Raw genomic sequence first — 57,671 nt, forward strand, 5'->3', positions numbered from 1 at the left:
AGTGCAACATTACAAGCGTAGATGCGTTGATTTTACCTGGGGGAAACACATGGACAGAGGATATTCACAGGCCCATATTAAAATGTGCCGAGATGTGTTTACAGGAAGGGATCGTAGTTGGAGCGATTTGCGGAGCTTCCATAGGACTTGCTCAAGCAGGCATGTTAGATTCCCGCTCGCATACAAGCAATGACCTGGCGTATCTTAAAATGATTTGTCCGTCTTACACGGGCGAAGAATATTACAAATTGGAATCTGCTGTTACCGATGGAAAACTGATCACCGCTTCCGGAGTAGCTCCACTTGAATTTTCCGTTCATGTTTTAGGAGCGCTAGATGTATTTTCTCCAGAAACATTAGACGCATGGTATCGTCTTAATAAAACGCATGAACCTCAATATTTCTACGCGTTAATGAATTCAATCCAATGACCGCTCCATTCAAGAGAAACGCCATCACTTCAATGTGATGGCGTTTTTTGATGGATTGCTCCGTAAAGTCTGTCTTCTTATCGGAAGTGAAAGACAAGACGTTTTCTAAAATGCTCCTCTACAATGGAGGACTTTAGGTATGTTGTTTAGCCAGAAGGATCGTATCATCCTGTACGCGCTTTCAATTATGCGAGTGTTCGACGAATCTTACAAAGAGAGTAGCTACTTCGGCGCGGGTAGCAGTGGCATTAGGAGCAAAGAGATTGTCCGGATTGCCTAATACAATACCGTTGCTTCGCATCAGCTTAACGGCCTCCAATGCCCATGAGCTGATCTCACTCTCGTCCGTGAAGGACTTAGATTGGCTTTCAGGTATCTCATAGCCCTTATACTTCATGTAGTTATAAAGGATCACTAACATCTGTTCGCGTGTCAGTGGTGAATTAGGGTCAAACAGATCTTCGCTTAAACCGTTGACTATGCCTTTTTCTGCCGCCCACTCGACTGCTGCCGTGTACCATTGTCCGTCAGTCACGTCGCTATAGCGCGAACTCGCAGAGTCGGTGTGTTTTACGTTCTCCAGATTGGCTAGTACCTGCACGAACATTGCACGTGTCATTCCGGTGCTAGGTGAGAACGATGTAGAAGTCGTGCCGTTGAAAAGGTTGTATGTGTAAGCGGAATTTACGTAGCTGTAGAACCAGTCATCCATGGTGGTATCCCTAAAAGGATTGCCTGATCGCACAAGGAAACCCAGTGAGGTGGCATCATTGAATGCAAGCACCGTAGCCTCACGGATGTTTAGCGACAAGCCGTTGTTTAAGTCGACTTTTGCTCCGTCCGGTCCTATCAATATGGTACCGTCGTCACGTATCTTTGATCCTTCATGGATGAGCAATTGATTGTCGTTTGGTAGGTTCACGTTGGCTACTTTGCCACCCACAGTGACCGTACCGTCTTTCTCGATTGTCGATCCACCAGAAATGATCACTGTGCCTTTGCTGCTAGGTAGCGTCACTTGGGCGATCTTGTCCGCCGGAATAGTCACCTTACCGTTAGAGTCTATCGTTGTACTCTCTGGTACCGTGATCTCGATCTCGCCTTTGGTTGAAATCTTGCCGCCACCGGGCAGGGTGGTAATTCCATTTTTTTCCGTGACAGTGGGTTTATCCTTCGGTGTAGTCAGGGTGTAGTTCGAATTTGATATTCCGTTATCTGTCCCGGTGCCCGTACTGTCGGAGTTGCTTGTGTTACCTGTGTTGCTTGTATTACCGGCGCTACCCGTCGTGCCACCGGAATTAGGCACGGTAGGAGTTGTCGTCGCCGTCGGTATGGACGTTACACTGATCTCAGCTCCGTCACCCTTCGCGTTCAAAGCAACGATCTTGAAGCTGTAGCTTTGGCCGTTAATCAGGTTGTTGAAGGTATACTTAGTTTCGGTCGCTTCCAATGTAACTGGCGGTACGTTGCCATACCATACCTTGTAGCCTAATATGGCGCTACCACCGTTGTCAGCAGGAGCAGACCAGCTCAAGGTGACCCGTCCGTCACCCGCTGTCGCCTTGAATCCGCTGGGCGCACCGGGCACGACCGGTTTTCGCTGCGCGAACATCCAATCAAAGACATCTGTGTAGTCATTGTTCCAAGCCGGTAAATTAGAGGACTGCGCTGTAGGAGCTATTGTCCAAGTTCCCATCGTTATCTCGTTGTAAAGGACCGCCGCTTCCACTTCATGCGCTATATAATCAGCCAGAACGGGTGTGTTGGCAGGATTCGGTCTTAGATTCGGCTGATCAAATTGATTGTACGGCCACGTAAGTACCTCATTACTCTCAAAGCGGGAAGCTCTCGCGTTAATCATTTTTGGCATATTAGTATTGATGTAGTTATTGAGATTAGACTGGTAGCTTCCAACATTATGAGCATTTAAAAACATCCAATAGGCCAGGGTGTTGTGAGCATCATTGGCGTTAGCATTCGGTGAACCGCTTACCGGAGCCATAGGTGCGGCGGCAGCGAAGAAGCCGGGATAGCTGTTAACTAAGTTGTTCGTATATTGGCCGCCCCAGGAGAAGCCTGCTGCGTAAACACGGTTAGGATCTACTTCGCCACTGGCGATTAGGGCGTCAATCACCTTCTTAACATTCTGTGTGGAGGGAACAGAAACGCCATTATAGGAAATATTCAGGATGTGGCTGGCATACTTTTCGGGATTCTGTGCCATTTTTTTCATTAGGGCGACCGATCCATTGGCGGATTTCATGGCCGCTTTTTGGTCTGCCGCAGCGTTTGTTCCGCCGCGCGACATGCCGTGGGTATACACATACAGCGGTAATCCTTTCATCACGTTACCATCCTCATCCTTGTGGAGGTAGAGCGAGCGATTGACCGAATTATCCGTGAATGTTGCGAACTTATCAAGGATGGTATTCACAACTTTTTCTTGCTCAAAAACCACATTGTGAAGTGCATTTCCCTCTGTCAGTACGATCTCACCCTTTGGGATGAGGGTGTAAACCTGCTTTGTTGAGTTACTGCTGCCATCCAGCGTTGTATTGCCGCCGCTTTCTGAATAAAACTCAGACTCAACGACGATGTAACGCCCGCTCTCCAGTCCTTCCTGATAATCTGGTGAATTGCTAACCGGCCCCACATAGCCGCGTACCTTCGGTTCATCATTAGCATATACCCTTGTGATCTTGCGTGGTCCTTCTAAGGTAACCGCTTCACCATTCAGGGTAGTGTTCCTAGCCGATAAGGCGAACAAGTCCGGATTAAGCGCGGAGCCTAACGCCGTATTCCCCTCACCTAAGTCGATGATAACAGCCGTTGTGTACTCGCCACTGGCGAAGTTGTCATTCCATACGACAAAGGGGAGTATCCTCGCGTCCGGATCATTTTTAAATGTCACATGAATGGTATGGCTAGTTTCAATATTCGTAAAGGTATAAGTGCCAGCAGATAGAGTCACGATCTCGCCGTCTATCGTTACGGTATCCACAACTTTACCGGAATCCGGGGCGAACGTTATTTCTTTGTTAGAGCCCCGATCTACTCTAAGCACATCGCCGGGTGGATTCGATATGATTGAGCCGCCCGGTCCGGCAGTGGCGGTAATTGATAATCTGGTGTCTAATTCATTGGCTGGGATGAGCTGCAGGCTGTCAGTAAACGAGTCAGAGCTGGTATAAGCTGCGTCTGGAACTCCAAAAGAGGAAACGACTTCATAGCGGTCACCGCCGTTTTCCGTTGAGTTATTGATGTAGACCTCAAAGGTAAGCTTTCCCTCCTGTAAGGTCAAGTTTCTTTTGGGTATTCTCATCTCTACGATATATCCGGTTTCCGTAATCTGGGTCCATGCAGCTCTGCCTGGAGCGGCCTGCCCTGAAAACACACCCGTCGCGCTGACACGCCATTGGTTCGAGCCACTGCTTCCATTACCAACATAAAACTCCAGACTGTCGTACCGGTGGTCTCCACCTGCTCCCTGATATAGATTACTGTCATTCACAACTACGCGGGTATACAGGAACTCGTGATCCCAAAGGATTCTGGCTGTGCCCGTGGCATGGGGTCTTGGGTCGGTGGGCACAGTGCTTTTGTTGATGTGATGCTCCATGGTTTGGCTCCAGAGGGGGTCGTTTGAACCAAGTTCGGGAGTACCAAAAATGGAGGTCTTTGTTTCATTCGCTTCTGCTGAGCTCTCAATGTTGTCACTGTCGGCAGCGTAGCTCGTAGGCATTAGCGAAGCCACCATTACCAAGCAACAAAGGAACGCGAGCATTTTTCTAAATCGTTTTGGCATAGATGCAATCCTCCTTATTTTTTGATCCGGTGCGCTCATGGTTTACTCGCATCCGTATTTGGAAGCGTTATCAAGTCGACATGCGCCCAACTATATATATTATGTTTATCCGGGGTTAATCCCTTTAATTTGAATGTAGAGTATATTTTGGAATAATAACGATTCCTTCGAGGTATAGGGACAACGTTTCAGTCCACATCAAATTTCAAATTGCAATAAAAAAGTTCACGTTATTAACATGATAGTACATTGAATTGAAATATCGGAACACGTAATATGAAAAAATGTAAGCGTATTCATTTTGGGGTGATTCTCTAGTTTCATGAGTGAAGGGGTCTTGGTTTGAAAGCGAGCTATGGTTTTGTGTGCTTTTTGAATATTCAATGAGGGGAAGAATGCTATGCGAAAGCGAATGACAAACATCACTTTGGTTTTACTGCTGACCTTCAGCAGCTGTTTTAGTTGGGGTATGCCGTTTAACAATCAAGCTTCAGCTGACCCGATTACACCAAGGATGTTGGCGCATTATCCATTGCTTGAGGATGTATTGGATTCATCAGGCAATGGCAAGCATGGGACGGCTGTAGGCAACATTACGTATGACGATGGCCTTACTCTACCGGGAGGGACGGATAGTACTACGAACTACGTGCAACTTCCTACGGGCTTGTTTGATCATCAAGAAAACACAACGATCTCTGTATGGATCAAGAGTAACACTGGACGCGGGAACTACGCAGCCTTATTCTACGGTACGCCAGCAGCTGAAAATAAGTTGCCAACGAATTACTGGCTGTTTAATCCATCCAATCCAAGTGGTGAGTTTAAGTCCGTATTTACAGATCGCAACAATGTTGACCAGCCTTGGACGACGGAGTTAGGCGTATCAGGCCCTTCTACGTCACAGTACGAAGGTCAGTGGGTTCACTATACAACGGTCATCACAGAAGGCTCTATAACAGGTTACATTAATGGAGTAAGTATAGGCACTGTCGCCAAAGAGAAAACAACCGCAAGCTTTGGTACAGATTTGCAAGCTTACATCGGTCGCTCCAATTATTTAGCAGATGCTACTTTTGCCGGTAGCTTTCAAGATTTAAGAATTTACGGAGAGGCACTAAGTCGTGATGATATCGCTGAAGTATACCAACAATCGTTCGATGAAAAGCAAGTACAACAAAGCAAAAAAGAGCTAACGTTAGGTGATGTATCTGCCGTTACCGAATCACTTGAACTTCCTTCTACCAATACGTATGGCGCATCGATATCGTGGACTTCCAGTGATGAGAGTGCGATTAGTGCAGCGGGGGAAGTATTTTTACGAGAAATAGAGCAACAAGTGACGTTAACGGCAACCATTTCTTTAGGTGGAAGCCAAGCAACGAAGGAGTTTATCGTGACCTTGTTACCTAAGGATGACTCTGTTGAGCAGATTGCCGTTAAAGGTGTTTCGCTTAATAATTCTACACTTCGTTTATCAGTGGGGGACAGCGAGACACTCGCTGCGACAATTTCACCTGCTAATGCAACGAATAAAAGAGTGACCTGGACATCGAGTGATTCCAGTGTAGCGAATGTCGATTCGGGGGGGATTGTTACAGCGGTTAGTGAAGGGACAGCCACCATTACGGTACAAACGAAGGATGGAGATTTTACAGCGGTATCCGCTATTAGCGTTCAAGCCAAGTCGCGAAATGATGATCTGATTCTTCATTACAACATGAAAACGACTGCAGAAGTAGATGGTCAACTCGTACTGAAGGATGTCGCCAACAAGCAAGTTACATTTGATGGGATATTTAAAAATGCAAACAACGGACAATTCATTTCTAACAGTGAGGTTGGATTTATATCCTTCAATGGAGGGGGTTCTACATCAAACAGTGGATATGTTGAGATTCCTAAGGGCTCCAATGGACGGGATCTATTACAAGGTCTGAATGAGATTACCGTATCTTCCATCGTGAATTGGACGAATGATGGTATGAATCGCTGGATCTTCGGTTTGGGTACGGTGTTGACACCGGAAACGAACAAATATTTTTTCGTAACCCCACGTCACGGTAGCGGATCAGGCCATATGATTGCTACTGGTATATCCAAAAATGGCTGGCCGAACGAAGCGTTAGTCACAGGTAGCGCAAACTCAAACCTGATTACCGGACAGTGGAAGCATGTAACGGTGTCCTTTTCTGAAGCCAGCAACACGATCACGTTATTCGTGGATGGGGTTAGGGTTGCTTCAGGTAACGCGAAGGGACTAAAGCTGTCAGACATCATTAATCCGGATTCTACGTTCTCTGGTTTTATCGGAAAGTCCATCTTCGCGAGCGATCCGTATCTTCAAGGAAGCGTGGCTGATTTCCGAGTATATAAGCGCGCTTTGACGGAGCAAGAAGTGGGGGACTTATATCAACAAGAAGCAGTAACCCATATCTCTCAAATACGTCAGCTTACGGTTGATGATGCAGCGAATCAACTTAGCATCGATCGTTACTTGGACGAGGCAGATCATAGTGCGGATAAAATAACGAAAAATGTTACCTTACCGACAAGCGGTAAAAACGGCGTGAGTATCACTTGGAGTTCCAGTAAGCCTACAGTTATTTCTAACAGTGGCACTGTACAACGTCCAAATGCTCAAGCAAGTGATGTTCAAGCAGAGCTAACGGCTACATTAACGTATCAAGGCGTATCTACATCGGCTGTATTCCCTATTACGATCTTGAAGCAATTCGATGATCAACAGAAGGTTGATCTGGATGCTGAACGATTAGAGATTTACAATGCGGACAACGTTAAAGGCAACTTACGTCTTGTGACTGCGGGTGAACAAGGCTCCACCATTACATGGACGTCTAGTAAACCTACTGTTGTTAAAGGAACAACTGAAGCGGCTGGTAATGCTACACAGCTAGGCTGGGTAAGCCGTCAAGCTACGGAGGTACCCGTTAAGTTAACAGCTACAATTACAAATGGTACAGCTTCTAAAGAGCGTACGTTCGACCTTACCATTAAAAAAGCAGTTGCGCCAGTAGAGCTTGATGCGTACTTCTTTGCGTACTTTACAGGTGAATATGAGGGTGGTGAAGAGATTTCCTTCGCTACGGCTGAAGAACCATTGTATTGGAAAGCGTTGAACAATGGGAAGTCGATCCTTCAATCGAATATGGGTGAAAAGGGACTTCGTGATCCATTCGTTATTCGTTCAGCCGAAGGTGATAAATTTTATATGCTGGCAACCGATTTAAAAATGGGCGAAAGTACGAATTTCGACCAGGCTCAAATTACCGGGAGTCATTATATGATGATTTGGGAGTCGGAGGATCTCGTCAACTGGAGCGAGCAACGAATGGTCAAGGTTGCTCCCAAGACAGCAGGAAATACGTGGGCACCAGAAGCAATCTATGATCCGGTAACTGGTGAGTATATCGTATTTTGGGCATCATCGATGAAAAATACAGAGACATACGGTGATTATAACGGCAGACCGGCAGGTCAGTATAATGTGATGTATTATGCAACAACACGAGATTTCTATAACTTTTCAGAGCCAAAGGTCATGATTGATGAGTCACTTCCAACCATTGATACGACGTTTATTGAGCATAACGATATGTTGTATCGATTTACCAAATCAGAAGTCAATACCAAAGTGTATGTGGAGAAAGCACCAAATTTCTACTATGACAAGGACGGTATTGCTGCCAATGGCCTTCAATACGACGCTGTTCCGGGTACACGTGATAACAAACTTGGCTTGATCGGAAAAAATGGAAACAACGAAGGACAAACCATATTTAAGGATATTCATCAAGCCAAGTGGTATCTGTTCCTGGATTCATGGCCTTATCATGTACGATATACAACAGATCTGGATAGCAGCACGCAATATATGAACAATGTATTAAGCAGTGATCAATATGCACTTCCGCCAGGACCAAGGCACGGAACGGTGATTCCAATCTCACGTGCGGAGTATAATGCTTTGCAAGAGAAATATGCTTTGAAGGGACCCGCACCGTCAACAGACCCGGTTGTACATTACTCATTCGATGCAAATACAGTGAATGGTACAACGTTGAACGACATTTCGGGGAACGGCCATCACGCAACACTGGTTGGTGGAGCAAGCATTGATGAAGAGGACCACATCGGTAAAAAGGGCGCTTCGCTAGAACTTAATGGGTCAACAGGATATGTGAAACTGCCTGATAACCTGATTCAATCTTTGAATCTGGAGAAGGCTACGTTCTCTACATGGGTTCAAATGGACAAAAATCAAGCCAATCAGAGAATATTTGATTTTGCTTCCGAAACAGGCAGACAGGTTAACCGCAATACCATGTACCTGAGTACACAAGGCGATACAGGTAGTCTGGAGTTCGCTGTCGTAACCCCTTTTACAGAGAAATTTAGCAATGACAACACGAAACTCGGATCAGATTATAAATATGCTTTGCGAAATGCCGGACTATTACCAACGAAGACTTGGCAGCATGTTGCCATTACTATGGATGAATTTGAGGCAGTACTGTATGTGAATGGGCATGAGGTTAAACGCAGCTCGACATTTAATGTTGAGCCCAGAATGTTACTGGAAACAACGATGAATTATATTGGTAAATCAAGAAATAGTTCTGATCGTCTGTTTGATGGTAAATTGGATGATTTCCGTATTTATAATCGTGCATTATCCGTTCAGGAGATTGCAACATTAGCGGATGAAGACGTTACTCCTCCAGTAGAGCATCCATCCGGGGCTGAGCTCATTCTGCACTACGATATGAATGATATCGATCGTGCGACTGCAACGGTTATTGACCAAACCGGAAAATTCAACGGGAAATGGACGAATCCGTTTAAGGCAGAATGGATTCGGACAGATGAAGCTGGTGTGCTGAGCTTTATTGGGGGCAGAACGGACTCCTATGTAGAGTTGCCACAAGGAGTTCTCGATGGATTAACGGATATCACCGTGTCATCCATTGTGAACTGGAGCGGTAAAAACGCTGCGGAGTGGTTGTACGCACTAGGAAGGCCAAATAATAATACGCACTATACGTATTTCACACCACGATATAATGCTAACGGTCTAGCCCGTTTAGGTATCGCGACGAATGCCTGGAATAATGAGTCTTCAACTTCTACCACGGGTTTAAAGAATAATGAATGGAAAGTAGTTACGACCGTTGTTTCAGGAACGGACGGTACACTAACGATTTATATTGATGGTGTTGCTGTTGCAACAGGCTCAACCAATGGAATGACGCTGGAACAAATAAAAAATACTTCAGGCAGTAGCGGATACATCGGGAAGTCATTTTATCCGGCTGATCCATATTTCGGCGGGTTGATTGCAGACTTCCAAATCTATGATGGTGCTATGACGGCAGCAGATATTACAACCCTTAAGGCTCGTGCGGATCAGAAGATTGCTTCAATGAAGGGCATGCTTGTATCGGGTGCGACAGAGAAATTAACGATCGATGATCTGCTTGCTTCGAATACATCCAAAGATGCGATTACAAGCGATGTAACCTTGCCAACTTCAGGTGCTTATGGCACAACAATAAGCTGGACAACGGATAAGAGCAATGTGATCTCAACTACAGGTGCCGTGACTAGACCAGATAACGCAACTGGAGATCAAGTTGTAACGTTAACAGCGGTATTTACAGATGGTACAGAGACAAAAAGCAAAGCCTATACGTTGATGGTTAAAGCATTGCCGAGCGACGCCAATGCTGTAGATGAAGCAAAAGCGGCACTAGTTGTGCATAACATTCAGGATGTAAGAGGGCATATCTCATTACCGACATCTGGATTATACGGGACAACGATTACTTGGGCTTCTGTTCAACCAAACGTCGTTTCAGTGACTGGTGAAGTGCAACGTCCGGCGCACGGTAGTGGAGATGTAGACGTGAAGCTTACAGCGACGATTACATTAAACGCAGCATCCACTACGAAGGAGTTTATTGCCAAGGTCAAGGAACGGCCTGCCGATGAAAAATATGCAGGATACTTCTTCACCTATTTTACTGGGGAAGGTTCTTCAACAGGGGAGCAAATTTACTTTGCACTAAGTAAAGGCAATGATCCGTTAAACTGGCGAGAATTGAATGAGGGTAAGCCTATATTGACCTCGACCTTAGGAGAAAAGGGAGTACGTGATCCGTTCATTATTCGTTCGCCTGAAGGCGACAAGTTCTACATGATCGCTACTGATTTGAAAATTAACGGCAATGGGAACTGGGGCAGAGCACAGACATGGGGTAGCCGTTCTATTATGGTCTGGGAATCGAATGATCTCGTCAACTGGACAGATCAACGCATGGTAGAGGTTGCACCGGAAGAAGCGGGTAATACCTGGGCACCAGAAATCATGTATGACAAGACTACAGGTGAATATATCGTATTTTGGGCATCCAGAATGTTTGATGATGCATCCCATACCGGTAACGCTTATCAACAAATGATGTATAGCAAGACACGAGATTTCTACACGTTTACTGAACCGAAAGTATATTTGGATTATGGATATTCCATCATTGACACCACAATGATTGAGCATGATGGAAAAGTGTATCGTTTTACGAAGGATGAACGAGACAACGGAGTTACTGCTCCATTTGGTAAGATGATTTTCCAAGAGATGGGTGACTCGATCTTAGATCCAACCTTCAAGATGATTAATCAAGGTGTGGGTAACATGAAATGGGTTGAGGGACCAACCATCTTCAAATCGAATACAGATGAAAAATGGTATTTATTCGTGGATGAGTTTGGTGGAAGAGGTTATATTCCATTCGAGACAACCAATCTTGCATCAGGCGAGTGGACATTATCTTCGAACTACAACTTACCCGCTAGTCCGCGTCACGGAACGGTCATTCCGATTACACAAAGTGAGTATGATGCACTCAGTGGGAAGAGGGTACCCGTTAACGGAGTGAGCTTGGACAAAACGACATTGTCCATCGTAGAAGGTCAATCAGGGCAATTGACAGCTACGATCACACCGGCAAATGCAACGAAAAAGGCAGTAAAATGGAGCTCAAGTAATCCAGCTGTAGCGACTGTAAGTGCGACAGGTCGAGTAACAGCGGTGGCACCAGGAACAGCAAGCATTACAGTAACTACAGTAGATGGTGGTATATCATCCAGCGCTACAGTAACGGTGACACCATTGGTTGAACCGACTGCGCCAGGAGAAGTGACCGGAACAAGCGTAATAGCGGGTAATCAGAAGCTGACTTTGAAATGGAGTAATCCTGCAGCAAGCGATCTGGTCGCTATTAAGATTACAGGTCATGGAAATACAGAGTTTGAGACGGTAACGCTGAATCATGCGGCTAGCAGTTATGAAGTCACAGGACTTGCGAATGGTACTCGTTATGAATTCCGTATTATTACGGTAAACGTAGCGGGGCAAGAATCCGCAGGCGTTGTGGTGTCGGGAACACCACAAGCACCAAGTAGTGGTAATGGAGATGGTGACGGTGGTAATGGGAATGGGAATGGGAATGGTAGTGGTAGTGGCGGTAACGTCCCTGCACCTACAATACCACCAGCTTCTACAGGTGGAAGTGAGCTAGTGGTGATGGACAACGGTCAAATAAACATTAAGCCAGTTGTTAATGAGAACGGTACTTCTCTAGTGAAGTTAAGTGCAGATACCGTTAAGCGTGCACTTGATCAAACGACCGATGGTAAGCTACAGGTACAACTTGAAGGAGATCCAAGCTTGAACGAGCTAACCGTTGAGCTAGCGGTAGATCCCCGCTTAACAAGCGCAACTTCTAAGGTGGGTCACATCGAGATTAACACAGGCTCAGCAGTCGTAACGTTGGCTACCGAACGGCTTGGAACAGAAACAAGCGCAGGGAAAACGTTAGGATTGTCGATCAAGAAAATATCGTCTAATCAACTGCCAGCTGGCACACAAGCTAGGATGAATGATGAGGTCGTATATGATATCAAGCTAACGATAGATGGTACGAAGCTTACGGCGTTTGATGGTAGAGATGATCTCGTGATTGCATTGCCATATACGCTGAAGGCTTCTGAGAATCCAAACAACATCATCGTATACGATGTGAAGGACAACGGAGAGTTAAGAGTAGTGATGAATGGTAAATACAATGAAGAGACAGGTCAAGTAGAGTTCAAACCAACGGACTTAAGTAAGTATACGTTAGCGTATGTTGCAACGAGCTTTCAGGATGTGACTCAAGGCTGGGCGAAAGATGCCATCTCGGCATTGGGAGCAAGAGGCGTCGTAAAGGGTGTAGGCTATGGGGAGTTTAATCCGAAAGGCCAAGTGACAAGAGCAGCATTCATCACCATGCTGATAAATGTGTTGGAGTTATCGGATGAGAGCGTAACGACAAGCTTTAGTGATGTGAAACAAGGAGAATGGTACCATGGAAACATCGCAATCGCGCAGAAGCTGGGGATTGTGAACGGGAAACCAGATGGTAGTTTCGGAGTTCATGAGAACATTACGCGAGAAGATATGGCCGTTATGGTATACAAAGCGATCCAAATGAAGCACCTAAAATTACCAGCTCGTGAAGCTAGAGCTTTCAAGGATAAAGCAAACATCTCAAACTATGCGAAGCAGGCGGTAGAGACAATACAAGGAGCAGGCATCATAAACGGTGTAGGTAACGATGAGTTTGCACCGAAGAAGACGGCTAACCGTGACCAAGCAGCAGTAATGATCTATAATTTATGGAATTTGATGTAAACATGTTGAGTATAGGGTATCTACGTGGATTCAAGAAGAAACGGTTATTCTACTAGGCTCCATACAAAAAAAGAACGCCATTACATTATGTGATGGCGTTTTTGACTTGGAAAACTAGTAAACTCAGCGTACTAGTACAAAGAGTTTTTCCTAGCTTATTCAGAGGTTCGCGCTTTTTGCCTTGTTTCAACTAATGTGAACACCTCATCCATGTCGAGGGAAAACATGATGCTTTCGCTTGTTATCGGCTGGAAGTGGAATTCCAGCTTTTCTTTTCCGAATTGCTTCTCAAGCTCTGTCCACTGTTCCGTAGATAATAAGAGATATGCTAACGTGTCGTTGCCTAAAGACTCCATAAACCATCGAATCTGATACCGGGGAGCAATCATTTCCTGCATAGCCCGAATGGCGCTGTCTCGATCAGTCCGATCATCAGCGAACGGTATTTTAAGCTTTCGATCGTTCGAACTTAACACAATATCAACGCCTCTCGGCTTGTCAATGTCGATGATCTCGCACTTGATCTGATCGGATTCCGGCAGTCGATCGTTAAAGTATTGGATGAGGTCCCCTTCGTCTTCTCTCCAATCAATCCAGATTAATGACTCGTGCTCAAAAAATTGTTCAACGACGTCTTCATCGGACGAATGTCGCAAGACATGGATAATTGGTTGCAGCGTACTCATGATCATCCCATCCCTTATTCAAAGTTCATATATACTCTATTTTATCTTATAGGATGGGCAGGCCTGAATAGGGCAACGGACACACTTACTTTCGGAAATAGGACTATTTTCCATCATTTAATTCGATGTTATGGTAGTATGGAGTTATATTTTTCAAGTATTCTTCAAGGATAGAAATAGGTCAATTATACATATGGAGGTAGTACAGTTTGAGTACTCACTATTATTTCAGTTGGTTTAATGATATTTTTCCAGAGAAACTGGTCGAACGGTTACATGAGGACATCACAGATAGAAAATCGCTTGTGATGATTAGCGCTGAGCCTTCTGATTATGAAGGTGAGCAGGTGAACTTTGAGGATATTACGGAATGGACCTGGTTAACTCAGGTTATCCTTAGTTTTGATGAATATCATTTCATTGATTATCGTATACGGAAAGAAAAGGCCCAGCAATGGATTCGGGGCGCTTCTGTCATCTTTCTATGTGGTGGAGATCCTGTTCAACAACAAGAGTTTTTGGCGGAATATGAACTTTCCGATGTTATTAAACATAGCAAGGCTGTTATTCTCGGTGCGAGCGCGGGTGCATTAAATATGGCTGCAAAATGGATATCTTCGAAAGACGCTACCCCTAGGGATGAAACGACTACGATTTATGAGGGGTTGAGCTTCAATCATTTTGCCTATGAATCCCATGCTAGACGCGACTATGGTACGTTTGTTGAAGGCTACTTGTTTCCGCTATCTGAAGAGATGCATGTTTAAGCGGCAGAGCAGGAAAGTGCCATTCGTGTAAAAGACGGCAAAATGGATATCTTAGGCCCCGTATATTTCATTTCCGAATCTAAGATTCAGAAATTGATTGAAACACTCTGAGTACAGAATGTTTTTTTCAAACACCCTCAGACTCTATAATACGAATACTTCGCCTGAACGATCTCATTCATTTTAACTTGATATTGGCTGAATTTTCCCTTGCAGATTTTCGGTGTAGGCCATGTTTCCATCGGTTGTGATAACGGCGGCTTCGATATGTTTCATCCTGTTGACTTTATGAATAACGGAGGAGGCATCTAAGCCGAATAACTCTGTTGTATAAATATCACAGTCCAGCGATCTATCCGCAATAATGGTCAACGAAGCGACATTACTTTCGATGGGATAACCTGTTTCGCTGCTAAAGATATGATGGTACTGCTGGCCTTCCTTTTCCAAAACACGCTCGTATATGCCTGAGGTAACGATGGATTGCTCTCTGATGCTGACGAGTGCTGCTGCATGACCTCGGGGTAAGAAGGGGTTTTGTATTCCCACATTCCAGTGATCAGAACCGGAAGGGGAATCACCATGAACAAGCACATTCCCGCCCATATCGACCATAGCAGAGACAGCGCCGTTTTTCTTGAACAGGGCCATCACCTGATCGGCAAAATAACCTTTAGCGATGGCTCCCAGGTCGATCTCCATGCCTTTTTGTAATAAATGTACGGTTTGTTGCTCATCATTGAGCTGTATATGTTCAGGCTGTAAGAGCGCCAGTACCTTCTTAATCTCTCCATCCTCCGGCACCTGTGCCTCGCGGAAACCGATTCTCCACAATTTGATCAACGGGCCAATCGCAATATTTAAAAAAGAACCTTCATTCAGGCTGTGTTCTTTGCCTATTTTGATCAGATCATACAGTTCCCTGTCTACTTGGAGCGGATGGGAGGCGGCTTCTTGTTTCAACATCGCAAGCTGTGAGTGATCACTGTTGGCGCTAAAGACTTTTTCGTAACGGAACAGCATATTCTCTGCTTCCTGAGCAAGTTCTTCTGCGCCGGCCCCTTCGATGTATAGAGTGATTTTAGTTCCCATGAGAGGGATCGTTTTCGTAAAAGATTTCATGTGGATTTCCTCCTACACTGCGCATTGTTGTCCATGATTCAGAAAAGTATGGATAAGGTCATGATCTACACTCGTAAGCTTTCTTTCCCCATGATGTGCTATAAAATAATCCAGGCTCATCTTATCAATCGGGATCGGGTAAATGTTGTATTCGGAAGGAGACTCGTCAATCCGGACACTTTCTGGAATAATCGTCAGGCCCATATTCTGTTTGGCAAGTTTCAACACCGTGTGGATTTCGTTGCTTTCCATCACGATGCTCGGTTGGATTTTGTGCACACTAAGTAATTGATCGATCTGTTTACGGACCGCAGAGCCTTTGGACGTTAAAACGAGCGGTTGGCTCAGCATGGTGGGGATATCAAACGTTCCCTCTGGGATGACGGCAACATGTTTCTGATATAGTTCACAGCCGCGCGGGATAACAGCCCGGTAGCTGTGCTTGCCCCAACTAAAGGAGTTTAGATTCGGGGAAATGCTGCTCGAATTTTGCCCAATCCAGAAGTCGAGTTCGTAATTTTGAATCCGTTTTTCATTTTTTTCAGGAAGATCCTCTACGAGATTAATCTTATAGGCAGGATGAAGCCGTAAAAATGCCGGTAAAAAGAGAGGTGTCAAATAAGAACCCAGGCTAGGCAAAATCCCGATCCGCAACACTTTGTTGCCGATATCTGATGCATATGAGATTTCTTTCATGAGCTTGGCGTAGCTATGTTCGAGTGAAGTTAAATACTGATAATAGATTTTTCCCTGCTCGGTTAATCGATACGGAAGCTTGTTGCGAGTAATCAGCTCACAATCTAACTGACTTTCCACTTTTTTGATTACTTTGGTCAGGTAGGGCTGAGAAATATAAAGGGATTGGGCTGCTTTGCTAAAGTTGCTGTATTTTAAAAGGCTGTCGATGTAACATAAAATATCCTGCGATTCTAATTTAGACATGTCACTCACCCTTTGTGAAAAAAATAACAAACTTTGAATTTGAGGTGATTATAACAAATTGGTTATCAAACTGCAATGAATAACTATTAGATCATTCCAGCTTCTCTATGTTAAGGTTATGCCGAAAGATCGAGTCTGACATTGACGAACATGATTTTCGAATGACAGAGAGGGGATTACGATGAATTATTTAGCTATTGTGGGCACCAATTCGGATGAATCAACGAACCGCACGCTGCTTCAATTTATGCAAAAGCATTTTGCAGACGAGGCCAAGATCGACTTGTTTGAAATTAAGGATCTGCCTGCTTTTATTGAAAAAGATGAAATAGAAGACGCTGAAGTTGATATACCTGTGAAGGTGCAAGATTTACTGGATCAGATTTCTAGAGCAGAAGGCATTATTATTGCTACTCCGGAGTACGACCATGCGATCCCTGCTGTGTTGAAAAGTACGCTGGAATGGGTCAGTTATACCACTCAAACTTTGAAAGACAAGCCGGTTCTGATTGTGGGTGCTTCACACGGTTCACTTGGTTCTTCCAGAGCGCAAGCGCATCTTAGACAAATCCTGGATTCACCTGAGCTTGGTGCGAGAATGATGCCGAGTAGCGAGTTTCTTTTGGGAAAATCGCAGAGTGCATTTGATCACAGCGGTAGCCTGATCAGTGCAGAGAAAGTGGCAGAGCTAGAGGAAATTTTCAGGGAGTTTGTTCTGTTTACGGAAATCACCACAGAGTTGCTGTCAAAACGGACGTTGAAGAAAAAAACGAAAAAATTTTCCTGGCAAGAGTAGGGGGCTAACTACAATGAAAATCATAGCGATCGTGGGCACCAACGCAAAGAAATCGTATAATCGCAAGCTGCTTCAGTTCATGCAAAAACATTTTGAGTCCAGAGCTACCATTGAAATTCTCGATATTACCGATGTTCCGATGTTTAATCAATCCGATAACCAGACGAACAGTGCCATTATACAATCGTTTAACGAAAAAATTACCGCAAGTGATGGTGTCATTATTGCAACTCCGGAATACAACCATTCCATTCCTTCATCCCTGAAAAGCTTGCTGGAATGGCTGAGCTTTGAAATCCATCCGCTGGCAGGAAAGCCGGTTATGATTATTGGTGCGTCACAGGGAACGCAAGGTTCGTCTCGTGCACAGCTGCATCTTCGTCAAATTCTGGATGCGCCGGGTGTTGAAGCGAACGTGATGCCGGGGTACGAGTTTTTGCTGGGCAGTGCACATAAAGCGTTTGACGAAGCAGGCAACCTGAACAGTGAAGGTACGATTGATTTCCTGGAGATATGTTTCTTGCGGTTCCTCCGGTTTGCGAAAATATCCAATCAGCTCAACGAGGAAGAAGAGTTCACCTATAAACCGGGTGTGTATGAAGTCAATGCGATTGGTCACAGCGGCAATCTGCCGATGAAGGTATCCTTTAGTGAAAATCGGATCGAACGTATTGATATCGATTCCCAGGGAGAAACCGAAGGCATCGCCGATGTTGTTTTTGTAAGAATACCGAATAAAATCATTGAAGGACAGACGCTGAATGTAGATGCGCTATCCGGTGCTTCCGAGACAAGTAACGCGGTCATCAACGGTGTCGCGAAGGCAGTCAAGCTGGCCGGAGTGAACCCGGACATTCTGAAAAGACGTGCAAAACCTGCCAGCAGCCAGATGAAGGATGATGAAGAATATACTTGCGATGTGGTTGTTGTAGGGGGAGGCGGCGCTGGACTCAGTGCGGCTGCTACAGTTCTACAGCAGGGGGCAAGTGCAATTGTGCTTGAGAAATATCCTGCTGTTGGCGGTAACACGATCCGTTCAGGTGGTCCTGTTAACGCGGCAGACCCTGCATGGCAACAGCAGTTTAGTGAAAATCCGGGAGAAAGACAAACGATTGAGAACCTGTTAAGTACCGATGAGAGCCTGATTCACCCGGAATATATCGATGATTTCCATGCGCTGAAGGCAGAATTTGCAGCATATCAGGAGAAGTTTGGTACGGAAAAGGCTTATTTATTCGATTCCCCGCTACTGCACAGAATGCAAACGTATTTCGGGGGCAAACGAACCGACTTGAACGGCACCACGATCTATGGACAGTATGATTTGGTCAAAGTACTTACAGACCGTGCCTTGGAAAGTGTGCAGTGGCTTGAAGATATCGGGGTCGAATATGATAAAAGTATCGTATTTGCTCCGGTCGGTGCCCTGTGGCGACGTGGTCATAAACCTGTCAAAAGTTATGGCTCTGCCTTTATCATCGCGCTTAGTAAATATGTAGAAGACAATGGCGGACAAATCATTACAGATAGCCCGGTTAAACAGCTAATCATCGAAGACGGAAAAATTGCAGGTGTCATTGCAACGGGTGTAAATGGTCAGAAAATTACGATTCATGCAAAAGCGGTTGTGCTTGCCAGTGGTGGTTTTGGTGCAAATACGCAGATGCTTAAGGAATATAACACATACTGGAGCCATATTGACGATGATATCAAAACAACGAATTCCTACGCGATGACGGGTGACGGAATATCGCTTGGCAAGAGTGCAGGAGCCGCGCTGACAGGTATGGGCTTCACGCAAATGATGCCGGTAGCCGATCCGGAAACAGGCGAGCTCTTCAGCGGACTGCAAGTACCGCCTGAAAACTTTGTCATTGTTAACAAAAAGGGAGAACGGTTTGTCAACGAATTCTCTGGGCGGGATGTCTTAACCAAAGCGGCAATCGAACAGGGAAGTTTATTTTATCTAATCGCTGACGATGAGATTAAGAAAACCGCAGCCAATACCAGCCAGGAAAAGATAGATCGACAGGTTGAAGCGGGTACTCTGTTTAGAGCGGATACCATTGAAGAACTGGCAGTGAAAGTGGGGATGGACCCTCAGGTTCTCAGATCGACCGTGGATAAGTATAACTCTTACGTAGATGCGGGCTTTGATCCCGAGTTCCACAAGGATACGTTTAGTTTAAAAGTGGAGAAGGCTCCATTTTACGCTACGCCTAGAAAACCTGCGGTCCACCATACGATGGGCGGCATCAAGATCGATACCCAAACCCGCGTACTGGATGAAAACGATCAGCCGATTGCCCATCTGTACGCCGCCGGGGAAGTGGCAGGGGGGATTCATGCAGGCAACCGTTTAGGAGGGAATGCCTTGACAGACATCTTTACGTTTGGACGAATCGCGGGTAAAACGGCTGTTGAAGAAATGAATCATGTGGCAAATGTGAGAATAGGACGCTAGAGGTATGAGTCAATCCTTAAACCACTTCATTTTTGAAGTGGTTTATTTGCTGTTTTTCCCACTATAAAAGAGCACTCAGTGGCAGACAGAACAATGGTTTGTCAGTTGATGTAAACGGAGTACCCCCTGAAATAAACATCGAGATCACGCGCACGTATCCGATGAATCTCAGGGGGCATTTGGTTTGGAAAATATGATTATGGCGTAGCCTGTTCGGCAGTTGCAGGTGCCGTGGTTTTGCGAACAAGTCCCGGAAGTGATCTCAAATAGAAGAAACTAACGGCGACTGTGCATATAGCCAGTGTGAGATGAAGCCATGTCACATTGATCCATACAGGGAAGGCCAAGCTGATCGTTCCGAGTGCCAGAGAATGGCCCAGCATCATAACGGGTTCAATGAGTGAATTTACACGTCCCATATTCTGAGGCGGAACAAGTTCTGGAAGCCAGCTACCAAGTGCGATGTTGATAGGAGCAATGGCGATCCCTGCCAGCAGAATAATAACGAAATAAAGTTCCACACGAGGTACGAGGCCCAATCCAGCCAGGAGCAGGCTTGCTAAAAATAGGCAAGTGATCAGAATGGGTGTTCTTGTGTAACGCCGAATCAGAATGGGTCCCAAAATACTGCCGATCAAGAAACCAATCCCCATAAAAACAGTGACAAGGGACGAATGGACAACATACTGATCCGGGCTAAGTTTGTACTTCATTGAAAAGATTGGAAGGACGGAAAAAACTCCGTTAACTATACCAAAAAACATGAATCCACTAATTAAAATCAGCAGGAGCCGGTTATGTATAATATATTGAAGCCCCTGCCAGAAGTCTTTGATGACAAGAGAAAATCGTAGATCACGTACACGGTTTTTTCCGTTCGGCATGCGTGCCTGTTCGGGAAATTTGGCCCAGGCGAGAAGGAAACCAGATAACAGGAAACTGCACAAGTCCACGATAATAGCTCCCTCGATACCAATAAAATGGTATGCCGTTGCTCCCAGACTCAGTCCAAAAAGCATAAATACACCTGAGATGATCTGAATAAGTCCAGATGCGTGAACGTACTGATCTGGACCGATGCTACCTTGAAGAAGTCCCATTTCGGCCGGGCCGAAAAACTTGGAAATGGAACTGCGCAGAAAAAGAATCAGAAAGCACATAAACAGCACGTCATAGTGAACAAAAAGCAGCAATAACAAGGTTAACAAAGCTCTGATCCAGTCACTGTATGTAGCGATATGTTTACGATCAAAACGGTCTGCAACGACTCCAACAATCCAGAAAACGGCCAAGGTTGGAAGGGAATACATAAGCTCTGCCATACTGGCTAAAGACGGCTGGTTGCTGAAACGATCCACCATATAATAAGCGAACGCCATATTTCCAACGACATTTCCCAGCTGCGAAGTGAAGGTTGCCAGAAAGAGCTTCAAGAAAGTTGGATTACGGAAAAGTTCCTGCATTAGTTTTCCTCCGAATGGTCAGGTTCGTGAATCATTACGGGGTGTAACAGTGTTTTCAGATACGCGAGTAACGCCTCAAACTGCATGCTGGTTTTAGCCTTTTCGGTACCTACCGTGATGGAATGTGTCATAATTCCTTCCTGATATGATGCAGCGAGTCTGGAAATGTCCATCACGTCCATGTCAGGAGAGAATTCTCCTCGCTCCACGCCAATCCGAATTAAGGTTGCGAACTGTGCAACACCCGAATTGTAGCGCTCAATCAGTAAGTTCCGGCGTTCTTCATCGCGTGAGCCAATCAGAGAGTATTCATAGAAAGCAGATTGTAGTCCCGCATTCGGGAAACGAAGCAGATCCTGCAATTGCTGCGTATAGAGATCCTGGATAATTTTCCAGACGGATGACGAAGAGTGGATCAATGTTTCGATGTGTTCTTTGTAACGCATATCTTGCCAATGAAGCAGTGCCTCGAAGATTTCTTCTTTGCTTTGATAATATAGATAGATCCAGCCTCTGCTCATACCGGCTTCTTCGACGATATCTTTTAGCGTTGTTGCCCCATAACCCTTGTATTCAAATGCACGTTTCGCTGCTTCAAGAATTTGCAAAGTCCTTAGTTCCTTCTGATCGTCGGATAACTTTGGAGACATCGGATCAGTTCCTCCTTTTCTTAAAAATGAATCACGATTTATTATAATATAAATGACATGCAGTTCATTTTGCAATGGGTAAAAAAAATAAATTGATCTGTTTAAGGCAGTGTTGATATAATGTGTTCAAATGTAAAGAAATTGTATTATAATCCTTAAATTTCAATTATGATTAGATGATTAAATCATGTAACAACGTAGAATGAATATCAAATATTGTCGAATATCTGGTTCTGAGGGGGATGTTATGCAAACGGCACTGCTGTTTCCGGGTCAGGGATCGCAATACATAGGCATGGGACAGGATCTGTTTACCCGTTCCATAGTAGCCAGAAGAACGTTTGAAGAGGCCTCAGAAATCTTGGGATACAGCGTATCGAACCTTTGTTTTCAAGGAAGTGAGGCAGATTTAACCCGGACCGATTACGCTCAGCCGTGTATTTTGACGGTTGGCATCGCTGCCTTTCGTGTGTTAGTGGAGAGAATGGAACGTGAGCCAGTCTATTTAGCAGGGCACAGTCTTGGAGAAATTACGGCGCTGACTGCTTCAGGAGCATTGCATTTTGCAGATGCCGTTCGCCTTGTACGTTTTAGAGGCATGTTGATGCGGGATGCCCAGAAGCATAAAGCTGGCTCCATGATGGCTGTCCATGGGCTTACCCCTCAAGTCATTGAGAAGGAATGCCTTGAGCCTGAATATCGAGGCCTAGTGGTCATTTCCAATCTGAATTCCAGCCGCCAAACTGTCGTTTCAGGTCAAGTGAATGCGCTTACAAAAATAAAAGAACGATTTACTGACTTGGGAGGTCATGTTACACCGCTTCAGGTGGACGGCGCTTTCCATAGCCCATTCATGAAGAACGCGGCCATGCAATTGTATGATGAACTTCGCCTTATCCCTTTTCATTCCATGCGTTATTCCGTACTTTCCAATGTTACTGCTCTTCCTTATCCTAATGTGAATTGCATCCCCTCTTTTTTATCGGAACAAATGGTAGAAAGGGTCCGCTGGCAAGGATGTGTGCAATTCCTAATGGAGAGGCAGGTTTACAACCTGATTGAGGTTGGGCCAGGTAGCGTGTTAAGTAATATGCTTCGAAGAGAGAAGCTTGATGCATGTATGATCCAGTCTATGGACACAAAGGAGTATCTGCAGAAGCTGATCAAGGAGAGTCTTCCAAAGGGGAATAGAGCAGTTTCATATGCCCATTATTTAAAAGCGGCACTTTGTGCCAAAAACTACAACATTCACGGGGAAACTTCGAATTATTTGAAAGAGGTTGCGGGGCCGTTTCGGGAACTGGAGCAACTTGCTAGGTCAGGCGATGTTGCAGACGGTAATGCTAAAGCTCTCGAAGCGTTAAATCACATTTTGGATTGTAAGATGACTCCTGCTATTCAACGGGGAGGTATTCTCAGTCATATAGCTGAAGAAGGAGTGGTTCGGCATGTTTAGCACACTCAATGAGGCCCTGAATCATCACACTGTTCTGGAAGAACGAGGAATCACCTTTATTGAAGGAGAATCCCAAAGTGAGTTTTGCAGCTTTGCGGAGCTTTATCGGTCCTCGATGTGTGCCCTGCATCTCCTAAGGAAGAACGGAGTAAGTGAAGGATCTGAAGTGATTTTGCAGTTGGATAACACCCGGGAATTCCTCGTTATTTTCTGGGCCGGCTTGCTGGGTGGGTTCATCCCTGTTCCCTTGACAGTGAGTAAAAATGAAGAATCGCTGACCAAAACGTTACGTGTAACCGGTGTTCTGAACCGTCCCTTTATCGTAGCGGAATCGCGACACGTGGAAGAACTCCGTGAGCATCTGTCCCGCATTCCAGATCGAAATTGTGTTCTACTGGATATCCAGGATCTGATGAACCAGGCCTTCGAACATCAAGAGCAACCTGTTTCTGCTCATCCTGACGATGTTGCCTTTATTCAGTTTTCCTCGGGGACAACGGGAGAACCCAAAGGTGTGAAACTGACACATCGCAAGCTTCTCGCGAACATTTATGATTTGGAAGAACGTTTGGGAGCCACCTCGGAAGATGCTTTTCTCAATTGGATGCCACTGACTCACGACCTCGGCATGATTATGTTCCACTTGCTCCCACTGGTCGCCGGGTTGAATCAGTATCAGATGCCAACTTGGCTTTTCATAAGACGACCTGTTCTCTGGTTGCAATCCGCCAGCCACTTCAAAGCAACAATGCTCGCTTCGCCCAATTTCGGAATCAAGTATTTCTTGAACGCGTATTACAAAGCTGCGAACCAGCGCTCTTTTGATTGGGATTTAACTCCAATTAAAGCGATCGTGAACGGTGCAGAACCTATCGATGTGGACGCATGTCGACAATTTTTAGATGAGATGGCCGTTTTTGGACTTGACGGGAAAACGATGAAAATGGGATACGGCATGGCTGAAGCTTGTGTGGCGGTATGTATTCAGGAGCAGCACGAAGCCTTCACAACGTATTATGTACGTCGAGATACTCTCAGTGTCGGGGACCAGGCTGTTTTTCTATCAAGTGAGGATGAAGCAGGGCTGGCACTCTCTGGAACGGGAACCCCGTTACGAAATAGCCAGGTGAGAATTTGTGATGATTCTGGTCGTACGCTCCCCAAGGGTTATATCGGATATATTCAGATCAAGGGTGCGAATATTACAGACGGATACTATAACAATGAAGAAGCGACCACCAAACTTTTTACGCCGGACGAGTGGGCTCATACAGGTGATCTGGGCTTCCTAATCCATAATCATCTGGTGTTTACGGGGAGAACCAAGGACATCATCATCATTAACGGCTCCAACTATTATCCCTATGATATTGAACGTATTGCAGAGGAATGTACGGATTTGAAGATCAAACGAATGATTGCTTGCGGAGTATACAATGAAGCTACTGGCACGGAAGAGGTTGTATTGTTCGTTTTGTACAGGGACAAGCTGGAAGAGTTCGGGCGTTACGCGGATCAGATTCGCAGACATGTAAATCATGTGATGGGCATTCATCTAAGTGTTATTCTACCGGTTTCCAAAATACATCAAACGACCAGTGGCAAGTTACAGCGTTACAAATATATCGAAAAATATAAAGAAGGAGCATTTCAGAAAGTCGAAGACGAACTAAGCAAGTGGCAGGAAATGCGGGAACAGGAAGCGCTGGTGCATAGGCCTAAGGATGCGATGCAGGAAGCGCTGTTTGAAATATGGAGCAAGCTGCTTGGCAAGAAATATTTCGGAGTCCATGACAGCTTTTTTGAGATAGGTGGAACTTCGATTCTCGTTATTCAGATGCTTGAGGAAGTAGACCTTCTATATCCGGATGTCATCACACTAACTGATATTTTTGCCTATCCTTCTGTGGAACAGCTTGCACAGCTGATTTCCAGTTCAGAGGGATTGTCAAAAAAGGAGATACAGCTACAAGCAGTTCAGTTGGAAGCGCCGTACTTCGAAGCGGAGTGGAGCGGAGCAGAGAATCAGTACCATATGCTGATGTCCTCGTCGCAACGAAATCGATTCCAAACATTTTGTCACGAGTTGCAAGTTGCAGAAGAAGCGGTATGGCTTACCCTTTTTTCGAATGCCATCTATGAAATATCGACCGGACCTAAAGTGACTGTGCATACAATGCTGGACGGCAAGGGCTGGATTGTACCTTTTTACGTGGATTTTGCAGAAGTAGAAAGAATAGAAGAGTTACTCCTTCTGGCCGGTGCGAAGAAAAAAGTGGGCGAAGCAGAAGTATACCACGCGAGAGATATTGAAAGACATGTGACTCGCATTGAACCTGGGAATGCTCGCTGCCTGTTTGCACAAAAAGGGTGGTTGCATACAGAAGATACCCTTCATAACGTATTTGACATGATCATGGAGTGGGAGGACTTAAAAGATACATCGGCGCTTTTTTTCCGCTACAACCCTTCCAGAATGAATGGAGTGCTTATGAAAGAGTTGTTCCAGACCATTGCAGACTCCATAGAGACTCTACTGAGTGTGGATATGGTTCCCAATATATCGGTATCACAGTGAATAGGAAGGGGAGAGCCGATGAAAAAAAGTTTGTTGCCTCGCCGTACGAAGGAAGATCGTACTCCGGCTACAGTTATTGAGGAGCAGTCAGGTAAAGATATCGCGGTGATCGGCATGGCGCTTAAAGTCCCTGGTGCGGATTCACTCGATCAATTCTGGAGCAATCTGTGTCGCGGTGAAGATTGGATTCTTGAGGCTCCAAAGGTCAGAACGTCAGAGGGGGGAATCAAGGCACCACGACGTGGTTATTTGAACGAGATTGACACGTTTGATGATTTCTTCTTTCGTATCCCGCCTAAAGAGGCAACGTTAATGGACCCGTATCAAAGGTTGTTTCTTGAAATTGCATGGAGTGCGATTGAGGATGCAGGCTATGGCGGGGATCGCATAAAAGGAAGTCGGACTGGTGTTTATGTCGGATCAGGACATGAAAACGAGTATAAACAAATGATTGCTTCATGCAATACAGATCTGTTGTCGGCAGCGGCAGTAGGTAACATGTCCTCCGCTATAGCGAGCAGAATCAGTTATTTGCTTGATCTTAGAGGTCCAAGTCTGGTCATTGATACAGCCTGTTCTTCATCGTTAATGGCTGTTCATCTAGCTTGCCAGGCACTGCTCTCCAGAGAGTGTGACATGGCTATCGCTGGAGGCATTCAAATCATTCTAGATCCACAAGCCGAACAGCCCCAGATCGGCATTGAGTCCCCTTCGTCTAAAGTCAGGGCGTTTGATGAAGAAGCTGACGGGACGGTAAGAGGAGAGGGCATGGGCGCGATTCTACTTAAACCTTTGTCCAGAGCCATTGCGGACAATGATCTTGTATATGCCGTAATTAAAGCGAGTGTCTCCAATCAGGATGGTAAATCCATAGGCATTACGTCACCTAACCGGGCGGCTCAGGAACAGCTTCTTATTCGTGCTTGGGAGCGTGCAGGTATTCACCCGGCCTCATTATCCTATATCGAAACGCATGGTACAGGAACACCGATCGGTGATCCGATTGAGGTTCGTGCTATCCATAATGCGTTCCGTGTGTATACCGATAAAGTCCAGTTCTGTGCGATCGGCTCACTTAAGCCCAATATCGGACATTTGTATCATGCAGCTGGCATTGTTAGTTTTATTAAATCAGCGTTGGCGCTTCATCATGAACAGCTTCCGCCTTCGCTCTATTTTGAAAAGCCCAACCCGCAAATCGAATTTGCGAATTCTCCTGTATATGTCAATGCTCACTTATCGGATTGGAAGAGAGGTACGGATGTACGCCGATGCGGAGTAAGCTCTTTCGGTATGAGTGGCACCAATTGTCACGTTGTACTGGAAGAGGCAAGCGAAAGAAAGGTTTTTCTTTCGCCGAATACACAGAACGGACCTTCCTTGTTCACTTTATCTGCCAGAACGCTAACCTCTTTGCGGTCTCTGATCGATAAATATCGTCTTTTTCTTCTTACATCTGATCCACAATCTTTTGCAAACATTTGTTATACCTCGAATATTGGTAGAGGCGTGTACGAGTACAAACTTGCAGTAATAGCACATCACCATCAAGAGTTACAGGACAAGCTGGCATGGTTGCAGCATGAGACTTTCACCGGGCAATACGGTGAATTGGCGGAGGGAATCTGGTTCGGTGGACCTGAGCAGGATAGAACCTTAACTTCCTCCGAATTGGACTCAAACGTGGCGATGCCAAGTCTGGTAAATGTTAATGTCTTGTATAAGATTGCTACCCAGTACGTTAATGGTCAACCCATCGATTGGAAAGATCTCCATGCTGGAAGCGGCAAGCGTGTAGTTTCAGTTCCGACATATGCATTCGATCAACATCGGCACTGGATTGTTCCTATGTTGGTGTCAGAGAGCAGAGGGGAAGTTAACCACAAACCGGAGGGAAAAAAGGAGAATTCAACGATGGAAAATCGGGTTGTCCAGGACGCAAATATTCTTTCCTTCACAAGCGCGGTACAGGAAATGATGTCGAATATCTCAGGATACTCTCCGGAAGACATCGGGATAAATCGAAATTTCATGGAACTTGGTATGGATTCTATCTTGCTGGTCAATGCCAAACATGCAATTAAAAATCAATTTGGCGTAGATATTCCGATGCATCTGTTTTTTGAAGAGATGTCTACCGTCGCTGAAGTAGGGAAATATATTGCCAGTCAATCGCAGCAATTGCCAGAGTCTCCGATTCTAAACGGGCAAACAGAGGATAAGAGAGTGCCTCGGGATGCCGCACGTTTGCAAAATGTATATGTACATCCGTACGCAGCATCAGCAGAGGAAGAGAGCGAATCGAGTAATCAATCCGTAGCAGGTTCAGGTCTGGAGGGGATTGTACAGAAGCAACTGGACTTGATGACTCTCCAACTTTCCATGTTACAGGCAGGTTCTGCAGGATCGGAAGCTTCTGCAATTCGTTTGTCGGCGGCGACGGCAGTGCAGGCGAATAAACCGGTGAAAAAAGACTATTTCGACGATTTGGCGGAGAGCCCGAGCGTGCCCTCTAATTTTACAAAAGAACGTGTACCGACCAATCGGCCCTATGTCCCGTTCCAGAAGCTTGAAACGCATTCGAAAACAGGATTGAACCCTGTACAAGAGCATTTTATAGATGAATTTATTTCCAGATATACTGCCAAAACAGTGCGATCACAGCTTCACACACAAGCTTTCCGTAAAGTGGTGGCTAATAATCGCAATGTGGCAGGTTACCGCCCCTACTGGAAGGATATCGTCTATCAGATCGTCGTTGATCAGGCCGAAGGATCTAACATTACGGATATCGATGGGAATCGTTATATTGACTTGACGATGGGCTTCGGTGTGAACCTGTTCGGCCATCAGGTGTCTTTTATTAACGAAGCAATGCAAGAGGCTGTTCAGAAGGGAATGTGTGTTGGCCCGATCAATGCAAATGCTGGTCAGGTTGCATCTGCCTTGCGTGAATTGACTGGAATAGAACGTGCCGCGTTTTTTAATTCCGGGACAGAAGCGATCATGGTTGCCATGCGTTTGGCTCGAGCGGCTACAAACCGAAAAAAAATAGTGGTCTTTTCAGGTTCTTATCACGGTACTTTCGATGGTGTTTTGGCCATGAGTGCAGGACTCGGAGGCAGTAGCACACCAATCGCTCCAGGGATTTTGCAAGGTATGGTGGAAGACCTCATTGTCCTGAATTACGATCATCCCGAATCACTGCGGATGATCGAACAGCGTGCTGGAGAGCTGGCAGCAGTACTGGTAGAACCGGTACAAAGCCGTAGGCCAGACATTCAGCCAACCGCCTTTCTCCAAAAGCTGCGTTCGTTGACCGCCTCAGAGGGCATCGCTTTGATTTTTGATGAAGTCATCACCGGATTCCGCATTCATCCTGGAGGTGCGCAGGCATGGTTCGGCATTGAAGCCGATATGGTGGTCTATGGCAAGGTGGTCGGTGGAGGTTTGCCGATTGGCATCGTCGCTGGAAAAGAACGATATTTGGACGGCATAGACGGAGGAATGTGGTCTTTTGGGGATTCCTCGTTCCCTCCGCATGAAGAACGGAGAACTTTTGTAGCCGGAACGTTCTGCCAGCATCCGTTGGCTATGAATGCTGCTCTGGCAGTCCTGCGGCGGTTGCAGGAGGAAGGTCCGGCCCTTCAGGAGCAATTGAACAGGAAGACGGCGGCTTTGGCAGACAGACTGAATCATTACTTTGCAGAAGAACTGGTGCCGCTTGAGATTGTGCATTTTGGTTCCTTGTTCCGTTTTGTGCAAAAGTCTGATCTGGAGCTTCTGTACTATTTGTTAATCGAGAAAGGAATTTATATTTGGGAAGGCCGAAACTGTTTTTTATCGACGGCTCATTCGGAAGCAGATATTGATCGTATTGTAGATGCCGTTCAATCGAGTATAGAGGAATTGCGAAGTGCCGGATTCCTGCCTCCGAGTTCACCGACCTCGCCGGGAGGCGGGAGAAAGCAAGCCAGTAAAGCAGTGGCGGTAGAAGCACGAAAACAAGCCGAGATCCACCCGCTTACATCGGAACAGACGCAACTCTGGTTCGCATCTCTGGCCAATGATAATATGAGCCATGCTTACGTGGAGTCTGTCGTACTTCGTTTGGAAGGAGCAGTGGATACCAAAAGGTTACGGGAAGCCGTTCGTTATGTGGTCCAAAGACACGGGATGTTGCGAACCCACTTCTCTAACGATGAAGGGCTGTATTACACGGAGCCGTTTGAGAACGTAGCTTCGAAAATTATGTTTGAAGAAGCCGAAGGTTTAGAAGAATCAGAAGCCTTGCCCGAAGCCATTCAACAGAAATGGAGCAATGGATTTGATCTGTCGAATAGTCCTTTGATCCGATTCTGTCTGCTACATCTCGGGCATCAGCAGTACAGACTCATCATGCAAGTGCATCATCTCGTAGCAGATGGCTGGTCCATTGTTCAGATTCTGAAAGAGATTGCTGGGTACTATACGACGCAAAATCGGTTGCAGTCCCCTGACTCTGTATTGTTTTCTGCATTTGCACAGTGGCAACTTAATCTGCCGCTGGAGGAGAAGCAACATGCAAGGGAGTTTTGGACCAGACGGCTTTCCACTCCGATGCCGGAGCTGGTTGTATCTGCTCGGCTCGCTTCGGAGTCTGTCTCACTTTATCCGGGAATGCGTCTGTACAGGAGCTTGAACACTGAATTCACGGCAGGGTTGAGGGCATTCGGTAAAAAAAAGGGTGTCTCCTTGTTTATGCTGATGCTTGCGGCTTATAACATGCTGTTATCTCGAATTTCAGGTCTCCGGCAGATCACGGTTGGTATTCCCGTGGCTGGTCAGCTACAGATGGGGCTGCCCCAATTGGTGGGTCAATGTGTCAACTTACTGCCCTTTTCAAGCCAGTTGCCAGCTAAGGAAGAACTATCCGGATACGCGACACTAGTAAGAGGAGAAATGCTTGAGCTACTGGAGCACCAGCGTTGCTCTTACGTAGACATCGTTACGGCACTAGTCACGGAAGGAGAGTCTGTTTATCCTCCGGTCATCAACACCATTTTTAATTTTGACAAAACGCCTGAATTACACTTCGGAGACCTGAGAGTACAGCTTAAGTCGTTTCAGCCATCGTCCTTCAAATACCCGATCAGCATGAATGTCCTTGAGATGGATCAAGAATTGGTGCTGGAATTAGATGTGGGGGATGGAGTATGTGGACGGGAAGAGGCCGAAGGCTGGCTTGAAACATACACCTTATTACTGGATACGGTTGAGTCCAAAGTATGGAAGGAAGGAAAGGCAGAGCCCAATTCTCGGTGTAGTAAAATACATACTTTATTATCGACACCATCGTTCGTTTCATCCGAGAAGCTTGCCACTTCCCTTAATCCGTGCGGAAATGATCTCACTACCGAGCAAGCTCGGAAAAACTTAAATGATAGAGCTGCAGGGTATGCCCCTCCGGTTACGGAAATGCAGATCAGGATTCATCGGATATGGCTTGAAATAATGAAGTTGGAAAACGCCGGCATTCATGATCATTTCCTGGCGGTGGGTGGTAATTCACTTGCAGCTACAGTCATTACGGCCCGACTTCAAAAAGAATTAGGAATCAACGTTCCGCTAAGTCTGTTGTTCCGCCATTCAACGATTGCCGAGTTGGCACAAGTGCTGGACGAGGTTCCCACCGCTGAACCCATGCGGATTCCGAAGGCACGTCCAGCCCAGTGCTACCCACAGTCTGCTTCTCAGCGTTCGATCTTTGCTGTAGAGAAACTGGGTAGAGCAGGTACGGCTTACAACGTCACCGGACTGATTACCGTGGATGGCTCGCTTGACCTGCAACGCTTGAATGTGGCGGCCAATGCACTGGTGAAGAGACATGAATGTTTGCGAACCTCTTTTGATCTGGATGAAGATGAGCCGGTACAGCGTGTGTTCAACGAGGCAACCATGGAAATTCCCATGCATTTGTTGGACAGTGATACAACGGAGGAAACGATTCTGCGCACGATCCGGCCGTTTGACCTCGAACAAGCACCGCTGATGCGGATGGAGTACTGGACTGAGCCAAAGGAATCGGGTCGGCAGTATTTGCTGATGGATATGCACCATCTGATCGCAGATGGACTTTCAGCGAATCTGCTGCTGGAAGAGTTAGTTCAGTTGTATGACGGACAAAGCTTGCCAGCTGTCCCACTGCATATGAAGGACTTCACCCAATGGCAGTTGGGACGCTTCGGCGCAGGAGATATGAGGGAAAGTAAGAAATACTGGGCTCAGCAGTTCAAGGACGGAATTCCGCGGCTGGATTGGGGAATTTATCATCAGCGGCCTGCTGTACGCAGTTATGAAGGAGCAAGATACGGGTTCAAGCTTCCTGACGAAATTCTGGCACGTATCAAGGCATATGCCGCGGATGAGAAAGTCACGTTATACAGCTATTTTCTAGCTGCATATAAGGTGATGCTGTCTAAATATTCTGTTCAGGAGCACATCATGGTTGGCACAACGGCATCGGGACGGTTGTATTCGGATATCGAACGAACTCCCGGTATGTTCGTCAATACTATTCCGTTGCGAAGCGATCTCTCAGGCAACCAGTGGTTCTCCAAGCTGGTCCATGAAGTGCAGGTAAATGCGGTGCATGCATTGGAGCATCAGGAATATCCGCTGGAACAATGGATTGCTCTCGAGAACGGGGAGCGGGATTCGGGTCGGAATCCTTTGTTTGATGCGGTTTATGTTTACCAACATGAGGCTCTTTCTACGGAGCCGCAAATAGGTGGTGGCGTCAAGTTCACGGCTTCCGAGTACAAAAACAGGATGGCCAAGTTTGACCTGACACTGGAAGTTGTAGAGAGACCAAATGGACTGCATCTCGATCTTGAATATTGTACGGAAGTATTTCACCCTGAAGCTATAGAAGCAATGGCTGGACACGTAGTTGCCATCTTGGAAGCTGTGTCCCATCAACCTGACGTTTCTATCTCGGAAATCAGCTTGCTCCATGCTTCGGAAACCAAGCAGCTGCTCCATGAATTTAATGAAACGGATAACCAGCGGCTCCTTGATCAGCCGATCTTCGTTTTATTTGAAGAACAAGTTCAACGAACACCTGATGCCATAGCAGTATCTTGTGCAGGCGTGCAACTCACCTACCTTGAGCTTAACATGAGAGCCAATCGATTTGCTCAGGTGTTGAAGGAGCAGGGAGTGCTGCGAGAGATGGCCGTTGGCCTGGTTATGAGGCGATCTCCCGACCTGCTGGCAGCCATCCTCGGTATATGGAAAGCAGGTGCCTGTTATGTGCCGATCGATCCGTCGTACCCGAGGGACCGTATCCGTTATATATTAGACGACTGTAAGGCACAGTGGGTCATTGCGGATGAAGCCTATGAGGAATTGTGCAATTTTTCGGGTTCAGTAATGCTGACGGAGGAAGTGCACGGAAACGTACCTTTAACACCAGTGAACCTTGAACGAATTGCCGGGCCTGACGACCTGGCCTACATCATCTATACATCAGGTTCTACGGGCAAGCCCAAGGGCGTTATGGTAGAACATCGAGGTTTGACCAACTACATTCGTTGGGCAGATCAGACCTATGTACGAGGGGAAAAGATTCGTTTTTCGTTGTATTCATCCATTTCATTTGACTTGACGGTAACATCGATGTTTACACCCCTACTGTCGGGGAACCAAATTATTATTTATGCGGAAGATGTGGAGTTCGCGCTTGAACGGATTTGTGAAGATGGTGAAGTGGATCTCATTAAATTAACGCCTTCCCATCTAAAACTCCTGTCTCTTTATAACACAAAAGGATCAAGCTTGAAGCGTTTTATCGTAGGTGGTGAAGCATTCGAGAGCTCCGCGGCAGCGGATATTATCTCTATGTTCGGTCCGCATGTTGAAATTTACAACGAGTATGGCCCTACCGAGACGGTCGTTGGCTGTATGATCCATCAATACGACCCTGCTGAAACATATAGCGAGGTGCCTATTGGCTGGCCGATTGACAATATGCGGTTATATGTTTCCGATGAACAAGGGAATTTGCAGGCGAAACATCTTCCCGGAGAACTGTGTATTGCCGGTATTGCCGTAGCCAGAGGATATGTGAATCAGCCTGAGCTGACCGAGGAGAAGTTTGTATCGGACAGGTTCCATGAACCCGGCAAGGTTTACCGTACCGGAGATCTGGTGCGTTGGTTGCCAGCAGGTGGAATGGAGTATCTAGGCAGAATCGATGAACAAGTTAAAATTCGGGGTCACCGGATTGAAATGGGAGAGATTCGCAATTTGATTCTCGCATATTCATCTATTCGCGAAGCGGCAGTGATTGTTCAAGAGACGGAGAGTAGAGGGAAGCATCTGTGCGCTTTCTATGTCTCGACAGAAAAGTTGGAGACGTCGGTGCTGGAAAGTTATCTCTCGGCATATCTACCTCAATATATGTTGCCGTCCGAGTATATTCGTTTGGATCGACTCCCGCTTTCTGCCAATGGAAAGGTGGATATCAAGAAACTACCTGTTATGTTGGCAGAGCAGGCTCCGTTCGAGCATCCACCTCTGGTTGAAATCCTTGGTGAGGCGGAGTTGTTGCAAGCATGGCGTGAAATACTCAAAGCGCCTGATGCCAGCAGAGATGATCAATTTATGCGACTTGGCGGGGATTCGATCAAGGCAATCCAGATTGCGGCTCGTATGAAAAAGTGTGGATATCGGCTTGAATCGGCTGAAATTTTACGTTTGAAAACGGTGAGCAGCATTGCCCCAATGCTTATTCCGATGGACGATACATCACCCGGCAGCGCTTCAGAGCCTATAGAGGGTGATGTACCTCTGTCGCCTATTCAACACTGGTTTTTCAAGCAAAATTTTGCCGAAATGAATTATTGGAATAACAGCGTGACGCTGATTAGTGTTACGAGGTTCAACGAACGGTTTGTCAGAGAAGCACTCCGATTGCTCACGGTTCATCATGATGCACTGCGAATGACATTTAAGCGAAATGGCAACCACAACCACATTCAGCAATCTTGTCAACATTCGGACCGGCAGGCTTTTGCCTTCCAAGAAGCGGAGTCAATAGAGGAGACGAATAGCGAGCAATTCAAGGCTGTGAAGGAACGAATGATGGAAGAAATGCACCGGGCAATGGATCTGGAGCGCGGACCATTAGTACAGGCGGGCCTCATCCAGGGATCAGATCGGGACGAATTAATCTTTACGATTCACCATTTAGTCATTGATGCCATATCTTGGCGCATTTTACTGGATGATTTTTATGATATCTACCTTGCTCTAGAAAAGGACATGAAGCCGATCTTGCCTTCTATATCCGATTCTTACCGGGACTACGCACAGAGAATGCATACGTATGCTTCTATTGGTGAATGGAAGGATGAGGCGCAATATTGGAAGAATCTATCGGTTCGGCAGGTTTCATCGCTCATCGGGGACGGGGTAAACACGAAGGGGCAGGTTCGAGATAGTGAAGTGGCAAGCCTTCATTTTACACAAAAAGCTACTACGACCCTCGTGCAATTGACGACTGAGCGATACGAGGCGGATACAGCGTCTTTGTTGCTAGCCGCGTTAGGTACTGCAATGGGGGCTATGGGTGTTCAAGATGGCCTATGGGTCAACATGGAGGGACACGGTCGGGAAAGTTTCGGTGAAATTGTGGATTATTCACGAACGGTCGGCTGGTTTACATCCCATTACCCGATTTATCTGGATATCTCAGCAGCCAAAACGCCGCACCTTTATGTGGCACAGCTTCATCATGATTTGCAACGCATCCCTAACAGGGGAGCTGGATTTAACATATTAAAGTACATGCAGCCTGAAACAGAGACCAGATTGTTCAATGGATCTGAGATTGAGCCACAAATTTGCTTCAACTATCTTGGTGAAATGCATGACCATCGTTATCAAAATCTGTTTCGGCTTTCGCAGCTTCCCATGCATGGAACGGAGAGTCCAGATGCGGATCGCCCATTTGCGATCACTTGTAATGTGCTCATATCGGACGGGCGGATGCTGGTGGAATTTGATTACAATAAACATCAGTTCCAAGCAGAAACCATCCAGAGAATGCTGCAAGGTTTCCTTAATGGTTTGCAAGACATGATGTATGCCGGTGAGGGAGAGATGGTTACAGAAGAGGAACATGAGGGATTTCAGCTGGTACCTTCTGCAGAAAGGGATGTCCTTGAACAGGTAGCACCTTTTCCAATGCTCAAAGCTTATCCGCTGTCACCTATGCAGGAAAGTATGTTGTTTCATTATCTCCGCTTTCCGGATTCCACGGCTTATGAGGAGCAATGTGTCATTCATTTGCAAGGTGACCTTGACTCAGAGCGGCTTAGAGACTGCTTTCAGCAGGTGGTTAATCAACATGACATCCTTCGTACCTTTTTTGCCTTGCGTGGGCTCGAACGGCCGCTTCAGGCAGTGGCGAAGTCATGGAACCTTCCCTTTGAGTTTATGGATTGGACGGCGGAACATGGCGGATGTGAGCCCGAGAAGCTTCAACAGTATCTTCGACAAAATCGTGAACGGCGCTTTAATCTATTTGGTGAGGTACCTCTGAGAGTAACACTTATTCGAACAGACGGTAACGCGTATAGTCTGGTTTGGAGCTTTCATCATATTTTGCTTGATGGGTGGAGTGTAGGCCTTCTTCTTAGTAGTATCTTCGATCTATACGCCGATCTGTCTGATATACAATCGCTTGTTTCAGCGCCGCACTATGGGGAATACATCGGGTGGCTTGAAGAACGAGATCCGTCCGTGGCTGAATCGTACTGGGCGAAGTATTTAGCTGAATACCGCAGTAAAAATGTGCTGCCACGGTTAAAAGGATCAAGCGGTGAGTATGTAAGGGAGGAACTAACCCGTAACTTGCCAGAAACGCTCCAGGAAGCACTTAAGCAATTATCCGCCGAGTACGGTTTGACGCTAAATATTTTGTTTCAGGCTGCTTGGGCGACGGTATTGCAAAATCTCAACGAAACCGAAGATATGATCTTTGGCGCAGTGGTATCGGGCAGAAGTGTCGAGGTGCAAGATATCGAGAACATGATGGGGCTATTCATTAATACGATTCCTGTTCGGGTCAAGTCGGCATCGGGTACCTTTTTGGAACTTGCATCACAACTTCAGTGGGAACAGATGGAGAAAGAACCCTATTCCCATATTCCACTATCTTCGATCCAAAAGTCTGGCGGCGGGGCAGTTCTGGATCATATCCTTGTATTTGAAAATTATCCGCTGGAACTCCAGCTTCCTTCCGGACTGGAAATGGTAGATTACGATTTACGTGAGTATACAAGCTATGATTTCAATCTGATTATAGAGCCGCATGAGAACTTCCTCATTCGATTTGTATACAACAGTGCCGCACATAGAGCAGAAGAGCTGGAAGATTGGATGAACTGTCTGTTCATTGTTCTCAGTCAAATCAGTGGAAATCCGAATGTGTTGTTGAAAGATCTTTTCCCGGATGAAATTGTAACAAATTCAGATGAAGGAGAAAGTCTAATTAAATTCCATTTCTAGACAACCAGGGGGATGAAGTGACATGGATCGAACGTCGCCAAAAGAGGCTGTTTCCGCACAGGAACTAAGATTGCAAAAGAAGCACTGGGTAAAAAAAATGCTTGCACTCCAAACGGAGGAAACGTTGTTCACGTCATCCTTCATACCTCAGCATGAGAAGTCTGCTGTTCAATCCTATAAGTTTGAGTTGGCACAGAATGTAAGCGAACGGTTACGCACCATGAGCGGGGAATCCAAAGAAGCTTTGTTTTTGATTTTACTGACAGCTTTAAAGACTCTTCTTCACAAGCATACCAGCAGTGATTCGCTTACCGTTGCTTACCCGGTGAACAGAATACAAGACACAAGCGAACGTTCGCCGGAGCCAAACTGGATTCCACTAATCGACCATTCCCCGAAAGGCTGTACTTTCCGGGAATGGCTAAATGAACTTAAATCAACATATATCGAGACAGTCAAACACAGTGATTATTCGATGGACCGTCTTGTAGACGATATGAAGGTTGTCCATGACCGGGATTACGCTTTTCTTCAACATATTCGTTTTTCCATTCAGGGGATGTACAACATAACAGATGTAGAGAGTGAGACGCTGGGCATGCGGCTTCATATGTATTGGAGTCAGGACAAGCTGTGTGGTGTGTTAGCCGGAAATACCCGCTTCTTTAACACCCCTGATTTGGAGCGTTTTGCGAAACAGTACGGGGTTATCATTGAACAATTAATAGAGAACCCGGATCGTCCGGTGGAGGACAGTGGGGTGCTTGCTGGACTAGAACGCGACCGATTGCTGAATGAATATGCAACAGGGCCGCGCCGGACCTATGGTTCCAGTGTAATGGGTTTGTTTGCGGAGCAAGTCCGGCAGACACCAGAGGCTACAGCCATCGTGACATCGGATACTTCGATACGTTATGCAGAACTGGAGGAAAAAGTGAACCGCTGGGCCGCTGCACTAGTCAAGGACGGAACGAAACAAGGGGATATCGTAGGACTTTACCTTGACCGAAGCCTGGAGACGGCCGTCGCGATCTTAGCCGTGTGGAGGGCCGGGGCGTGTATTTTGCCAATGGATGTGCAGATGCCCGCAGAGCGAGTTCGATTCATGCTGAAAGATGCCGGGGTAAACCGTCTACTCACACAGGCCCGTTATGTTAACCTTCCTTTGTTCCAAGACGTGGAACGATTGCTTTTGTGTGAAGACCTGGATACAGCAAGTGATGATGATGAGGCATTGAACCCCATCACGGCCGAACTGCCAGCTTATATCATATATACTTCAGGAACTACGGGGAATCCCAAAGGCGTAGTCGTAACTCATGGTGGACTGGTCAATTCAATCGCATGGAGAAAAGAAGAATATGCATTGGGAGTAGAAGACAACACGATCCAGCTCTTTTCCTATTCATTTGATGGCTTCATGACAGGATTCCTGACCCCGCTTGTGTCGGGAGCAAGTCTCTTTATGGCTACCGAAATTCAGGTTAAAGATCCATTACGTCTGAAGCAATTGCTTATCGTATATCAAATCACTCATTTTATATGTGTGCCTTCGTTGTATCGCCTGCTTTTGCAACAGATTAAACCGGAAGACCAACTGTTTGTGCGCCGTATTACGCTTGCGGGGGAGAGTGTCTCTCCTGCACTGGTTCAGGAAAGCAAGGAACGGCTTCCCGATGTGAAGATATACAACGAGTATGGTCCTACCGAATCCAGTATCGTCGCCCTCTGTAAAAGAGATGTGGAACAGGGAGAGAAGGTGACGATTGGTCGTCCGATATCGAACATGGTTGCATATATTCTCGATAACTGGAACGAGCCTGTTTCGCCGGGGATCGTTGGGGAACTTTGTTTGTCGGGTCCGGGTCTGGCTCGCGGTTATCTCAACCAGCCTGAGCTTACAGATCAAGCTTTTGTACCCAATCCGTTTATTGCGGGTGAGCGGTTATATCGGACTGGAGATCTGGCGAAATGGACGGAAGAGGGGGAAATCTGTTGTCTCGGGCGTAAGGATGCTCAGGTGAAGTTAAGAGGATATCGGATTGAGCTTCCCGAGATTGAACAGCGTCTTCAGAGCTACCCGGGTGTTCAAGCGGCAGCGGTTGTATGTGAGGAAGAAGAAGGCATTCCCGTCCGATTGATTGCTTATCTTCAAACGGACGATATCAAGGCTGTTGAATTACGTGATTACATGGCAAGAGAGTTGCCGTTCTATATGCTTCCGGCTCGCTATTATCGACTGCATCAGCTTCCTCTATCGGAGAACGGAAAGTTGGACAAGAAGGCGATCTCTTCGATGGAATGTATCAACCTGGATGTTGAATTTCGAGAGCCGGAAAATGAAACGGAACAGAAGTTATGCGAGATCTTTGCTGATGTTCTTCAATTGAAGAGGGTATCCGCAGATGAGAATTTTTTTACTGCAGGAGGGCATTCCCTTAAAGCGACGATGCTGATGTCCAGAATTCAGAAAGAATTCCGTGTGGAGATCAGTGTAGATCATATTTTCGAAAAGCAGACCGTCAAGGCGTTAGCGGAAGTGATTACTTCAAAAGAAATCAAAGCTTGTCTGGCCATTTCACCTGCAATTCCGGCGGTGCATTATCCTTTATCTTTTACGCAAGAGCAGATGTACACGTTGTTCTGTAATGATCCGCATTCAACCGCTTATAACATGCCAGAGGCTCTTATTATCGACGGGGATTTTGACGATCAGCAACTTCGGTATGCGCTTGAGGAACTGACGAAGAGACATGAAATTCTTCGAACGACTTTTTATGCGATCAATGGAGACCCTGTTCAGGAAGTGCACGGTGAGAGCGTTGTTTCACTTGAATATTCTGAGCAGGCTTCGGCTGATCTTGAGGAAACGATCCGACAATTTATCCGTCCATTTGATCTGGCAAGCCTGCCGTTGTTTCGAGCTGGAATAACCAGGATGGGACCGAGAAAACATTTGCTTCTGATTGATCTTCATCATATCGTAGCTGACGGTGCCTCCATTGGTATATTCATCTCAGAACTTGCGAGCATCTACAATGGAGATTCGTTACCGGAAATCAAACTTCATTATAAGGATTTCTCGGTATGGCAGCATAAACAGAAAGAGGAGCATCAATTCCAGTCTCAGAAGCAGTATTGGACGGATCAGTTCGGAAACGGAGTTCCCGTTCTGAGTTTGCCATATGATTACCCTAGACCGAAACTTAAGAGCTTGGAGGGTAGCAAAATTCATTTTACCGCAGACGCGGCACGCACGTCGGCTTTAAAGAAGTTGGCTGCCGAAAGCGGCGTTACACTATTCATGTTGCTCCTGACAATGTACCAGACTATGCTCTCCAAACTGTCTGGACAGAAAGAGCTGGTCGTTGGTTCGCCAGTCTCTGGCAGAACACAGGCTGATCTGGAACACACCATGGGCATGTTTGTAAACGTGGTTCCCATCCGCGCCGAGGTGTTACCGCAATTGCGTTTCACTGAGCTCCTGGCTCAGGTAAAACATACGGCGCTGGGTGCGTTTGAGCATCAGGCGATTCAATATCAGGATTTGGCGCGGAACTTGGGATATACGCCAGATCCCAGCCGTAATCCGATGTTCGACACGATGTTTGTCCTTCAAAATATGGCTGAGAATCGTTTTGATTTTAGAGGACTGCATTTCTCACATGTTGGCTTCGAGCAAACGGTGTCCAAATTTGATCTTACTTTAGCCGGATTTGAGGGCGGGGATGGTGTGTTGTATTTCGATTTGGAATACTGTACACGTCTTTTCCAGAGAGACAGCGTACTGCGTTATGTGGACTATTTTATGCATATTATGCAGACCGTTATAGAACATCCGCAGATACTGGTATCGCAGATGACGCTACTTCCCTTAGGGAGCCTGCACCATCAATGGAAGGAACTCAACAGCAAGAACCGATGCAATTCACCTGACCTGACTTTACTGGAGCAGTTTGCCTTACATGCCAAACGATCTCCCCACAAGGAAGCTTTGTCGTTTGGGGATTCACATATGACGTACGAACAGCTGGATACACAGTCAGAACTATGGGCTAACTGGCTGCGTTCAAAGGACGTGGGCCTGGAAGATGTCATAGCAGTAAGACTTGAGCGTTCCTTTGAACTCGTCATTGCGTTTCTGGCGGTACTTAAGGCAGGAGCGGTATATCTGCCAATCGACCCGGAGTTTCCGGCGGAGCGCACATCATACATGCTTCAGGACAGCGAAGCAGTGCTCATGATTACGGATCAGGAAGATACACAGGATACCGCATATCATATGCCTGTTTATCTGCCTCGCGAAATCCAATTTACCGATGTGAATACAAACAAGGCATTGCATAAACCGCAAAGCAACAATCTGGCTTATATTATCTATACTTCAGGGACTACAGGCAGACCTAAAGGTGTGGCGCTAGAGCATGCAGGACTAGCTAATCTTTCGACACTCTTTATCTCTACGCTCGGAGTACAGTCCGAAGATCGCATCCTTCAATTTGCTTCTTGCTCTTTTGATGCTTCAATATGGGAGTTTGCCATGGCGTTTACTACCGGAGGAACACTGTGTTTAGTATCAGCAGAGACCATTGCTGATCCGTATTACTTCGAACGGTTCGTGGAAAAGGCGAATGTTACGGTTATGACGCTACCTCCACCTTACATGGCCCGTTTGAATCCCGAGCGTTTGTCTGGCCTTCGTCTCATGATCACAGCTGGTTCAGAGCCGTCATCGGCCATGTTATCGACATGGAGCCAGCATATGCGCTGTGTGAATGCTTACGGACCAACCGAAGCATCCATATGTTCGACGATATGGGAATATCAAGCAGAGGCCGATATGCTCTCAGTACCTATCGGATACGCCATCCCTCATAGCAGACTGTGCGTTGTAGATGCAGAACTGAACCCACTGCCTGTCGGGGTGTCTGGAGAACTATGCATCGCAGGTACTGGACTTGCCCGGAGTTATCTGAATCTGCCGGAAATAACGGGGAGACAGTTCATCTCCTCAGACATACCAGGGTTTGAGCGTATGTATCGAACGGGTGATCTGGCCAAAATGCTCCCGGATGGCAGAATGATATATCAAGGCAGAATCGACAACCAGCTTAAGATCAGAGGATACCGTGTTGAACCAAGTGAGATCGAGGCGCGATTGCTACAAATAACCGGGGTTCGTGAAGCCGTTGTACTGACTAGGCTGTCGGAAAATGAAAATTCACTAGTTGCTTTTTACACGGGTGACGATGCACCAGAATCGCGCGAACTGAAGATCGAGCTTATGACCGTTCTGCCTCATTATATGCTTCCATCATTCTTGGTGAAGCTGGGTGAGCTCCCTGTGACGTCAAATGGCAAGGTAGATCATGCTGCACTTCAACGTTTGGAACTGTTGCAAGAGGCAGGGAAGCTATCCCGTATGCCGGAGAATGGACTGGAGGCAACGATCGTTCGTGTGTTCGAACAAGTCTTGAATGTTCATGGAATCGGAACGGACGACTTGTTTCATGAGCTGGGTGGCGATTCTATCTCGGCAATGAAAGCCAGCTTTTTGCTGAAAGAGCAGGGGGTGGCTCTGGATGTGAGAGACTTGTTAGTTCATCAATCACCTGTTGCTTTGGGAAAACGGTTGCTTCAAACGACTTGTGAAGAGGATCGGCAACTTCAATCGGTAGAATCACCGGAACGAGTATCATGTGAAACGGAGACATACCGATCACTACAGAAGCAAGTTCAGAAGGCTCTGGATGAAAAGGAACTGGAGCTTCTGATGGCTGCCCGTGTAACCATTGCTGACCAACAAGAGACATACAGAAAACAACTGGCCGCAGAGGTGGAATTGGCGATATTGCCTCTTTCGGCTACTCAGTCCACACATCTCGGACGTGCAGAGAACGTGGGTGTTGTTCTGCATTTCCCTGCCGACAAGACAAATGAGGAAATCACTCAAGCCATTCACGGATTGGTGCAGGAGCAGGAGATGCTGAGATGTCTATACAATGGCAAACAGACCAACAGCTGGAGCTTGCGGGAGCATCCTGCCGGATTTAAAGTACCACACGTCAAACTTGAGGCAGCATGCTCCGAAGCAGTGATGGAACAACTGGTCTCGGAATTGTACTATGACAGATTTGAAGAGCATGGGTCAGACCGTTTGTTGTACCGGATGATGTTAATCGAGCACAACGGAACCGGAACCAAAGTGTTTGTGTACTCTTCTCATCATGCTTTATCGGACGGGTTGAGCTGCAGTTTAATTGCTGAGGTATTAACAGGGGCGACATCCACGTTGCACGGAAGCAAACCTTCTACCCGATATCGTGATTACCTTCGACGGATCGAGGAGGGGCCGCTAGGAATCAGCTTTCTGGAACTGGAGCGTCGCTTTGAACTGGCAACGTATCGTCAACTTCTCCTGGGAATGAGCAGTAAGCTCGCGGAGTTTCCGGCCCAGAAGAGTACGGCGATCACGTTGGAATGGGAACTTGCAGAAGGAAATCCTGAGGAAGGCTGGATGAAGGTACTCGGCTTGCTGGCGGTCTTTGGACGGGAATATCTTGAACTACAGCAATTGCCTGTACAATTGGTCAGCAGTGGAAGACGATATGGAGAGCATACCTATTATCATCTTGTCGGTAATTTTACGGACTATATTCCCTGGGTGATGAATACCGATTCCCCGGTGGAGCAACTCTTGCAGCAAATTCGAGCTTTGAATCAAACGACTTCCTCCCACCAGATCAGGTTCACTGATATGGAAGATCAAGGAATAGGCAAGGGTATTCTGCTCAATTATTTTGGAGCTGTCCAAGCGGAAGCGGAAGATAACTCAATACCTGCCGGAGGTCCTTCTTTTGCAGAAGCGGCTGAGCATTACGGGGTATATTTCTATGTCAGACATGTCGGTTGCAACTTGCAAGTGCATATCGCACTTCCATTCGACACGAGTGCCGAAGAACTGGAGAAGAAACTGACAGCAGGAATGTTTGCGGTGCAGTAGCTCAATTACTAATACTTTCTTGAAATCTCCGGGCATATTGCGTTGTTCGGAGATTTCAGGCTTTATTTACGAAAGGGCGGTGCAGCAATGGGTACAACCGTTGTGTTCAGTTTTCCGTATTTTGGTCATGTTAATCCTACAGTGGGGTTAGTTCAGGAACTGGCCAACCGAGGGGAGCAGGTCTATTACTATACAACGGATGCGTATATGAAATATGTACAAATGGAAGGCGTCGTTTGTCGAAGTTATGGGGATGTGCTTCCAATGTTGGACGAAGAAATCCCTATTCTTACAACCGACCCATTGAAAGTGTTGGAGCAGCTTGTTCCGCATAAACTGAATAAACATCAGAAGATGGTCCGTTTACTCCTTGAGCAGGTGATGGAGGATGATCCGGACTACATTATTCGGGATTGCGAATCTTATTGGGGGAAAATGATTGGCACTATACTTGACATTCCGGTGATTTGTTACATTACTACCATTGCTTTAAATGAGACGATGATGGATATTCATCGTGAATATTTTGTTTCCAAAGTATTCGGAAGTACGACAGGACGTATGACCTGGCTTCCCGAATCGGGCAGTTTCAGTGAATATCTGAATGAATATACAAGGGAACTCTCTCTTCCATATTCTGTAGAATATAGGGCGATCGATGCCTTTTCCGGGGCGGACGACCTTAATCTTGTTTTTACTTCACAGGTTTTCCAGCCATTTATAGAGTCGTTTGGTTCGGATTATCTGTTTCTGGGTCCGATGATTCGTGAGGAGGAGAAAGAGGGCGGAGACTTGCCCTATATCGAACCCGATCTACCCGTAATCTACATATCGATGGGAACCGTATATAATGACTGTCTTCCTTTTTATCGAAAATGCATTGAAGCATTCCAGGAACATCGGTGGAACGTAATCATGTCTGTCGGACATCGAATCTCTCCTGAGGAACTGGGCGAGTTGCCTGAGCATGTTACTGTTCGATCCCATGTGCCTCAGCGAAGACTGCTCAACCACGTGGATGTGTTCATTACACATGGAGGTCATAACAGTACCAATGAAGCACTTTGTCACGGAGTGCCTATGGTGGTGTTCCCGCAAGCAGCGGATCAGTTCGCCGTTTCCAGCCGGATCGAGGCACTGGGTGCAGGAAGCATTGGCGATAGCCATCATTGTACACCTTCGGACATTTTGTATATGACGGAACGTATCCTCCATGATAAGGCTTATGCTGAGTCCTGCAAGAGGGTCGGGGAAGCGATGCGTAACGAAGGCGGAGTGAAACTGGGCGTTGACGGTATTTTTGCGTATCTTCACGAAGGAATGCTTATAGGAACTACCAATGACTGATTCGGGTGTATCATATGACGAAGGGAGTCCGCTATGGCTACGGTAATGATATTTAGCCTTCCATTTTTCAGCCATGTTAAACCAACCTTACCTCTTGTTGCAGAGTTACTGGCACGTGGAGAGACCGTGATTTATTATTCGGATGAACAATATAGAGAATTACTTGCCGATTATGATGTGGATTTTCGAAGCTATGGGAATATGAGAGAGTTGTTTGTGGACGAAAATGATCCGGGCTTGTTTTTGAGCAACCCGCAGACGATGCTGGAGCATCTAGTCCCTGGAGTGATCCAGAAAAGCAGGGCTGTTCTTCATGCGATTTTGGCAGAAGTTATGGCTGAGCAACCGGACTACATTGTCAGGGACAGCGACGCTCATTGGGGCAAACTGATTGCAGAACTGCTTGAGGTGCCAGTGGCCTGTTATGTCTTAACGTTTGCGATCAATCAGGCGCTTTTGGAGAAAGACCATCATTTTCTCATACACAAGGTATTCAGAATTCAGGAAGGTTACGCATTTGCTGACACGACGGCCAGCGAACTAAACCGTTTGGCGGGAGAACTGGCTGAAAGACATCATATTCAAGATTTTGGCCTGGTAGATGCGTTTAGTGGGAATGAAGAATTAAATCTAGTATATACGTCAAAAGTATTCCAGCCACATTCGGATGTGTTTGATGACCGTTTTGTGTTTATAGGTCCACAGTTCCCTAATGTTAGCTCTGTAATGCTTCAATCCATGAGGGAAAGAACAAAACAGGAGCATGAGCTCCCCTTGATTTATATTTCGTTTGGCTCCATCTACACAGATCGCCCGGATTTCTACCTGAAATGTATTGAAGCTTTCAGATATAGCGAAGCCCAAATTATGATGTCAGTAGGAAAAAGCATTGATATTTCATCCTTGGGAGACATTCCGGAAAATATGACGGTATCTGCATTTGTTCCTCAGTTGGAGATTTTAAGCAAGGCGAATGTTTTTATCTCTCATGCCGGTTATAACAGTGTGTCCGAAGCACTTGCATTTGGCGTGCCAATGATTCTGTTCCCCCAAGGGGCTGATCAATTCGCTATTGCATCCAGGCTGGAAGAATTAGGGGTCGGTGTGTATGGTCGTGATATAAACATATCTGCTTCAGATCTAAAGGACATGACGTTTGAAACGATGAGAAGCGAGAAGATGAAAGCTGAAGCGGTGAGATTGGGAAGCAGTTTTTTTGAAACGGGAGGTATGGTGGAGGGCGTGAGTAGAATTATGGAATTCGTCGAACAAACATAAGATGCAGGCTAATCATCAAACAAACGTTGTTAAGCTAGAATTAATCTAGAGTTAAGTTGATTAAGAGACTTGCATCACATACACTCGTTTTGTTCGCTTGTTTTCGACATTTAATGGTAATTAAGTGGAGGATGCTCATCAATTCGAGTTTTGGATTTACACTGGATATAGAGTAGCAATGGAACAAAACAAATATAGAGCAGTAAAGCAGAGAGAGAAGACAGGTACTGTTAAACAGGGCCTGTCCTTTTTATTGTTGTCACGCTCATCAGAAATAAAGAGAGCTTCCGAGAAAATTTAATTGTAACCGCTTTAAAAATTCGTGGACAAACGATTCATAAGAGTGATATATTGTTTCTGTAAGAAACAATATTATTTATAACGAATATAAAAATAAAGAAAAGGATGGGATACACATGACCAACATCGAAACAACATTAGAATCCTTTGACGGAACGCAGCTTTATTTCAGCAAAAATTTAGTTGAGGGTGCGAAGGCAGCTGTAGTCATTGTACACGGATTGGCAGAGCATGCCAGCCGCTATGATTATTTGACAGAGAAATTGAACGGCCGTGGATTTAACGTCTATCGTTTTGACCATCGGGGTCATGCGAGATCGGAAGGACAACGAACGTTTTATAGTGATTTTCATCATCTGATTGATGATGTCAACGCTGTAGTTGAAGCGGCACTACAAGAGAGCGGCGATACGCCACTGTATATTATTGGACATAGTATGGGCGGTTTTGCTTCTTCATCATTTGGAACGAAATATCCGGGAAAAGTGAAAGGTATCGTATTATCAGGAGCGCTGACTCGATTTAATACGAAAGTGGCTGGAGAACTGCCGATGGCTCTGCCAGCAGGCACGTATTTCCCGAATGAACTTGGTAGCGGAGTATGCAGTGTTCCTGAGGTTGTATCCGCTTACGCTAATGACCCGCTCGTAGAAAAGCAGATTTCTGTAGATTTATTTAACAGTCTGGGGTATGGAGTAGAATGGCTGAAAGAACATGCGGAGCAATTCGTTGATCCGGTGCTTGTGTTACATGGAGCGAATGATGGACTGGTTAGCGAAAAGGATTCCCGAGACTTTTACGGTGATATCGCTTCGGCAGACAAAACACTGAAAATCTATGCACATCTCATGCATGAAATATTTAATGAGACAGCACGGGATGAAGTGATTGAAGAAGCGATCTCATGGATTGAAAAACGAATCTGATTTCAGTAGAGTAATAGAGAGAGAATTTGAAGACGAAAGGGATTACGCATGAAATTAGATTGGATGGGTGATCATCGGGAGCTTGTTGAGAAAATCATCAAGTACGGCAATGCTTACTCGAACACCTACAAGCTGCAACGCAGCTACGGAACAGATATGACCTTCTCTGCAGCCCAGATTCAGACGCTTGAATACATTCTGGAAGCAGAGGATCAGGAAGAGAAGATGTCCGAGATGGCTGCTCGTTTGGGCGTTAGCCGCAGTACCTTTTCTAAAAATGTGAAGAATTTGACCGAAAAAGGATTACTGGAAAAATATCATCTGAGCGGAAACCGCAAAGATATTTACGTCAAACCGTCTGCCAAAGGGCGGGAGGTTTACACGAAGTACACTGCATTTGTTCGTGAGCTTTGTTTTGATGATATATTTAAGCTCGCAGATCAGATTACGGAAGCCGACAAAAAAAACTTTATTCGTATTATGGATCTGTTCGCCGATGTGCTCGTCTGGTACGGTGAAAAAGAACAAGAACCGCGCAAACTCATCAAAATCGAGCGGGATAGCGAATGACAATTACGAAATGAAAATGAATTCCCTTACAGCGGTCTATCCGCTTTAAGGGGATTTTTTTACGTATAGGACAGCCCACAGCCCATTCCCTCCGCGAATGTCGTTCATACAGTATAAAATGCCTAGTGCAGAAGTGCTTTATAACGATCAATAATGCTGGGAGTGGGATGTTTGACAACAAACACAAAAACAAAACTAACCGGACGTGTCATTTTTAAAGGAGATCCAGGGTATGAGGCAGCACGTAAAAACTGGGACCCGCATACCGACAGGTTTCCTAAAGTCTTCGTTTTTGCTCAAAAAACGAAAGATGTATCTAATGCCATCAGATGGGCTCGTGAAAACAATGTACCGATTCGGCCGCGAAGTGGAAGACACGCGCTTGAGGTTAATCTGTCACAGGTGAACGGCGGGATTGTCATTGATGTCAGTGATCTGAATACCATCAAGCTGAACAAAAAAACAGGAACCGTAGTTGTAGGAGCAGGCAATCGGGTTGGCCGAATCGCTCATACACTCGCACGTCAGGGATTCATCGCTCCATTTGGGGATAGCCCAACCGTTGGTATAGGTGGTATTACGCTTGGGGGAGGGATTGGCCCTCTTCAACGAACGATTGGTCTGATCAGTGATAATCTGCTGGAATTCGAGATGGTGGATGCAAACGGGAAAATCATTCGTGCGAACAAAAATCGTAACGCAGATTTGTTTTGGGCATCGCAGGGTGGTGGCGGAGGAAACTTTGGAGTCTATACCCGTTACAAATTTAAAGTACGCCGGGCACCAGCCAGAGCGACAGTATATCGGATCACCTGGCCTTGGGCTCAGTTCGAGAAAGTACTCAAGGTTTGGCAGAAGTGGGCGCCTTCCGTGGATACCCGGCTCGGAAGTGAGCTGTCGATCGGTCCGAAAAAGGGTGGCAATGTCAGTATGGAGGGTTTGTTTCTGGGTTCTAAATCCGAGGCACTGCGTTTGTTAAAGCCGATGACCAGCACGGGTACACCATCCCAGACGATCATACGTTCAGTGCCTTACACAGAAGCCGTTACTTTTCTTCTACCACCAGATCCTGTACTTACTCAGAGATACAGCAATCAATTTTCTTCCGGATTTGGACGAAAGCCGTTTCCAGATCGGGCGATCAAATCGATGCGAGCGTTTCTGGAAAATGTGGAAGGCGAGTTCGCCGGATTCTTCTTCCTCAACTGGGGCGGAGCTGTCAGTCGTAAATCACCTACCTCCACAGCATTCTACTGGCGTAAAGCGAAGTTCTATGTGGAATGGAACAGCTCCTGGACGAAACCGTCTCAGGCGGCCAAAAATATTGCCATTGTGCGTAACACACGCCAAAAATTACAGCCTTACATCGTCGGTTCCTACATTAATGTACCGGATCAAGGCATCAAACGCTCAGGTCCGGTGTATTACGGGGCGAATTATGCAAGATTACGCAGAGTCAAAGCCAAATACGATCCCCAAAATGTGTTCAATAACCCGCAAAGCATTCCTCCGGCACGTGGCCTATAGTAAGACAAATGGGTGCCAGATAAATCGAACTGGTCTAATTGAAAAAAAGGATGTAATAGAAAAGGAGCCGCTTGGTGCGGCTCCCGGGCAATATCTCATTAGTCTTACTTGCAGGTGTATAGAACACTTTGTGGACTTCAAGAACATTCGTAGCGAGTTGTTCACGTGTTCACGGAACATTCTTCGGCTCCTTGCGAAGTAGACATGCTCTGGGCTGTTACTTTTTCTGGTTAGCCAGCCACTCCATAAGCGTGACGTTTTTACCTTTAATTTTCACAGGTTTACCATTGAAGTCTTTGGAAATGTCATTGTTTAATACAGGAATCCAGGACCAGTGTCCATTATACTCATATGGCGCGTTATCACCATTTCCTTTGGTGTATACTCCGCTCAAATCCAGCACCTTATCAAAATAGGAATAATGGGCATTTTTGGCTCCCGCAGCAATCAGGCGTTTGTAGGTAGCTGTTGACGTTTTGGACGTATCCACCGTCTGATCTGCCCCTGCCGCCGTGAACCAGATCGGAATATTCTTCAGTTTGGCAATATCCTGTTTGCTCAACAAACGATCCTCGTACGCTTCTGCGGAAGGATAAGCAGCTGCAAAGTAATCCGGGTTCGCAAGCAACATGTTCAAAGTCATAAATCCGCCATTGGAGCAACCGCCAATGTAGATTCGGTCTGTATCAATATCCGCCGCATGCTGTTTCACATATTGTTTGATCAACGCGGTTAACGATTTTGTATACATACTCTTTCCGTCTTTGGTATATTGCCCGGTTCCGTCATTCATCCAGAAGGTTGGAGTCTGGGGCACCAATATAGCGGCATCACCAAAATACTTCTGGATCGATTCATCGGCTAAAGCCGTCACTTTATTACCCAGCAGGGCGATTCTCGGATCAGTGCCTCCTTCACCGGCACCATGAAGCCAGATGATCAACGGTTTTTTCTTGCTGGTTTCCGGCATATAGGATGCATACGTTAAATGAATCTGACCGAACTTGGAGTCCTTGTAACTGAATTTGCCGGATGTATCAAACACGTCAACACCTTGTTCAATCACGGTATGCGGGGTGTCTGGCCTTGTGGTCAAATGCTCAACGGCATTGCCCATGGTATCTTGAAGGGATTTTTGCTGAACAATCGTATATTGAAGGTCGACATACTTATTGGTAAATGACTGCAGATCAAACATAAACGGACTTGTGGTCATTAGATCGGGATGGACTTTCATCTCCATCGTAATATATTGTCCTGTGGACAGGGAGATTTTGTTGCCATCTTTGTCCGAAAGGTAGGCTCTCTCGATCGTTCGGCTACTGCTGTCTGAGCCATCGTACTTTTGCTGCGTTTGAAAATTAATCATTGGATAATTCCGTTCCGCAAAGACCTTGAAGGTGTCTGTGGTCAGTGTATTTCCTTGAATGGCTACGCCTGTATCCAGAATAATCTTGTAAACACCGGGACCCCAATCATAACCTTTGGTCACGAGGGAGTAGGAGAAAGGAGAACGTGCTTCGGTTAAATTGTTTGCGCTTACATTTGTGGGTAAGAGGAGAGTGGAAGTTAAAGCCAGAGCCAGGAAACCTGAAAGCAGTCCTTTTTTCATCTTCATCAGCATATACCTCCGAAATATTATGTATGTCACCTTAATCATTGTACCATTTCAGGAGGAACATGGGAAATTCGATTGTCTTATCCTGCTTATGCATAAGTAAAAGAACCGTCTGAAAATCACCATGAGGTGAAATCCAGACGGTTCTTTGTATGTGTATTATTGTTTAACGGCTTCGCCGGCAAACACTTCAACGTTCATTGGTGCAGCCATAAATGCCGCGGCTTGTTGAACAAACGCTTGGAAGTGAGCACTAGAGTTGTGAGCAGCGGTTGCTGGCTCATCTTTCCACAGCTCGATCATCGTGTAGCTTTGCTCACGTTCTGTGCTTTTCACCAGATCATAGCTGATATTGCCTTCTTCTTGACGAGTTGCAGCGATCAGTTCTTTGGCAGCAGCCAGGAAAGCTTGTTCTTGAGCGGCTTGTACTTGCAAATGGGCGTGAATGATAATCATCGTTGTGACCTCCAGATAGTTGTTTGTTTACAAATAGATTTAACGTTTCTGTGTTTAATCTTAAAAAGCAGTTTGAGCAATCTATAATAACAACTGTTAAACTTGCTTAGCTTAAGCCCAAGTTGTAATTGTATCTACAGGCAGACGGTAAGATGGGTGACCTTCTTTGGCAGATTTACCAATCGAGATCAACATAACCGGTTGATAACGCTCTTTATCCATGCCGAACGTTTCAGCGATTTGAGCTTTTTCGTATCCGCCGATTGGGTTTGTATCGTAACCGTGAGCACGAGCAGCCAGCATCAATTGCATGGAAGCCAGGCCAGCATCGATCAGGTTCACGTCACGCAGATCGGAAGCAGGCATATTGTCGTAATAAGGTTTAACCACTTTGACTTGTTGCTCAGCGACTTCTTTTGGCATATATCCGTGCTCAACGGCTTTACCGAAAATTTCTTCCAAGTACTCGCCATTTTTCATATCGATAAACACGCCGATTACAGCGGCAGACGTCAGCACTTGGTTTTGGTTAAATCTTGCAAGCGGTGCGAGCTTTTCTTTGCCTTCAGGTGTATCTACAACAAGGAAACGCCAAGGCTGCATGTTTACGGAAGATGGAGCGCGGGAAGCTTCTGCCAAAATTTCAGTCATTTCTTCACGGCTGATTTTCACTTCTGGATCATACAATTTGACGGAACGACGACCGTACGTAATTTCGTTGAAATCATTTGTTTTTTGGAATTTGCTTTGTGTTGTAGACATGGAAATCTCTCCTCTATATATGGTTTAAAAATTGTTTTGCATACGTTCCAAGAAATCGGCCAGTGCCTGAATCTCCTCTTCACTGAAACCATCCAGAATCTGATGAATATAGTTGGTTTTCTCTGTTTTATATCCTTCAATCTGTTTACGCCCATGATCCGTTAGACGAACAAAAGTTACCCGATTATCCTCAGGATTTTTACGTCTTGTAACCATCTGGTCCGCTTCAAGTTGTTTCAGGTGGCGTGTGATTGCTGCACTGTCGATGTTAATGATCTTCTGGAGCATGGATTGGTTGATCTCATCTACCTGATCCAGCTCGTGCAGAATTTCAAAGCGAGAGGAACTGATCCCGGTACAGCGTTCAAACTTGGGACTGATTTTGTTCCCCAGCACATTCAGCAGATTAATGATCTGCTCTTCTTTGGAAACCATACGTGTCATGACTAGACCTCCCGGGTGAATCCAATCAACAACGGCGTATGTTAACAAATAATTAAAGTTGCCAGTATACAATGCCATTGCTTCATGATTCTGTAGCTCTCTCAATCGTTGATGGATCAATAGTTGATACGTCAATCATTGATGGCTCAATTAATATAACATGTCATAGATGAGAATGCAACAGGTTGGAAGAAAGAAAAAAAGGATTTTTTAAATACCTTATCGCAGATATTCATAAAGAAGGATTAGTATAGGTTGTCCCTAAAAGTATAATTTAACCCGGCATGAGTTTTGTTGAGAATTATTATCATTCAAACTATAATTAAAATAAAAAAGTGTCGGATTTTGCTAGTGAAAAGCAAAAAGTAAATTATTAATTTGGTGAGAAGTAGGGCTTGCCCTAATGGAGAGGGAGTTCTCATGAAAAGGACTGACTGGATGAAAAGGCTGGAGCGACTATATTTTTCTTCTATTCACATCTGCCATTACGTGTGTAAACCAGGGGAGTCACAACACAGGATATGGAGAAGATTCGCCGTGTGCAGAATAATGGATGGCACAGGGACTTTGACAATTGATAACGTAATGTATACGTTGTCCCGTGAAGATTGGTTTGTGTTTAGTCCAGGCATGCACGTGGAGTTACAAACAGATATAGAAGTCACTGTCCGAGTTCAGCTCATTTTATTTTCCGGTGTGGAACTTGTCCGAACACCCAATGTTTGGCACACGAAGCCGTTTGATTTTCCTGTTACAGGCAAGCTTGAATTTTCATCCAATAGGCGGGATCTTCAAGAAAGAATGGATCGATTAATGTATAGAAGCTTCACTGCGGCAGAATCGGAAAACATAGACAAGAAGTATCTTGTGCACCAGCTGCTAATTCAGTTGATGACCTCTGTTAAACCCTTGGTTCAACCTCAGGTTGGAATGAACTTGGCCATAGATTATATGACACACCACTATACGAAGGACATTCGAATGCATGACATGGCCCGTCTGGCAGGGCTTAGTGTGAATCATTTTATAAGAACATTCAAACGTCAATTTGGGATGACACCGATGGATTATATCCAGAAACAACGGATGACGAAGGCCAAACAGCTATTGTTTTCTACAGACAAGATCAAGATCATCGCGGAGCAGGTAGGATACAGGGACGAGCACTATTTCAGCCGGGTGTTCAAGAAAAATGAAGGTGTTGCTCCAACATTGTATATGAAAAATAAAGTTAGCCGTATTGCAACATTATACTATGGGCTGGATGACGTTGTTCTGACACTCGGGTTGAAACCTGTGTCTGCTTTATCTTATGTTCAAAGAGTGACTCATCCTACCCTTATGCCTGCACATCAAGCCGATTCTCCTCAAGAACTTGTTCTGGACAGTTCCGGTCAGAACTATGATAAATTGAAGGGATTGCAGCCAGATTTAATCATTACGAGTGACCGTATGGAGCCAAACGAATCACTGCATCATATTGCTCCTACAGCAATCCTTAAACACACAAATCAAGTTGGCGAAAGTCTGCTGTATATGGCGGATATCATGGGACGGAAAGAACAAGCTATTCGCTGGATCGAACAGCATGCGAATTTAAGCCATGTTCTTCAGAATCGTATTCACTCCGAATGGGGAAAGCAGTCGGCAATGTTTATCCGCGTTTCCTCCGAATTCTACCGGATGTATGGATTGCATAATCAGACCGGTTCCTTGCTGTATGATGATTTGGGATTACATATACCAGAGAATTACCCAAGCGAACAGTGGGCTGTGGAGATGAACATCAATGATGTGCAACTATACAACGCGGATCATCTATTTGTTATGGTGGATCCTACAGCAGAAGCGAGAACTCAATTTCAACGTTTGTTGAAATCTGATGGATGGATAACATCCAAGGCTGTACAGGAAGGTCGTGTTTATGATGCAGGGGATATTTTCTTCCAAACACTGGGTCCAACCGGGCGTGTAAGGGCTATGAAGTATGTAGCCAAGCAGCTTGGCGTTGCCTTAGGGTGATATTTTACACGTAAAGAGAGTGGAATAATCCATGGAAAGCTTGTTTGCTTTTCCCTACCATAATGATAATGATTATTATTATTAAGTGAAAAAGGGGAATTAAAACGAAATGCTAAGACAGAGAACAGCCTATATGATTATGTTGCCCCTGCTCGTGCTCGTTCTGGCGGCATGTGGCAAGACAATGACTGAAGCTTCACATGGAACATCTCCGAAACAGGACACAGCGTCAGAAGATAAAGGCACACAAACCATTCAACACCTAAAAGGAACTTCGGTTGTCCCCCAAAAAATAGAGCGTATGGTTGTGTTATCTGCTGCTTACATTGATCATATGCTTAGCATTGGAGAGAAACCTGCGGGTGTTAATGTAGAAGTACGCTACGGAGGAGATTACTTGCCTTATCTGGCAGACCAGCTTCAAGGGGTTCCAACGGTAGGTTCGGCAGATAGTCCCAACCTTGAAGCTATTGTTCAGATTGATCCGGATGTGATTGTAATAGAGAGTCGAACAGCTGAAAATTCATATGATCAGTTGGAGAAAATCGCTCCTACGATTGTATTAGGTGACGAGTGGATGGATTACAACGGCGATACAGAGTATTGGACTCAAGATTTACTGACTATTGCTGGAATGTACAATAAGGTTGATCTGGCTAAAGAAAAAATCGCGGAAGTAGAGCTACAAGCCGATCAACTTAAAGCTGAAATACAACAGTTGGGTCAGAAAAAACTGGCTTATCTAAGAGTAAGGGAGAAGAACCTGCAGATTTATGCGGCAACAGGTCACCCGACGAATACACTTTTGTATCATGATCTTGGGTTTGAACCTTCTGCTGTGACCCCTGCTGAACAACGTGAAGATCTGTCTATGGAGAAGATAGCAGATATCGATGCCAATTATGTTGTGCTCGAAGCCGATCCCAATGCCCAGGACTATTTAAGTAAGATGAAAGAAAGCTCACTTTGGAAAAGCGTTCCGGCTGTTGGAGCCGACCAGGTCTATCAAACCGACTCCTTCTGGTTGTTTAAAGGATGGGGAGCTATAGGACGAAGCGAAATATTAAATGAAATTAAAGATATGATTCAATAGATGGTACGTTATTCAGGGAATGACCGTTCAGAGATGGTGGCTGTTTTGGAAACTTCTTTTGTGACGAGTATCCGTGGAGCAGATGAGAACTCCACATATGCTTTTGCTGTCAGTGATTTGCTACATGATGAGAAGAGAGGCTTGATATTACACCAACAAGCCTTACAACAAGGACTTGATCTAGGCGGAACAGGAAGTGTGGCAGTAGGTACCCTTTTTGCCAAGCGATATTCGGTATGGGTTATGGCTGTAATCTCAGCTTGCAGTCTATATGATACTCATCTGAATATTGAGGATGACGTTGTACGATTCAAGTTGAATGGCACAGGCGGGATGCGCTATGAGACCCGGTTGGAAAGAAGTATAGATAATGGTTCAGAACTGGGGATTGGGACTAATATAGATTCCACTAGTGAGGTTTTGGCTCAGCGCAGGACAGAAATTAGAATGCTACGGGATAGTTTACAGCTACACTTGGAACGTATCTTCCAATCCGTTGCTGCGGCAACAGGAGCAAGCGTAAGGGTTATGAATGAACTGGTGGCACACAATGTACAACAATTGCTTACACAGATAATTGAAGATCACGCCATATGGAAGACGGATAAGCGTCTTGAGCTCATTAAGCATGATGCACATGTATGGCTAGAGGAGTCAACGAATAATACATTTTCGACTCGGTTGCAACGCTTTGAACATCCGGAATGGGAGGGTCCTCCGCTTCTGATCCGCAGGTATTGCTGTCTGGCGTATCAAGTGGGTAGCGGCAGTTCTGCCCATGGCTATTGTAACACTTGTCCAAAACTAGATTCAGAATCGCGATGGCGCATGCTTTTGAAATCGTGATGATTAAA

The 57,671-nt window shown here is 45.7% G+C and carries 27 protein-coding genes (1 of these 27 cut by a window edge); 17 read left to right on the forward strand and 10 right to left on the reverse strand.

Features of this window, described 5'->3' with window-relative positions:
• Positions 1-431, forward strand: partial view of a type 1 glutamine amidotransferase family protein gene (locus FS818_RS02300; protein ID WP_145329209.1) — the 3' portion only. The gene continues 196 nt to the left of window position 1, outside the view; 431 of the gene's 627 nt are visible here — the last part of the coding sequence; the start codon falls outside the window, past its left edge; it ends in the stop codon at positions 429-431.
• A gap of 181 nt (positions 432-612) precedes the next feature.
• Here FS818_RS02300 and FS818_RS02305 read toward each other — a convergent pair whose 3' ends face one another.
• A complete protein-coding gene (locus FS818_RS02305) occupies positions 613-4,236 on the reverse strand; it encodes an S-layer homology domain-containing protein (protein ID WP_145329210.1) in 3,624 nt (1,207 codons plus the stop codon).
• 412 nt (positions 4,237-4,648) lie between these two features.
• Between FS818_RS02305 and FS818_RS02310 the strand changes: the two genes are divergently transcribed.
• Positions 4,649-12,991, forward strand: coding sequence for an immunoglobulin-like domain-containing protein (locus FS818_RS02310; RefSeq protein ID WP_186375393.1), 8,343 nt, complete (start codon positions 4,649-4,651; stop codon positions 12,989-12,991).
• A 155-nt stretch (positions 12,992-13,146) separates the two neighbouring features.
• On the opposite strand, the gene FS818_RS02315 is transcribed toward FS818_RS02310, so the two are convergent.
• Positions 13,147-13,677: a glutathione reductase gene (locus FS818_RS02315; protein WP_145329214.1), complete on the reverse strand. Its 531-nt coding sequence runs from the start codon at positions 13,675-13,677 to the stop codon at positions 13,147-13,149.
• 209 nt (positions 13,678-13,886) lie between these two features.
• On the opposite strand from FS818_RS02315, the gene FS818_RS02320 reads away from it, so the two are divergent.
• Positions 13,887-14,444, forward strand: a complete 558-nt coding sequence (locus FS818_RS02320) for a type 1 glutamine amidotransferase family protein (RefSeq protein WP_313960275.1) — start codon at positions 13,887-13,889, stop codon at positions 14,442-14,444.
• Between the two features lie 183 nt (positions 14,445-14,627).
• Here FS818_RS02320 and FS818_RS02325 read toward each other — a convergent pair whose 3' ends face one another.
• Positions 14,628-15,566 (reverse strand): FAD:protein FMN transferase, encoded by a 939-nt coding sequence (locus FS818_RS02325; RefSeq protein ID WP_145329216.1) that lies wholly within the window; start codon positions 15,564-15,566, stop codon positions 14,628-14,630.
• A gap of 12 nt (positions 15,567-15,578) precedes the next feature.
• Complete coding sequence (locus tag FS818_RS02330; protein ID WP_145329218.1) at positions 15,579-16,508, reverse strand: LysR family transcriptional regulator; 930 nt, start codon at positions 16,506-16,508, stop codon at positions 15,579-15,581.
• A 181-nt stretch (positions 16,509-16,689) separates the two neighbouring features.
• Here FS818_RS02330 and FS818_RS02335 point away from each other — a divergent pair, with 181 nt between their 5' ends.
• Together FS818_RS02335 and FS818_RS02340 are read left to right on the forward strand one after the other, a co-directional pair.
• Positions 16,690-17,304, forward strand: a complete 615-nt coding sequence (locus tag FS818_RS02335) for an NADPH-dependent FMN reductase (RefSeq protein ID WP_145329220.1) — start codon at positions 16,690-16,692, stop codon at positions 17,302-17,304.
• 13 nt (positions 17,305-17,317) lie between these two features.
• Complete coding sequence (locus tag FS818_RS02340) at positions 17,318-19,768, forward strand: flavocytochrome c (protein WP_145329222.1); 2,451 nt, start codon at positions 17,318-17,320, stop codon at positions 19,766-19,768.
• 197 nt (positions 19,769-19,965) lie between these two features.
• Here the strand turns inward: FS818_RS02340 and FS818_RS02345 are convergent, their stop codons facing one another.
• Positions 19,966-21,231: an MFS transporter gene (locus FS818_RS02345; RefSeq protein ID WP_145329224.1), complete on the reverse strand. Its 1,266-nt coding sequence runs from the start codon at positions 21,229-21,231 to the stop codon at positions 19,966-19,968.
• The gene (locus FS818_RS02350; RefSeq protein WP_145329226.1) at positions 21,231-21,881 is read right to left on the reverse strand and encodes a TetR/AcrR family transcriptional regulator; all 651 of its coding nucleotides are present in this window, start codon (positions 21,879-21,881) and stop codon (positions 21,231-21,233) included. The genes FS818_RS02345 and FS818_RS02350 overlap by 1 nt, the downstream gene beginning before the upstream one ends.
• A gap of 247 nt (positions 21,882-22,128) precedes the next feature.
• Between FS818_RS02350 and fabD the strand changes: the two genes are divergently transcribed.
• The 9 genes from fabD to FS818_RS02395 all read left to right on the forward strand — a co-directional run bounded on the left by fabD (position 22,129) and on the right by FS818_RS02395 (position 50,422).
• Positions 22,129-23,337, forward strand: coding sequence for an ACP S-malonyltransferase (fabD, locus tag FS818_RS02355; RefSeq protein WP_186375394.1), 1,209 nt, complete (start codon positions 22,129-22,131; stop codon positions 23,335-23,337).
• Complete coding sequence (locus FS818_RS02360; protein WP_145329230.1) at positions 23,330-25,915, forward strand: non-ribosomal peptide synthetase; 2,586 nt, start codon at positions 23,330-23,332, stop codon at positions 25,913-25,915. The genes fabD and FS818_RS02360 overlap by 8 nt, the downstream gene beginning before the upstream one ends.
• An 18-nt stretch (positions 25,916-25,933) precedes the next feature.
• Complete coding sequence (locus tag FS818_RS02365; protein ID WP_145329232.1) at positions 25,934-37,471, forward strand: non-ribosomal peptide synthetase; 11,538 nt, start codon at positions 25,934-25,936, stop codon at positions 37,469-37,471.
• Between the two features lie 22 nt (positions 37,472-37,493).
• Positions 37,494-44,474, forward strand: a complete 6,981-nt coding sequence (locus FS818_RS02370; RefSeq protein WP_145329234.1) for a non-ribosomal peptide synthetase — start codon at positions 37,494-37,496, stop codon at positions 44,472-44,474.
• 87 nt (positions 44,475-44,561) lie between these two features.
• A complete protein-coding gene (locus FS818_RS02375) occupies positions 44,562-45,821 on the forward strand; it encodes a macrolide family glycosyltransferase (protein ID WP_145329236.1) in 1,260 nt (419 codons plus the stop codon).
• 33 nt (positions 45,822-45,854) lie between these two features.
• On the forward strand, positions 45,855-47,099 hold the full coding sequence (locus FS818_RS02380) for a macrolide family glycosyltransferase (protein WP_145329238.1): 1,245 nt from the start codon (positions 45,855-45,857) through the stop codon (positions 47,097-47,099).
• Positions 47,100-47,515: 416 nt separating this feature from the next.
• Positions 47,516-48,325 carry an alpha/beta hydrolase gene (locus tag FS818_RS02385; RefSeq protein WP_145329240.1) on the forward strand — a complete coding sequence of 270 codons (810 nt, stop codon included), beginning with the start codon at positions 47,516-47,518 and terminating at the stop codon, positions 48,323-48,325.
• A gap of 48 nt (positions 48,326-48,373) precedes the next feature.
• Positions 48,374-48,895 (forward strand): MarR family winged helix-turn-helix transcriptional regulator, encoded by a 522-nt coding sequence (locus FS818_RS02390; protein WP_145329242.1) that lies wholly within the window; start codon positions 48,374-48,376, stop codon positions 48,893-48,895.
• Between the two features lie 171 nt (positions 48,896-49,066).
• Entirely contained in the window at positions 49,067-50,422 is a 1,356-nt protein-coding gene (locus tag FS818_RS02395) for an FAD-binding oxidoreductase (protein WP_260984494.1), read from the forward strand.
• Between the two features lie 217 nt (positions 50,423-50,639).
• On the opposite strand, the gene FS818_RS02400 is transcribed toward FS818_RS02395, so the two are convergent.
• The 4 genes from FS818_RS02400 to FS818_RS02415 form a co-directional block, all read right to left on the reverse strand.
• Positions 50,640-52,040, reverse strand: coding sequence for a prolyl oligopeptidase family serine peptidase (locus FS818_RS02400; RefSeq protein WP_186331552.1), 1,401 nt, complete (start codon positions 52,038-52,040; stop codon positions 50,640-50,642).
• 159 nt (positions 52,041-52,199) lie between these two features.
• On the reverse strand, positions 52,200-52,496 hold the full coding sequence (locus FS818_RS02405) for a putative quinol monooxygenase (RefSeq protein WP_145329247.1): 297 nt from the start codon (positions 52,494-52,496) through the stop codon (positions 52,200-52,202).
• Between the two features lie 111 nt (positions 52,497-52,607).
• The gene (locus tag FS818_RS02410) at positions 52,608-53,258 is read right to left on the reverse strand and encodes a nitroreductase family protein (protein WP_145329249.1); all 651 of its coding nucleotides are present in this window, start codon (positions 53,256-53,258) and stop codon (positions 52,608-52,610) included.
• A 24-nt stretch (positions 53,259-53,282) separates the two neighbouring features.
• Entirely contained in the window at positions 53,283-53,702 is a 420-nt protein-coding gene (locus tag FS818_RS02415; protein WP_145329251.1) for a MarR family winged helix-turn-helix transcriptional regulator, read from the reverse strand.
• A 537-nt stretch (positions 53,703-54,239) separates the two neighbouring features.
• On the opposite strand from FS818_RS02415, the gene FS818_RS02420 reads away from it, so the two are divergent.
• The 3 genes from FS818_RS02420 (at position 54,240) to FS818_RS02430 (ending at position 57,663) form a co-directional block, all read left to right on the forward strand.
• A complete protein-coding gene (locus FS818_RS02420; RefSeq protein WP_186375395.1) occupies positions 54,240-55,724 on the forward strand; it encodes an AraC family transcriptional regulator in 1,485 nt (494 codons plus the stop codon).
• 109 nt (positions 55,725-55,833) lie between these two features.
• Complete coding sequence (locus FS818_RS02425; RefSeq protein ID WP_145329255.1) at positions 55,834-56,817, forward strand: ABC transporter substrate-binding protein; 984 nt, start codon at positions 55,834-55,836, stop codon at positions 56,815-56,817.
• Positions 56,818-57,663 (forward strand): (2Fe-2S)-binding protein, encoded by an 846-nt coding sequence (locus FS818_RS02430; protein ID WP_145329257.1) that lies wholly within the window; start codon positions 56,818-56,820, stop codon positions 57,661-57,663.
• The last annotated feature ends 8 nt before the right edge of the window (positions 57,664-57,671 follow it).

This window comes from Paenibacillus xylanexedens (assembly GCF_007680605.1).
Taxonomy (GTDB): Bacteria; Bacillota; Bacilli; order Paenibacillales; family Paenibacillaceae; genus Paenibacillus; species Paenibacillus xylanexedens_B.

What these genes read in the sequence shown, in the direction of transcription:
- FS818_RS02305 (WP_145329210.1), bottom strand. Translation starts at nt 4,236, where the DNA reads ATGCCAAAACGATTTAGAAAAATGCTCGCGTTCCTTTGTTGCTTGGTA.
- FS818_RS02310 (WP_186375393.1), top strand. Translation starts at nt 4,649, where the DNA reads ATGACAAACATCACTTTGGTTTTACTGCTGACCTTCAGCAGCTGTTTT.
- FS818_RS02315 (WP_145329214.1), bottom strand. Translation starts at nt 13,677, where the DNA reads ATGAGTACGCTGCAACCAATTATCCATGTCTTGCGACATTCGTCCGAT.
- FS818_RS02325 (WP_145329216.1), bottom strand. Translation starts at nt 15,566, where the DNA reads ATGAAATCTTTTACGAAAACGATCCCTCTCATGGGAACTAAAATCACT.
- FS818_RS02330 (WP_145329218.1), bottom strand. Translation starts at nt 16,508, where the DNA reads ATGTCTAAATTAGAATCGCAGGATATTTTATGTTACATCGACAGCCTT.
- FS818_RS02335 (WP_145329220.1), top strand. Translation starts at nt 16,690, where the DNA reads ATGAATTATTTAGCTATTGTGGGCACCAATTCGGATGAATCAACGAAC.
- FS818_RS02340 (WP_145329222.1), top strand. Translation starts at nt 17,318, where the DNA reads ATGAAAATCATAGCGATCGTGGGCACCAACGCAAAGAAATCGTATAAT.
- FS818_RS02345 (WP_145329224.1), bottom strand. Translation starts at nt 21,231, where the DNA reads ATGCAGGAACTTTTCCGTAATCCAACTTTCTTGAAGCTCTTTCTGGCA.
- FS818_RS02350 (WP_145329226.1), bottom strand. Translation starts at nt 21,881, where the DNA reads ATGTCTCCAAAGTTATCCGACGATCAGAAGGAACTAAGGACTTTGCAA.
- fabD (WP_186375394.1), top strand. Translation starts at nt 22,129, where the DNA reads ATGCAAACGGCACTGCTGTTTCCGGGTCAGGGATCGCAATACATAGGC.
- FS818_RS02360 (WP_145329230.1), top strand. Translation starts at nt 23,330, where the DNA reads ATGTTTAGCACACTCAATGAGGCCCTGAATCATCACACTGTTCTGGAA.
- FS818_RS02365 (WP_145329232.1), top strand. Translation starts at nt 25,934, where the DNA reads ATGAAAAAAAGTTTGTTGCCTCGCCGTACGAAGGAAGATCGTACTCCG.
- FS818_RS02370 (WP_145329234.1), top strand. Translation starts at nt 37,494, where the DNA reads ATGGATCGAACGTCGCCAAAAGAGGCTGTTTCCGCACAGGAACTAAGA.
- FS818_RS02375 (WP_145329236.1), top strand. Translation starts at nt 44,562, where the DNA reads ATGGGTACAACCGTTGTGTTCAGTTTTCCGTATTTTGGTCATGTTAAT.
- FS818_RS02380 (WP_145329238.1), top strand. Translation starts at nt 45,855, where the DNA reads ATGGCTACGGTAATGATATTTAGCCTTCCATTTTTCAGCCATGTTAAA.
- FS818_RS02385 (WP_145329240.1), top strand. Translation starts at nt 47,516, where the DNA reads ATGACCAACATCGAAACAACATTAGAATCCTTTGACGGAACGCAGCTT.
- FS818_RS02390 (WP_145329242.1), top strand. Translation starts at nt 48,374, where the DNA reads ATGAAATTAGATTGGATGGGTGATCATCGGGAGCTTGTTGAGAAAATC.
- FS818_RS02400 (WP_186331552.1), bottom strand. Translation starts at nt 52,040, where the DNA reads ATGAAGATGAAAAAAGGACTGCTTTCAGGTTTCCTGGCTCTGGCTTTA.
- FS818_RS02405 (WP_145329247.1), bottom strand. Translation starts at nt 52,496, where the DNA reads ATGATTATCATTCACGCCCATTTGCAAGTACAAGCCGCTCAAGAACAA.
- FS818_RS02410 (WP_145329249.1), bottom strand. Translation starts at nt 53,258, where the DNA reads ATGTCTACAACACAAAGCAAATTCCAAAAAACAAATGATTTCAACGAA.
- FS818_RS02415 (WP_145329251.1), bottom strand. Translation starts at nt 53,702, where the DNA reads ATGACACGTATGGTTTCCAAAGAAGAGCAGATCATTAATCTGCTGAAT.
- FS818_RS02425 (WP_145329255.1), top strand. Translation starts at nt 55,834, where the DNA reads ATGCTAAGACAGAGAACAGCCTATATGATTATGTTGCCCCTGCTCGTG.
- FS818_RS02430 (WP_145329257.1), top strand. Translation starts at nt 56,818, where the DNA reads ATGGTACGTTATTCAGGGAATGACCGTTCAGAGATGGTGGCTGTTTTG.